The organism is Nocardia sp. NPDC004582 (assembly GCF_053602115.1).
In genome coordinates, this window is record NZ_JBSGCY010000005.1 from 56078 (window position 1) to 113748 (window position 57671).

Consider the following 57671-nt stretch of genomic DNA (forward strand, 5'->3'; position numbering starts at 1 on the left):
ATTCGGCGGTGCCGACCGCCCCGAGCAGCCAGGGCTGACTCACCGGACGCGGGGTCAGCAAGGCCCGGCCATTGCCCGCGCATTCGAGCGTCACCCTTGCGGTGACCTGCGGGAACGCCTTCAGAGCGGTCACATCCAGCCGCAGCCGACGCCGTACCCGACCCGCGATCCTCAGTTGCCAGGGCTCGTTCGGCGCGACGAAGGGAATGTCGAAGTGCGTCAGCACGTAATGCAGTCCCGGCGGCGTGAGGTCGTAGCGCAGCGCCTCGAGCGGCAGCCCGTGATTGCGGGCCGCCAGCGCGAGCTCGTCCACGCCGATCCCCTCGTCGGGGGCGGCCAGCCGAGCGCGGGTGCTCGAATCGGCGAGTCGATGAGCCATCGACTCATTATCGCGCCGAATCGCCACCGGCAGCAGAGGACATCGACCGTTCTCGAACCTCTATTCCTGGCTCAACCATTGGTCGACCAGCTGTGCGGTCGTATGCGCCTCGGTGCTGCACAGTTCGACATGTTGCGCGTCCACGGTCCGGACAGTCTGTGCTGTTGACCAGGTTTCCACGGGCCACTCGTGGAGGTTGTGCGCCGGTGACGGTTTCGTGCACTTGATGACAAGCGCCTTACATTCGACCGGCGGGCACTCCACTTGCCGCAGCAGGTCGATCCAGCACGCGAGAGCAGTCAAACGATCGCTGGTGAAGCCGGCGAGATCGGGGATCGACGCGTCGGTATCGACCACGGCGTCGCGCGCGGTGTCCATTTGGCGGTCATTCGCCTCGGGAGCGATGAAGGAATCGAAGATGATCAACCCCTGGAGCCGCGTATTGCCTTGTTCCAGCAGGCGAGCTGCGGTGGCGTGGGCGAGGTTCCCGCCCCCCGACATGCCACCCACGACGAATTCGTCGTCGCCCACGGTGTCGAGGACGGTCTTGGCGATACTGTCGATGGCGGCGTCGAGCGACGCAGGCAAAGGCTCATCCGGCTCGTATCCCGACAGTGGGATAACCGAGAAACGGCGATCAGCGCCCAGGTGAGCGGCGAGCAGAATGTACTGAATGTATCCGCCGAGAAACGCCGGGGTGCAGATCATGACAATGTGCGGCAGAACATCTCCGCCAGTATTGCCGGGCGTGCCGCCGGTGAGTCCGATACCCTTCGGCATTCCCGCCGTGTGGTGGTCGAACATAGGACGAAGTTGCGCGGCCGCAAGAAGCATCTCCATGCCGTCGCTGAACCTGTCGTCCGCGATCGCTTGCCTGAACATGCGTACAAGAGCCGGCTCGGTGGATCGAGCGGTCGCTGCGGGAGGGGTGTAGCCGGCCCCGTCGTGCCGAGGTACGAGCAGCAGGTCTCCGCGCATGGCGAGTTGCGGTTCGGCGCTGGCGATCGCGGTGACGGTCATGTTCCGTATTGCCATGAGTCCGAACAGATCTCCGAGGCCCTTATCGGCGGAGTCGGTGTCGACGAGCACGATCCGCCCCGGATGCCGGGATTGCGCCGCCGCCACCAACTCCCATATCGCCGATCCCACCGGGTGCACGACCTCGTCGGTCGATACCGCGGTCGCGCCGCGCGTGAGCACCAGGAACGGGCTCGAATCGAAGCGTCGTTGTCCGGACCAGGACTCCAGAGCTGCTGACACCTTCTGTGCCATGGCCTGCACATCCGTTGGTAGTGAACCGGATTCGTCCCTACGACAGTCCAGGACCATGACCTGGGCGGTGTCACTGTCGGGCCCGTTCAGCGCCTCTTCCCAATCGCAGGGCGCCACCTCGGGCAACGATGTGGGAGTGGGAATCATGGACCACTCGACCCGATGCTGCTGATTCATAATTTCTGTCATTGCTCAACGTTTCCGTGTAGTAGGGGCACACGGCCAGGCACGTGCGGGATGTCCTGCCGAATCAGCGATGTTGTCATGAGATGCCGAATTCATCCGCCAGCATGTCCAACAACGATTCATCACTCATGGTCATAACGTCCTCCGACGGTTCCCGATCTTCATTCGCCCGGCTGGCGATTCGGGTCACGTTCAATAATTTCGAGTAGAACTCATTGCTGAGCGTCTTGCTGTCGACCATCTCCATGACCTCTTTTTCCAGGCGCGCCAAAGCGTCGGAAATACCGGCGTCGGTGAGCTGGGCAAGGATGTGCGCGGTCACCGCATCCGGTGTCGGATAGTCGAAGATCAGGGTTGCGGGCAACCGCAACCCGGTCACGGCATTCAACCGGTTGCGGGTCTCGACCGCGGTCAACGAGTCGAATCCCAGGTCCCGGAAGTTGCGGTCGGCATCGATGGCCGCACCGCTGTCGTGTCCCAGCACGGCCGCGATCTGGCCACGAACCGCGTCCAGGACCACCGCTGGTCGTTCGGTCGGCGTCAGCCCCACGAGCCGCTGCCGCAAACCCACCGCGCCCGGTGTGCTGCTGCGGTTGGTGGCGAGCATCCCCTCCAGCAACGGAGCCAGCGTGCCCGCGCGAGCACCGGCGGCCAGCGCAGCCGTGTCCACCCTGGCGGCGACCACACCCGCACGGTGTTGGGCCAACGCGGCGTCGAACATCGCCAATCCTTGCTCGTCCGACATCGCCAGCACCCCGACCCGACCCATCCGCGCGTTATCGGCATCGCCGAGCTGTCCGGTCATCCCGGTGCCGGTCGCCCACAATCCCCATGCGATCGACACCGCGGCCTGTCCACCGATACGGCGGTGTTCGGCAAGCCCGTCCAGGAACGCGTTCGCCGCCGCATAGTTGCCCTGCCCAGCGGTGCCCAACACACCCGCGACCGAGGAGAACAACACGAACAACGCCGGATCCAGCTCGCGGGTCAACTCGTGCAGATGCCATGCCGCGGCGGCCTTGGCCGCCAGCACCGCATCCACCCGATCCGGAGTCAACGACACCACCAGACCGTCGTCGAGCACACCCGCGGTATGCACCACACCGGTCAACGGCGCCTCCTCGGGAACCGCGGCCAACAACTCCACCACCGCCCCCCGATCCGACACGTCACACGCCACCACCCGCACCCGCGCACCCAACCCGGTCAGCTCCGCGACCAACTCCGCCGCCCCGGGCGCCGCCGGACCACGACGACTGGCCAACACCAACGACCGCACCCCGTACGCGGTCACCAGATGCCGCGCCAGCATCGACCCCAACCCGCCGGTACCACCGGTGATCAACACCGTGCCCGCCGACACCGCCGACACCACACCCGAATCCACCCCGGCCTCCCCCATCGGGAGCCGGACCAGTCGAGCGGTGTGCAACACCCCGGAACGGATCATGACCTGGGGTTCACCACACGCCAACACGCCGGTCAGATCCTCGACGGGTCGGCCCGCGGGAAGGTCGGTGTCGACGAGCACGATCCTGCCCGGATCTTCCGATTGCGCCGAACGCACCAACCCCCACAGCGCCGCCCCGGCCAAATCCTCGACCCGCGCCCCGTCCGTCGCGATCGCACCACCGGTCAGCACCACCAATGTGCTTGTGGCGAAACGTGATTCGCTCAGCCAGTCCTGCACCACGGCCAGCGTGTCGGCGACCGCCCGACGCACTCGCCCCGGCAGCTCGACATCGCCCGCGGTGCGGTCGCGCAGGTCGAACACCACGACCGGTGGTACCGATGCGCTCTCGTCCTTGGTCCAGGACCGGAAGTCCGCGACCCCGGCGAACACCCGCGACACCGGCATCGAGGTCGGGGTAGTGGTCGGGATTGGGTTCCATCGCACCGCGCACAGCCGCTCGCGTGCGGTGGCTGTGCCCAACTGTCCGGCCGACAGCGGCCGTGACGTCAACGATCCGACCGTCAGCACGGGGTGTCCGGCGCTGTCGGTGATCTGGATCGCGACCGCACCCGTACCGGTCGGTGAGATCCGGGCCCGCACCGTGGATGCGCCGACCGCGTGCAGGGTCACCCCGGACCACGCGAACGGCAACATCACCCCGGTATCGGCACCGGAATCGGTGTCCACCGTAGCCAGCACCGCGGCGTGCAACACCGCATCCAACAGCGCCGGATGCAACCCGAACTCCGGCGCATCACTCACCGAATCCGGCAACGAGGCCTCGACGAACAACTCCTGACCATGACGCCACAGCGACCGCAACCCCTGGAAAGTCGGACCGTAGTCGTATCCCAGATCGGCCAGCACCGAATACGCGCCGTCCACCAGCACCGGCGCCGCACCACGCGGCGGCCACACCGCGGGCATCTCCGGCACCGGATCGGCGATCACCGAGTTCGAGGACGATGCGCCCTGCCGATCGAGTACCGCCTCGGCATGCGTGACCCACCCCGCCTCCGGGTCCTGCGCGGCACGGGAATACACCACCACCCGGCGCGCACCTTGTCCCTGCTCATCGGGTCCGTCGACCACGACCTGCAACTGCATCGGGGTCGCGGCGGTCAACACCAGCGGAGTCGTCACCGTCAGCTCCCGCAGCACCGGGCACCCGGCCTCCGCGCCCGCCCGCATCGCCAATTCCACGAAACCGGTACCGGGGAACAACACCGTGCCGCCGACCGCGTGATCGACCAGCCACGGTTGCCTCGCCGACGACAACTGCCCGGTCAACACCACCCCGCCCGAATCCGCCGACGCCAGCGTCGCCCCCAGCAACGGATGCCCGGCCCCCGACAGGCCCAGCGACACCGCATCGGTGACCCCCGACGAGGTCAGCCAATACCGGCGGCGCGTGAACGCATAACTCGGCAACTCCACCTGCCTGCCACGAGGTGGCGTCGCCGCATCCCACACCGCATCCACGCCCGCCGCCGCCAAGCGAGCCATCGAGCGCGTGAACGCGAGAACACTGTCCTGGTCGCGCTGCAACGAACCGACGATCACCGGGTCCTGGCCACCCTCGAATGCCGAAGCGGCACAGATCTGTTCGAGGTCGACGCCCAGCAGCGGATGCGGGCTCGCCTCGACGAATACGCGGTAGCCGTCACGGCGCAATGCCTGGACCGCCTGCTCGAAACACACCGTGTCCCGCAGATTCCGGTACCAGTAGTCCGCGTCCAGCCCGGTCGGATCCAGGACCGTGCCGGTGACGGTCGAGTAGAACGCCGCGTGCGGCGATGCCTGCTCGAGCGATGATCCGGTCCGCGTAAACGATCCGGTTTCGAGTACCTGCATCAGGTCAGCGCGGAGCTGGTCGACCTGGGGCGAATGCGAGGCGTAATCCACTGCCACCCGCCGGGCCCGAATATCGCGGCGCTCACACTCGCTCAGCAAAGACTCCACCTGCTCGAGCGCACCGGACACCACCGTCGATCCCGGGCCGTTGACCACGGCCACCGCCAGCCCGTCGAACCCTTCGATCAGCTCCTGCACCCGGTCCAGGGCCGCGAACACCGACACCATCGCACCCCGGCCGGCCAACACCGTCAACGCCGCCGACCGGCCGATCACGATCCGGGCGGCATCCTCGAGCGACAAACCGCCCGCGACATGGGCCGCGGCGATCTCGCCCTGCGAATGACCCACCACCGCATCGGGTACGAGGCCGACCGAACGCCACAACTCCGCCAGCGACACCATCACCGCGAACAACACCGGCTGCACGATCTCGACCTGCTCGAGCCACCCCGCATCATCGGTAGCGAGCACATCGAGCAGCGACCAGTCCACCAACGGCGCGAACGCCCGATCGCACTCGGCCATCTTCTGCGCGAACACCGGGAACCGGGCCGACAGTCCGCGACCCATCCCCAGCCACTGCGCACCCTGGCCCGGAAACACCAACACCGTCTTGCCGGGTCCACGGGCGGTCCCCGACACCACACCATCGGCGGGCAGCCCCAGGGCCACCGCGTCCAAGCCCTCCAACAACGCGGCCCGGTCCCCGCCCACGACCACCGCGCGCTGCTCGAACCGCGACCGACCCGCCAATGTCGTCGCCACATCCACCGGATCCAGCTCCGGACGCTCGCGCAGATAGTGCGACAACCGACCCGCCTGCCCCGCCAGCGCCTCCGGCGTCCGACCCGACACCATCCACGTCACCGGGCCATCCCCGCCACCACCTGCCTCGGGGACAGGGTCGGTCACCGATTCCGGTGCCTGTTCGAGGATGACGTGCGCATTGGTGCCGCTGATGCCGAACGCCGACACCGCGGCACGACGCGGCCGATCGACCATCGGCCAATCACGTTGCCCGGTCAGCAGTTCCACCCGCCCGGTGTTCCAATCCACATGCGTGGACGGCGTATCCACATGCAGTGTCTCGGGCAGGATTCCGCGCCGCAGCGCCTGCACCATCTTGATCACACCGGCCACACCGGCGGCCGCCTGCGTGTGCCCGATATTGGATTTGACCGAACCCAGCCACACCGGCTGGTCTTCCGGCCGGTCCTGCCCATAGGTGGCCAGCAACGCCTGCGCTTCGATCGGGTCACCCAACGTGGTACCGGTGCCGTGCGCCTCCACCACATCGACCTCAGCCGCCGACAACCCGGCACTGGCCAGCGCCCGCCGAATCACCCGCTGCTGCGAAGGACCGTTCGGAGCGGTCAAACCATTCGACGCACCATCCTGATTCACCGCCGAACCACGCACCACCGCCAGCACCGCATGCCCATTGCGCCGGGCATCGGACAACCGTTCCAGCACAAGCACACCCGAGCCTTCACCGAAACCGGTCCCGTCGGCCGCTTCGGCGAACGGCTTGCACCGGCCATCCGGCGCCAGCCCCCGCTGCCGCGAAAACTCCACAAACGTGCCCGCGGTCGCCATCACGGTGACACCACCGGCCAACGCCAGCGAACACTCCCCCGAACGCAATGCCGCCGCCGCCTGATGCAACGCCACCAGACCCGACGAACACGCCGTATCCACCGATACCGCAGGCCCTTCCAACCCCAGCACGTACGACACCCGGCCCGACACGATAGCGCCGGCGTTTTCGCTCTGCGGGTAGTCGTGATACATCGCGCCGACGTACACGCCGGTGTCGCTGCCTCGCAGCGTCGCGGGCCGAATCCCGGCGTGTTCGAGTGCCTCCCAGACGGTTTCCAGCAGGATCCGCTGCTGCGGATCCATCGCGATCGCCTCACGCGGGCTGATCCCGAAGAACTCCGCGTCGAATTCGGCCGCGTCGTACAGGAATCCGCCCTGGTTCGAGTACGACTTACCGGTCGCACCGGGCACGGGATCGAAAATCCCGCCCCACCCACGATCGGTCGGGAACGTCGAGATCACGTCACGACCGTCGACCACCAACCGCCACAACTCCTCCGGAGAGGACACCCCGCCAGGGAACCGGCACCCCATCCCCACGATTGCCACCGGATCCGACGACGACACCGGCGACACCGATTCCGCGATCGGCGCCGCGGTGGACGGGCCCGACAACTGCCCATCGATGAACTGAATGAGCGCCTTCGGCGTCGGATGGTCGAAGACCAGGGTCGCGGGCAGTCGCAAGCCGGTCCGGGCCGACAGTCTGTTGCGCAACTCCAGGGCCGTGAGGGAGTCGAATCCCAGGTTCCGGAAGACGGTGTCCACATCGATGGCGTCGATCGAATCGTGCTTCAGGACCGCCATGATGTCGCGTCGAACCAGGTCTTGAATGATCCGGCTCCGCTCGACTGCCGACGCCGCGCGGAGGCTGTCGGCCAGTCCGTGCTCAGCTCGGGGAGCAGTGCCCGCCGCGCGGGCCGGCATCGTGACCAAGCGCCGAAACAGCGGTGCCAGCGTCCCCGCGCGAGCTTGGTCACGGAGCGAGGGCAGGTGCCAGCGCACCGGAAGGACATGAGCCCGATCCACGCCGAGCGCGAGGTCGAACAGCGCCAGTCCCGCATCGGTGTCGAGCGGCGACACACCGCTGTCCGCCATGCGAGCGACATCCGTGTCATCGAGCGCACCGGTCAGACCACTGCGCTCTGCCCAGAATCCCCATCCCAAGGAGATCGCGGGCAGCCCCTGCGCTCGACGGTGGTGCGCAAGACCATCGAGGAAGGCATTCGCGGCCGCGTAGTTGCCCTGGCCGGCTCCGCCGAGGACCGCGGAGACCGAGGAGAACAGCACAAAGGCCGACAGCCCGCGATCCATGGTCAACTCGTGCAGGTTCCATGCCGCGTCCGCCTTGGCGGCCAGTACGTTTCGGAACCGCTCCGGAGTAAGGGATTCGATCACTCCGTCGTCCAGGACTGCGGCGGCGTGAACGACTGCCGACAGTGGCTTGTCCGGCGGAACCGCAGCCAGCAGATCACTCAATGCCTGCCTGTCAGCGATGTCGCAGGCCGCCACCGTCACCGCGACACCGTGGGCGGACAGCTCCGAGACGAACTCCGCGGCGCCGTCGGCGGTCATTCCCCGGCGACTCACCAACAACAGGTTTCGCACACCGTGCGCACCGGCCAGGTGCCGCGCGACCGCGCGGCCCAAGGTTCCGGTGGCGCCGGTGATCAGTACGGTGCCGTCGGCTGGGAATGGCGCGGTCTCGGTGCCGACCGTGCGGGTCAGGCGAAGCGCATGCAGAACACCATCGCGTACGGCCACTTGCGGCTCACCGGTGGCGAGGATCGCGGGCACGATATCGGTCACGGCCCCCGGTTCATCGGAGCTGTCACTATCGACCAGGACGATCCGGTCCGGGTGCTCGGTTTGCGCGGAGCGGACCAGCCCCCACACCGCGGCGGCCGCAAGGTCTCCCGTTGCCTCCGAATCCAGGGTTACCGCACCGCGCGTCACGACAACGAGGCGTGATTCGTTCCCGTGCTCGTTGGCCAACCAATGCCGCAGATCACGCAGCACGCCCGACACGACATCCTGGACGCGCTCCGGCATGCCGCCCTCGCCCACCGGGCAGTGGATGAGCGTCACGTTGTCCGAGGGCCGCGCCGTCCCGGCAGCCTGCACCTGTTCCCAGCAGAGCTCGAACAGGGCATCGGGACGCTGAACGCCGAGGGGCCTCAGCGTGAGGGAACCGACCGACATCACGCCTCGACCGGTTCCGTCGGCGACCGCGAGTGCCACCGACTCGGTCCCCAGCGGAGTGATCCGCACCCGGATAGCGGTTGGCGATGCGGCGGTCGACCGCACGTCGCTCCACGAGAACGGCACCATCCCACCGTTGCGCTGTCCCAGCGCATGGAGAGCCGCATCGAGCAGCGCGGGATGCAGCCCGAACCATCGGGCTTGATCCACCAACGGCCCGGGTAGGACGACTTCCGCGAACAGTTCCGCACCGCGACTCCATACCGCCCGCAGACCGCGGAAGGCGGGGCCGTACTCCATGCCGTGAGCGGCGAGATCGTCGTACCAGTGCGAGAGGTCGAGTTCCCGCGCCCCTTGCGGCGGCCACTCGGTCAGGTCGGCGACCACGCCACCGCCTGAATCCGGGACGAGTGTCCCACTGGCATGCAAGAGCCAACCAGCATCTGCGTCAAGGGAGTACAGCTGTAGCGACTGACGGCCGTTCTCGTCGGGCTGCCCCCGATGAACCTGAACCTCGACAGCGCCCTCGGCGGGCAGCGTCAACGCAAGGTGCAGGGTGAGTTCCTCGAGCAGCCACTCCTCACCGCAGACCATGTCGAGCAAGGCCGTTCCGGGGACCACATACTCACCCCGAACCCGGTGATCAGCCAGCCAGCCATGCGTTCCTACCGACAGCCGTCCGCGCTGGATACTCCCGTCACTCGACGCGAGGGCGACGGGAGCACTCAACAACGGCCGCGGTACGTCCAGCCAGTACCGACGGCGCTGGAAGGGATAGGTGGGCACATCGACGAGGCGTGCGCCGGTGTCATCGAAGAGCGGCCGCCAGTCGAGGGCTACACCCCCGGTGTACAGCGCCGCCATGGCGTGCAGGAACTGTACGAAGTCGCTCTCGTCGCGCCGCAAGGTCCCTTGTGCGACAGCATCGGTCACGGTTTCCTGAATCGCGGGGATGAGCACCGGATGCGGGCTCACCTCGAGAAAGGTCCGCCGACCGCCGTCGGCCAGCGCGCGGATCGTCTCGGCCAGCCGGACCGGCTGCCGAAGGTTTCGGTACCAGTACTCGGCATCCAATGCGGACCCGTCGAGACGACCGCCGGTGACCGTGGAGAAGAAGTCGATGTCGCCGGCACCCGGCGAGAGGTCGCGACCGGCCGCGAGCACCTGCGCACGGATCGCCTCGACGTGGGCGGAATGAGAGGCATAGTCCACGGGGATGATTCGAGCCCGCACGCCCAGCCGTTCGCACTCGGCCACGTAGGACCGCACGGCTTCCACATCACCCGAGACCACGACCGACGTGGGACCGTTCATCGCCGCCACGCTGACCCGATCCGAGGCGATATCCGCGGCAGCCAGACCGATCGAAGCCATGGCACCACGGCCGGACAGGCCATCCGCAATAGCCTTGCTACGCAACACGATCAGACGGAGCGAGTCTTCGAGCGACAACAGCCCCGCCACGCAGGCGGCGGCGATCTCCCCCTGGGAGTGCCCGACGACAGCGGACGGTGTGAGACCCATCGACCGCCAGAGTGCCGCCAAGGACACCATCACCGCGCACAGCACCGGCTGTACGACGTCGACACGCGCCAGCAACTGTTCGTCCGCCAAGGCCTCCTCGAGAGACCAATCCACCAGCCCGGCGAATATTCGCTCGCACTCGGCCATTCGAGCGCCGAACACCGGCATGGACTCCCACAGTCCGAGCGCCATGCCCACCCATTGGGAGCCTTGCCCAGGGAATACCCAGACAACTGAATCAGTGTGGGCGGCGGTCGATACCGGAAGGAATCCGTCGGCAAGCGCGCGCAGCCCGGCAATGATCTCGGCACGGCCCGAACCTTGTACTACGGCACGACATTCCAGTGCCGGTCGGAGCGCGCAGGAGTAAGCGATGTCGAGGGTTGAAGCGGTCGAATCCCGCTCGATCCACTCGAGCAGCCGCACGGCCTGCGCGCGCACGGCGGCAGCCGACCGACCGGACACCACGACCGGAACGTGCGTGCGGGCACGACCGTCGGCACCGGTCTCCACCGCTACCGGAGCCTCTTCCACAATGACGTGCGCATTGGTCCCGCTGATGCCGAACGACGAGATCCCGGCACGGCGAACCCGACCCCGCTCCGGCCAGGCAATCATCTCGTCGGCCAACCGCAGCGGACTCGCGGACCAATCGAGATGTGCTGTCGGCCGGTCGATGTGCAGGGTGGGCGGGATCGTGCGATGTCGCATCGCCATGACGGTCTTGATCACGCCCGCGACACCGGAAGCCGCCTGAGTATGGCCGATATTGGACTTCACCGATCCCAGCCACAGCGGCTGATCGGCAGAGCGACCCGCACCATATGCCTCATCGAGGGCATGCAATTCGATCGGATCGCCCAGCGGAGTGCCCGTCCCGTGTGCTTCGACCAGGTCGATATCGGTGGGTCGCAGGCCCGCGGCGGAAAGCGCCGCACGGATGACTTGCACCTGGGATGGCCCATTCGGCGCGGTGAGGCCGCTGCTCGCGCCATCCTGATTGATCGCGGATCCGCGCACCACCGCGAGGACCGGGTGTCCGAGTCGCTGTGCATCCGAAAGCCGTTCCAGGACGAGCACACCGACGCCTTCGGCCCAGCCGGTGCCATCCGCCTCGGCCGAGAACGCCTTGCATCGGCCGTCAGGGGACAGCCCTCCCTGGCGAGAGAACTCCAGGAACACATGGGGTGTCGACATCACGGTGACACCACCGGCCAGCGCCATGCCGCACTCCCCCGACCGCAGCGCTTGCGCAGCCAAGTGCAGGCTGACCAGCGAGGACGAGCAGGCGGTATCGACCGTGACCGCGGGGCCCTTCAGTCCCATGAGATAGGAGACTCGACCGGACGCCACGCTGGGCAGGCTGCCGGTGAGGAGTTGTCCTTCGAAGTCGCTGGAGTCATCGAGAAGTCGTGAACCGTAGTCGTTGTACATGACGCCGAGGTAGACACCCGTGGGGCTGCCCGCGAGCGACAGCGGATCGACACCCGCACGCTCCAGTGCCTCCCATGACACCTCGAGCAGCAAGCGCTGCTGCGGATCCGTCGCCAACGCCTCCCGTGGGGACATGCCGAAAAGGCCGGCATCGAATTCCGCGGCATCGTGGAGGAAACCGCCGGTGGTGGTGGCACTGCGCAGCAGCGCCTCGGGATCCCAGCCGCGGTCTGTGGGAAAGTGCCCCACCGCATCGGCTCGGTCGGCCACGAGCCGCCACAGATCTTCCGGCGAGGACACACCGCCCGGATAGCGGCAGCCCATGCCGATGATGGCAATGGGCTCGGCGGCTACAGATTCCAGTTCGTCTATCCGACGCCGTGCACGTCGCAGCTCGGAGGTGGCGCGCTTCAAATAGTCGAGGAGCTGTTCATCACTCATATCAGGGCTTCTCCAGCTCTTCGTCGATGATGGCAAAGAGGTCTTCCGCTGTGACGTCGGCGAGCTCCCGGTCGTCGTCCGAACCTGCCGGATCGGACATGGACAGGGCAGACAACATTCCCCGCAGCCTGACAGCGATCGCGGTGCGCAGCTGATCGTCGTCAACCGATCGCAGTGTGGTCTCCAGGCGGTCCAGCTGCGCGACGATCGGTGGCGGGCTGGGTGTTTCGCGGTCCGCGATCCGTTCCAGGAGATGCGCGGCCAAGGCGGACGGCGTCGGGAAGTCGAATATCACGGTGGTGCTCAGCGAGAGGCCGGTAGTCGCGTTGATGCGGTTGCGCAGCTCGAGCGCGGTGAGCGAGTCCAGGCCCAACTCCAGGAAGCCTCGGTCCGCTGGAACGGAGTCGGGCTCTCGATGTCCGAGCACCTCCGCGATCTCGGTGCGCAACAGTTGCCGGACGGCCATCTCCCGTTCGTAGGTCGGCAGCGCGCTCAGGCGCTCCCGTAACGTCTGGGAACTGTCGATGGAACGGTGCTCCAGGCGCCGAATTCGCTTGGGAAGCAGGCTGTGCAGCAGGGCCGGCGCTTCTCCGGTTCCCAGGCCGGCGAGGTCCAGACGCATCGGCAGCACGTGGGGCGATTCGGCGACGAGTCCGGCGTCGAACAGGGCCAAGCCTGCCTCGGTCCGCAGTGCCCGCAGTCCCCACCGTGAAATTCGCCGCAGCTCGGTGTCGCCCAGCCGCCCGGTTATTCCACTCTGCTGCTCCCACAGACCCCAACCCAGTGAGACCGCAGGCAGTCCGTGGTAGCGGCGGTGGTGAGCCAACGCGTCCAAGAAGGCGTTCGCCGCGGCGTATGCGGCCTGTCCGGCAGTGCCGATCGTTGCCGCGACCGACGAAAACAGCACGAATGTCGAAAGATTCGCGTCACGAGTCAGCTCGTGCAGGGTCCACGCGGCGTCCATCTTGGTAGCGAGCACCGCATGCAATCGGGCCGGTGTCAGAGCCGAGAACACCCTGTCATCGACCACGCCGGCGGCATGGATCACCGCGCCCAACGGGCGGTCGGCCGGGAGGGTCGACACCACCTTTTCCAGTGCCGAGCGGTCGGCGACGTCACAGGCGACGACATCGACAGTGGCACCTGCCGCGGTGAGATCCGCGGTCAGGGCAGCCACGCCGGCAGCGTCCGGGCCTCGCCTGCTGAGCAGCAGCAGGTGGCGTGCCCGGTGTCGGTTCACCAGGTGCCGGGCAATGTCGGCGCCGAGGCCGCCGGTTCCCCCGGTGATCAGCACGGTGCAGTCAGGATCGAACACCTCCGCCTCGGGTGCGACAGCACGTGTTCGAGACAGACCGGGAGTGAACAGCTTCCCATCACGAACCGCGATCTGGTCTCGGCCGGTCGCGAGCACGGCGGCCAGGAGTGCGTTCGTATCACCCGTTTCGTCTATGTCCACCAAGATGATTCGGCCGGGGTTCTCGGTCTGCGCCGACCGAACCAGTCCCCAGACGGTCGCGCCCGCCAGGTCTATGTCGTGATCCTGCGCGACCGCCACCGCGTGTCGGGTGAGCACAACCAAACGGTCGTCGCCCGCTGTCGCCAGAAACTCCTGGACCTGTCCCAGCACGGACTCGGCTACGTCGTGTACCACCTCGACGCCTGCCGGACGAGCCGACTCCGCCACGGAAATGAGCACCGCGGGACTCGTTTCGGCTGGTATCGCCGGGTCTGTCTCCGACCAGTCGACATGGAACATCATCGATTCGAGCGGGGCCGCCGCCAGCGGTCGCAGAGTCAGCGAATCGACGGACATCCACGCAACGCCGTTGTCATCGGCGAGATTCACTGCCACGGCGTCATCGCCGATGGCCGTGATCCGCACTCGCAACCGACGGGCAGTCGTCGTCGCGGCATGCACGCCGCTGAAGGAGAACGGCAGCACAGGGCCTCTCGTCACGGCCAGCACATGCAGTGCCGCATCCACCAAGGCCGAGCGTGCTGCCGAGACGCCGGTCCCTTCGCGCAGCTCTACTTCGACGAACAGCTCTGCTCCGCGACGCCACGCGGCACGCACATTGCGGAATCTGGGCCCGTACTCCAATCCGACCGCGGCAAGTTCGTCGTACCACGGTGCGACATCCAGGGTTTCGGCCTCGGCCGGCGGCCACTGCGCGAGATCGGCGACGGCGACCTTCGGATGTGCCGTGGCCACGAGCCCGGTGGCATGCAATTGCCACTCGCTGTCGGTGCGGGCATGCAGCCGCAAAGGACGCCGACCGAACTCGTCGGGATCTCCTACCGCGACCTGGATTTCGGTGTCGTGGCCGTCCGGTACGACGACGGGGCTCAGCACGGTCAGCTCATCCACGACCTCGGCTCCGGCCGCGACGCCCGCCTGGAGCGCCATCTCCAGCAACGCGGTTCCCGGCACGATCACCCGGTGCTGCACTCGATGGTCGGACAGCCACGGATGTGTCCGTATCGACAATCGCCCCGTGAGAATGACACCCAGCCCCTCGGCCGGTTCCACCACAGTGGTCAAGAGCGGGTGCTCGGCACCGGCATCGAGCCAGTACCGCTCACGCTCGAACGGATAGGTCGGCAGGTCCACTCGTCGAGCACCGGTGCCCGCGAATACCCTGGACCAATCCACCTCCACACCGCTGAGGTGCATTCGACCCAACGCGGAAACCAGCGCTTCGATCTCAGGCTGCCCCCGCCGCATGGTCGGTACCAGTAGAGCGTCGGCGGATTCCGGGAGACATTCCTCGATCATCGGCGTGAGCACCGAATCGGGACCGACCTCGACGAACCGCGTGACGCCCGCACCGGCCAGAAAGGCGGCGGTGTCGGCCCAGCGCACGGTGTCACGCACATGGCGCACCCAGTACTCGGGCTGCCGCGGCGCCGCGGACACCAGCGCCATGACGGGCTCGGCGAATTCGAGGTTCGCCACGATCGAACGGAACTGCGGCAGCATCGGCTCCATCAACGGAGAGTGAAAGGCATGCGAGACGCGGAGCTGCCGAGTTCGGTTTCCCCGAGCCGCGACTTGGGCGGCCACCGCATGCACATGCTCCGCGGCGCCCGCGACGACCACCGATGACGGGCTGTTGACGGCAGCGAGCGAGATCAGGTCCTGATATTCGGCCAGGAGCGGCACGACCTCTTCTTCCGTGCCATGGATGGCGACCATGGCACCACCGGCGGGCAACGCCTGCATCAGCCGGCCGCGCGCTGCCACCAGGGTGCAGGCGTCCGGCAGCGACAGCACACCTGCCACGTGGGCCGCGGCGATCTCACCGATCGAGTGTCCGGCCACGAAGTCCGGCCGCACACCGATGGATTCGAGCAGCCGGAACATGGCCACCTCGAACGCGAACAGGGCCGGTTGCGTCCACTCGGTCTCATCGAGCAGGTCGGCCTCGGTGGCCATGACCTCGCGCAGCGACCGGTCGAGATGCTGATCGAACTCCGCGCAGACCTGATTCAGCGCGCTGTCGAACACCGGGAACAGTGCCGCCAGGTCCTCGCCCATGCCCACCCGCTGCGAGCCCTGACCGGTGAAGACGAACGCGGTCTTACCCCGATCCCGCACACCTGGCACGGCAGTCGTCGCGGCCGCGCCCGCCGCGACCGACATCAGTCCTTGACGCAGTTCGTCGGTATTCGCCGCGATGACGGCCGCACGATGCTCGAGATGCGACCGAGTGGTCGCAGCGGAGAACGCGACATTCACCACCGCCGACCGGTCGTCGAGGGTCGACAGTATCTGCTCCGCCTGCCTGCGCAATGCCTTGGGAGTCCGGCCGGAGAGCAGCAGGGGAACCGGGATCGATTCTCGTGGCGCTTCTTCCGGCCGTGGGGCAAGGGTTGGTTCTTCGAGGATCACGTGCGCATTGGTGCCGCTGATACCGAACGACGAAACTCCCGCCCGCCGGGGCCGGTCGACGGAAGGCCAGTCGCGTTCCGCCGTGAGCAGCTGGACCGCACCGGAGGACCAATCCACGTGCGGTGACGGCTCGGTCACGTGCAGTGTCTTCGGCAGACGACCGTGCGACATCGCCATGATCATCTTGATCACGCCGCCGACACCCGCGGCGGCCTGGGCGTGCCCGATGTTGGATTTGAGCGAGCCCAGCCACAGCGGTTCGCCGGCCAGGCGATCCTGTCCGTAGGTCGCCAAGATCGCCTGAGCCTCTACGGGATCGCCCAACGGCGTCCCGGTCCCGTGGGCTTCGACGGCGTCGACATCGGAGGGGGACAGTCCCGCACTGCCGAGGGCCTGCCGGATCACCTGTTCCTGAGAGGGGCCATGTGGTGCGGTGAGTCCGTTGCTGGATCCGTCTTGATTGACCGCGCTGCCGCGCAGGACCGCGAGGACGCGATGTCCGTTGCGGCGCGCATCGGACATCCGCTCCAACACGAGTAGACCCGCGCCCTCGGCCCAGCCGGTGCCGTCCGCGGCCGCCGAGAACGCCTTGCACCGCCCATCGACGGAAAGCGCCCGCTGCCGGGAGAACTCCACGAAGGTGGTGGGAGCGGCCATCACGGTCGCCCCACCCGCCAGGGCGAGGGTACATTCACCCGCCCGCAGCGCCTGCGCGGCCAAATGCAGCGCCACCAGCGACGACGAGCACGCGGTGTCCACCGATACCGCCGGCCCTTTCAGACCCAGGCAATAGGCCACCCGACCGGACGCGACACTCGGAGCGCTGCCGATGAACAGGTATCCCTCCAGGGCACCGGGATTCCCGAGTGCTCGCGTCGCGTAATCGCTGTACATGACGCCGGTGAACACACCGGTGTCGCTACCGCGCATCGAGGTCGGCGGAATTCCCGCGTGTTCCAGTGCCTCCCAAGCCACTTCGAGGAGCAAGCGCTGCTGCGGATCGGTCGCCAGGGCTTCCCTCGGCGACATCCCGAAGAAGTTGGCGTCGAAGTCCGCGGCGTTGTCGAGGAATCCCCCACATCGCGTGGAGCTGCGCTCCGACGCCTCGGGATCAGGGTCGTACAGACCATCGACATCCCAGCCACGGTCACGGGGGAACTCCGTCACCGCGTCGACACCCTCGGTGACGAGCCTCCACAAATCCTCCGGCGAGGCAACGCCTCCCGGATAACGGCAGCTCATGCCGACGATCACGATCGGATCGTCGTCGTGGCGGGTCACCGGTGACACCGCCGTCGGAGCCGGTGCCGTACCGAATAGTTGGCCGGTCAGAAAGGTGGCGAGTTCCTCGGGTGTCGGATGGTCGAACACGAGGGTGGGCGGCAGCCGAAGCCCGGTGGCCACGGCGAGCGCATTGCGCAGTTCCACCGCTGTCAACGAGTCGAATCCCAGGTCGCGGAACGCGCGATCCGGATCGATCCCGATCTCGTCGTCATAACCCAGCACCGTGGCGGCTTGGGCCTGAACGAGACGCCGCATCTCAGCGGTCCGGTCCCGTTCGGCCACACTGTGCCACCGATCTCGAACCGTGTCGGTCGCCGGAGTCGGTGCGGACGAATGACGTCGGCCCACGGGAGAGTTGAGTCGCGCGGCCGAGATATGTGCCGGAAGAACGTGTGCGTGCCCGAGCTCCAAGGCCCTATCGAACAGCCGCACGCCCGCTTCCGCCGAGATCGGCCGCAGACCGCGCGCCGCCAGCCTGCGGCGGTCGGTCTCGGTCAGCGCGGCCGTCATGCCCGCGACGTCCTCCCACGGACCCCACCCCAGCGAGACCGCCGCCAGCCCCTGCTCGCGCCGATGCCGAGCGAGCCCGTCGAGAACCGCGTTCGCCGCGGCATAACCGGCCTGACCGGCGGTACCCAAGCTGGCCGCCACCGAGGAGAACAGCACGAAAGCCGACAGTTCCAGGTCTTTGGTCAGTTCATGGAGGTGCCAGGCGGAATCCACCTTCGCTGCCAGTACCGGCTCCGCGGCGTCCATGGTCAGCGCGGTGAACACGGCGTCGTCGAGCACGCCCGCGGCATGCACGACAGCCCGCAACGGTGCCCGCGGCGGGACTTCCGCCAGCACCGACGCCACCGCGTCTCGGTCGGCCAGGTCGGCTGCCAGCACGCTGACCGACGCGCCCGACCCGCGAAGCTCCGTGACCAGTTCGCTCGCACCAGGGGCATGACCACCACGTCGGCTCACCAGCAACACACTGCGTACACCGTGCGCAGTCACCAGATGCCGGGCGAGCACGGCGCCCAGCGCACCGGTACCGCCGGTGATCAGGACCGTCCCCTCCGGACCGAACGCCTCGGCATCCGAATGCGATGTCGGGGCAGGGGCGAGTCGCGGCGCGGACATGCGACTCTCCCGGATCACGACCTCGGACTCGCCGGTGGCGAGCACAGTGGCCAGCAGGTCTTCGACCCCGTCCGGATCATCGGTGTCCACGAGGACGATCCGGCCCGGATTCTCGGTCTGGGCGGAGCGCAGCATTCCCGATACCGCCGCGCCCGCCAGATCATGGCCGTCGAGGGCCCGGTCGGTGACCACCACGATCGGTGCGTCCCCCGGTGCGGCCAGATGGGATTGCACCGTGTCCAGCACCGAGCGGACGAGTCGGCGAACCGTCGCGGGGGCGTCACCCGCACTACCGCCGAAGGCGTTGAGTACCACCGCATTACCGGCACTGTGCGCCGGGCGGACGGCGGGCAGCCGCACCCGGTCGATGACGAACAGCGAGTCCTCAGCGAGTCCCGAGGCAGGCTGCGCCCGCAGGGTGACATGGGCCGAGAACACCTGTTGGCCACCCTCGGCTTCGCTGACCGTCACGGCGAAGCGATCCGGGGCAATCGCGACGATGCGCGCTTGCAGGTGCCTGCTCGTGGTCGGACGGATCTGCACCTGCGCCCAGGCAAACGGGATTTTCGGCTGTCCTTGACTGTCCCCCAACGCCTCCGGTCCCACTGCGTGGAGCACGGCATCGAGAATTGCGGGATGTACCAGGAAACCGGACCGAGTGGATAGATCCTCCGGCAGCGCTACCGCCGCGACGACTTCCGCACCGTGCTGCCACACCGCACGCAGCCCTTGGAAGGTCGGCCCGTACTCCAGGCCGACCTGCGCGAGTTCGTCATACCGATGCGTGAGATCCACTGGCACGGCGTCGACGGACGGCAGCACCTCCGGGTGGGTGACCGCCTCGGTCGCCGAGCCGAGCAGACCGGTGACATGCAGTTGCCACGGTTCACCCGCTACCCGCGCGTGCAGGGCGAATGATCGCTCCCCCACCTCGGTGAGGGCGCCCACCAACGCCTGCAGTTCCACCACCGTCGTCTCGGGAACCGCCAGCGGTTGCCGCAGCGTCAGCTCGGCCACCACCGGACAGCCGACGCGATCGCCGACCCACGCGGCCATCTCCGCCAGTGCCGTGCCGGGCAGAACAGGCCGGTCCCACACCCGGTGGTCGAGCATCCAGGAATCTCGCCGCGCCGACAGTCTCCCGCGGAAGAGGACGCCCCCACTGTCCGCCACAGCGATGACGTCTTCGAGGAACGGGTGCTCGAGCCGGTCCGAGCCCGGACGGCCGGACGCGACCAGCCAGTGGCGGCGGTGCTGGAACGCATACGTCGGCAGCTCGATCGGGCCGGCGTCGGTGCCCGCGAAGACTTTTTCCCAGTCCGGACCACTACCGTTCAGGTGGAGACGGCCCATGGCGGTGAGCAGGGCGGCATCCTCGGGGCGGTCGTGCCGCACGGTCGCCGTGACGAGCCATTCTTCGTCCGGCAACCGGCTGCTCTCCATCATTCTGGTGAGCGTCGCATCCGGACCCAGCTCCACGAAGCCGGTGACGCCGCGCTCGGCCAGGGTCCGAATCGCGTCGTGGAACCGCACCGGCTCGCAAGCGTTCCGAACCCAGTATTCCGGCGTGCCGAGCCGATCATCGTCGAGAGCATGGCCGGTGAGGGTGGAGACGACCGGGATTCGCCCGGCGCTCGACCGGAGGCCGTGCAGCGCGGTAGCCAGCTCGTGGGCGATCGGCTCCATCAACGAGGAATGCGAGGCATAGTTCACGCGCAACCACGCGGTGTTGCGACCTTGCGCGGCGAAGTGATCGACGATCCGGGCCACCGCGGGCTCGGATCCCGAAATCACCACGGAGCGTGGACCATTGACCGCCGCGAGCGATGCTCCGGCGGTCAGCAACGGCAGCACCTCGTGCTCGGCGGCCGCCACGGCCGCCATCCTGCCGCCCGGCGGCAGCCCCTGCATCACCCGGCCGCGAGCCGCGACCAGTGCGCACGCATCGCGCAGGGACAGGACATCGGCGACGTGGGCGGCGGCGATTTCACCGCTCGAATGGCCGACCACGAAATCCGGTCGCAATCCCCAAGATTCGACGAGCCGGAACAAGGCGACCTGGAGGGCGAACACCGCGGGTTGGGTCCACTGAGTATCGTCGAGCAGCTCGGCCTCCGGCGACTCCGGCGCGGCGAACATGATCTCGCGCAGCGGACGATCCAGGTGGTGCCGAAGTTCGTCGCATACCTCGGTCAAGGCGGTGTCGAACACGGGAAACCGTTCGCACAGTTCCCGTCCCATACCGGGGCGCTGGCCACCCTGTCCGGTGAACACGAACGCCGTCCGGCCCGTGGACCGCTGCGCGCGGACCACGTCGGACGCCCAGGTGTCGCCCGCCACCGCTTCCAGGCTGTGCAGCAGGCCTTCGCGATTCGACACCGTCACCAGTGCCCCGTGCTGGAACACCGAGCGCCCGGTGAGCGAGGTGTAGGACACGTCGACCGGTCGCAGTTCGGGATGAGACTCCAGGTGTTTCCGGAGTCGGAAAGCCTGATCCCGCAGGGCCTGCGGCGTTCGGCCGGAGATCGCGACAGGAACGACGGGCAGTTCCTGCGCGGTGTCGTCGCGCTCGTCGAGGGGGGGTGCTTCCTCCACGATGACGTGTGCATTGGTACCGCTGATGCCGAATGCGGAGATGCCCGCGCGACGCGGCACGTCATTCGACGGCCACTCCTGTGCGGTGGTGAGAAGTCGTACACCGCCGGAAGACCAATCCACGTGTGGTGAGGGCGCGTTCACATGCAGGGTCCGGGGCAGGATGCCGTGCCTCAGTGCCATCACCATCTTGATGACACCGGCGACCCCCGCGGCCGCCTGCGTGTGTCCGATATTGGACTTCAGCGAACCCAGCCACAGTGGGTTCGTCGCGTCACGGTCATGGCCGTATGTCGCGAGGACGGCATCGGCCTCGATCGGGTCACCGAGCCGGGTGCCGGTGCCGTGCGCCTCCACCACATCCACATCGCCGGCCGTCAGGTCGGCATTCGCCAAGGCATCACGAATTACTCGCTGCTGGGACGATCCGTTCGGTGCGGTCAGGCCGTTGCTGGCCCCGTCCTGATTTATCGCGGTACCCCGCACCACAGCCAGCACCTGGTGGCCGTGCTCTCGTGCCGCGGACAACCGCTCCAGCACCAGGACGCCGACGCCCTCGGCCCATCCGGTGCCGTCCGCCGCGGCGGAGAACGCTTTGCACCTGCCGTCGGCCGAAAGCCCGCCCGCTCTGGCGAACTCGACGAACATACCCGGCGTGGCCATGATGGAAACTCCGCCGGCCAAAGCCAGCGACGACTCCCCCGATCGCAGGGCCTGCACGGCGAGATGCAGTGCGACCAACGACGACGAGCATGCCGTATCCACGGTTACCGCAGGGCCTTCGAGGCCGAGCGCATACGCCAGGCGCCCGGAGATAACGCTGGACGCGCTCCCGGTCAACGCGTGTCCCCCCAGGCTTTCCGGCACGTCCGCCAGGCGCGGGAGATAGTCCGGGGCCATCGCTCCGACGAACACCGCGGTGCGGCTTCCACGCAGTACGACCGGATCGATGCCTGCTCGTTCCAATGCCTCCCACGCTGTTTCCAGCACCAGTCGCTGCTGGGGATCGGTGGCCAGCGCTTCCCGAGCGCTCATGCCGAAGAACTCGGCGTCGAAATCGCCTTGGCCGGTGAGGAAGCCGCCGAACTGTGGTACCGAGTCAGCTACCTCCCAGCCCCGATCCTCCGGAAACCCGGTAATCGCATCGGAGCCATCGACCACCAACCGCCACAACTCATCCGGTTCGGACACTCCGCCCGGTAGTCGGCACGCCATGCCCACGATGACGATCGGATCGGAATCGGAGACCTGCACGGAGGTGCGCCGGCGTCCAGCAGACCCATCGCGCAAGTGCCGCACCACGGCGGTGATGGTGGGATAGCTGAACGGCAGACTTGTCGGCAATGGCAGGCCGGTCGACCGTTTGAGCCGTCGCACCAAGTCGACAGCACGTGCCGAGTCGAATCCGAGGTCGCGGAAGGTCCGGTCGGGATCCACCAGTGCGGCATCGCCGTGTCCGAGCACGACCGCCGCCTGTGCGCGCACCAACTCCAGCAGCGCACTGCCCGCGTCCTCGCGCCGCACATCGCCCAGCTCGAGCGGATCGACCGGCGCATCAAGATTTTGGTCGACCTGGTCGTCATCGAACCAGTACCGTTGTCGCTGGAACGGGTAGGTGGGCAAGTCGACCACACGGGCACCGGCACCATCGAAGACAGCCCGCCAGTCCACCGTCACCCCGTACGCGAAGAGCTCGCCCATCGCCAGCAGGAACCGCCGGAACTCGTCCTCGCCCCGGCGCAACGTCCCCTGTACGACCGCCTCCGGCACCGTCTCCTGCACCGGCATCGTCAATACCGGGTGCGGACCGACCTCCACGAAAACCCGATGGCCTGCGGCAGCCAATGCCCGGACCGCGTCCTCGAGACGTACCGGCTCCCGCAGATTCCGATACCAGTACTCGGCATCCATCGACGTGGGGTCCAGCCGACCGCCGGTCACCGCGGAGTAGAAGGCGATGTCACTCGGATGCGTCACGACATCGCGCCCCGCCGCCAGCACCGCCTCCCGAATCGCCTCCACCTGAGGCGAATGCGACGCGTAGTCGACCGGGATCACCCGCGCGCGAATCCCACGGGCCGCGCAGTCCGCGACATAGCCGTGCACATCGGCAACCGCGCCCGACACCACGACGCTGTCGGGGCCGTTGAGTGCCGCGACGGTGACACCCGGGTAGCCGACCTCATCGGCGGCCACGGCGATCGATGCCATCGCGCCATGACCCGACAGCCGATCGGCAATCGCGCGACTGCGGAATACGCTCAGCCGCAACGCGTCCGGAAGCTCCAGAATGCCCGCCGCGCACGCCGCCGCGATCTCACCTTGCGAATGACCCACCACCGCGGCCGGAACCACACCCACCGAGCGCCACAATTGCGCCAACGACACCATCACCGCGCACAACGCCGGTTGCAGGACATCCACACGCCGCAATGCCTGCTCATCACCGAGCACATCACGCAGCGACCAATCCACCAATCCCCCCAACAGACGCGCACACTCGTCCATCCGCGCCCCGAAAACGGGCGACGACTCCCACAACCCCCGAGCCATCCCCACCCATTGCGAACCCTGCCCAGGGAACACCCACACCACACCGGAACCGGAAACGATCTCGCCCTCGACCACATTGGCCGCACCACCGCCGGCAGCCAACGCACGCAGACCGGCACACAGCTCACCCCGATCCGATGCCACCACCACCCCACGGTGCGCGAAGTGCGTGCGCCGAAGCGCGGTCGAAGCGCCGATGTCCACCGGCACAGCAGCGGGCTCGGCCATGACGAAGTCCAGCAGCCGTGCGGCCTGAGCACGCACTGCCTCGGCGGTTCGCCCCGACACCGGCACCGCCACCGCGGTAGTGCCTTCTTGTCTTTCGGCGGATCGGCCTTGTCTTTCGGTGGATCGGCCCGGATCGGGCGGTGCGGCCACCACGAGGTGACAGTTCGTGCCACCGACGCCGAAGGACGAGACACCCGCCAGCGCCCGGCCCGCGGCGGGCCACGCACGCACATTGTCGTTGAGGCGCAGCCGCCCGGCCGCGAAGGGAATGTTCGGGTTGGGCTCGCGGTAGTGCAGGCTCGGCGGAAGCGATCCGTGCCGGATCGCGAGCGCGGCCTTGACCAGCCCGGCGATACCGGCCGCGCTTTCGAGATGACCGATGTTCGTCTTGACCGATCCGACCAGCAGCGGGTTCGCGTCGTCACGACCGGGCGCGAACACCGAAGCCAGTGCCCCCGCCTCGATCGGATCCCCCACCACCGTCCCGGTCCCGTGCAATTCGACATAGTGCACGTCCGCCGGATCGACACCAGCGTCGGCGTACGCACGACGGAGCAATTCCGTCTGCGCCTCGACAGTCGGTGTGGTCAGGCTGTCGCCGCCGGAATCGTGATTCACGGCGCCACCGAGAATCACGCAGTAGACGGGGTCGCCCTCGGCCATGGCGTCGGCGAGCCGCTTGAGCACGACCATGGCACCGCCCTCGCCTCGGACGAAACCATTGGCTCGCGAGTCGAAGACATGGCACCGACCATCCGGCGAAAGCACCCCGGCACGAGCGAGCGCGAGGCCACCGTCGACCGCGAGATTCAGGTGCACACCGCCCGCCAGCGCCAGATCGGACCGACCGGAGCACAAGCTCTCGACGGCCGACTGCACCGCGACCAGCGACGACGATTGCGCTGTATCCACCGTGACACTGGGACCGCCCAGACCCAGCGCACGTGACACCCGATTGGCGATCGAGCTGCGGCTCAAACCGGCCAGCGTGTGCTCGGAAACCGCCTCGGGACCGCCGTCGTGCACAAGTGCCGCATAGTCATCGCCGGCAGCGCCGATGTAGACGGCGACCCTTTCAGCACTCAGCCGGTCCTCGACTATGCCGGCGTCTTCGATTGCCTCCCAACTCAATTCGAGGGCCAGACGCTGACGGGGATCAGCCGCCGCGGCCTCCGGACGCGACATCGCGAAGAACTCGGCATCGAAACGGTCCACTTCGGGAAGGAAGCCTCCGCGGCGCAGCACAGCCGCCTCGGGAATCTCGTCGAGGCGCCACCGCCCAGCGGGCACCTCGGAGGTCGCGTCCACTCCGTCCCGCAGCACCTGCCAAAAGCTACGGGGGTCGGCGGCACCGGGGAACCGGCAGGAAAGACCCACGATCGCGATCGGCTGGTGCATAAAAATGTGTCCCCTATCCAAGTCGAGCGACGCTGGGCTGCGATAACCCACAAACGGTCATGACGGTGCCGGTCGCCGCTACGATCCGGCGCGCTGCCCGTTAACCCAAAACTTGCTGCCACACGGTCGACAGATGACTCTCATACCTGATTTCCCACCCCGAAGCTCCGGCCGAATCGGCGAGCACAACCCGGGAGTCAGCACGGGTGTCCGCGCCGGGCGACGGTCAATCCCCCGAATGCGTGTTGCGACACCCGGCCGGACCACCTGAGCCCACCCGAACAGCTCCCTCAAGATAGAACGCGTTCCACAATCGCGCAAGCAGCTACTGTCGCGAATCGTCCAGCTGTGCACACCTTTCGGAAGGGACGAAACGCTAGACAGTGGAACTTGTTATCGATACAGTTCGGCGTTAAGTATCGGGACGGGGATCAAAGGGGTTGTCGGGGCGGGGATTCGGACGCGCTCGTCGTCGGTTGACCGGTTTCCGGCGGCGATCACCAACTGAGCAACGGCGAGCAGCCTTACTTGGACCAGTTCGGAAAACACTCCGCTACTTCGGCTGTCGACTGAATCAGAGGCTTGGTGGCGAGCCGGGCACTCCCCGTCGATGGACTACGCATGCACCGCACGATGATCTGGATTGGGAGGGATGATGAACGGACCTACGAGGCGCGCAGGAATCGTCGGGGGCGGGGTCGGCGGGTTGGCGACTGCCATCGCGCTGCGGCAGGCCGGGTGGCATGTCACGGTGTTCGAGCAGGCGCCGGAATTCGGCCGGGCGGGGGCCGGGATCGTGCTGCCTGTCAACGGCATCGCCGCCCTCGACGCGCTCGGACTCGGGGAGCGGATTCGTGAGCATCAGGTACCCGATCGGTTCGCGCAGATACAGACCGCGGCCGGGCGCACGCTGATGAGCTTTCGATTGAGTGACGCGATGGGCTACCAGGGAATGATCCTGCTCGCGCGATCCGATCTCATCGCACTACTGGTGGATGCCTTGCCCAGCGAGTGCGTTCGCACGGGCGAAGCGGTGCGGGCAGTGCGCGAAAGCGGTGTTGTCGAAACTGATTCCACCACGGCGGAGTTCGATCTGGTGGTCGCGGCCGACGGGGTCAATAGCATAGCGCGGCAACAGTTGTGGCCCGATCTCTCGCTGCGGTACACCGGAGTCACCGCCTGGCGTTGGATCGTCGAGGGCCTGTCGACGGAGTACGCCGGAATGGTGTGGGGTCCGGGCGGTGACGTAGGGATCTACCCCATGCCTGGTGATCGCACCATGGTGTGGGCCGCAGCTCGACCGGGCATCGACGACCTGGACCACTTCGCCGACTGGATCGACCCGGTGCCGGAATTGATCGCCGCCGCCGATCGGATAGTGCGCAATGACGTGGCGTACCTGCCGGTTCCTCGTTCGCTGGTTCGTGGCCGGGTAGCGCTGGTCGGCGACGCGGCGCACGCGCTGGTGCCTTACAACGGCCAGGGCACCTCCGTAGCGTTGGAAGATGCCGTCGCCCTCGCCGCGTGCGCTCCGGACCTGGCGGCCTACACCGCGTCGCGGCGTCCTCGCGCGCAGTACATGAGTCTGCTGGCGCGGTATGGCATGCCCACACCCGCGACGAACAGAGCCGCCGTGATCACCGCCCCGATGGCGGGATTGTTGCCGAACCGGTTCTTGCGGTGGGCCGCGCGCACGGGACGGCGGGCGGCGACGACGTGGACCCCACCGGAAATCCGGTCTCGCGTGTCCTCGCACTGATTCCGAATCTGAAACGGAGCAACCATGAGCACGTCGACGGACACTGCCGTCGATCACGAGATTCTCATTGTCGGCGCGGGTTTTTCGGGGATGGGCACGGCGATCGAACTCGATCGGGCCGGCGTGCGCGACTACCAGATCCTCGACGCGGGCGACGGTCTCGGCGGAACGTGGCGGTGCAACACCTACCCCGGTGTCGCGGTCGACTTCCCGGTCTTCAGCTATCAGTTCTCCTTCGAGCAGCGATCGGACTGGTCCCGCGTCTACGCCCCCGGCTCGGAGGTACAGCAGTACGCGGAGCATTGCGCCGACAAGTACGGCCTTCGTTCACGGATGCGGTTCGATACCAGGATCGACAGAATCGACTTCGAGGACCACGCGAATCGATGGCGGGTGACGACTGCCGCGGGCGACACGATGACCGCCAGGTTCGTCGTCAACGCGACCGGCAGCTTTCCCGAACCGAACATCCCGAAGTTCAACGGGATCGAGAACTTCGCGGGACGGGTCCTGCACACCGCGCGGTGGGACCCCGCGGTGGACCTGACCGGCAAGCGGGTCGGGATCGTCGGCACCGGAGCGTCCGGCGTACAGCTCGCCGGTGCCGTCGCGGCCGAGGTGGCGCAGTTGACCGTGTTCCAGCGGACTCCGGTCTGGGTGGTGCCGAAATACGACGCGCCGCTGTCCGCGCGGCTGCACTGGGTGTTCGAGCATGTTCCATTGCTGAAGCCCGCGATCCGGGCGTTGAGCCAGGCTTATATCGAGACGGTCGTGCTGTTGCCCGCCCAGTATCACAAGCTGTTCCCGTTGACCAAGCTCGCCGCAGTCGCCCTGCGGCGTGAGCTGGCCGCGCAGGTGCACGATCCAGCGGTCCGGGACAAGCTCACGCCGCGTTATGCGCTCGGCTGCAAACCGCCGGCCTATTCCAACGCGTACCTGTCCATGTTCAACCGCGAGAACGTGTACCTGGAAACCGATCCCGTCGACAAGGTGACCACGGACGGCGTCCGCACGGCTGAGGGCGTCGAGCATGAGCTGGACGTGTTGGTTCTCGCGACCGGGTTCAAAATGCCATTCACATCCGGCGTGCCCTTCCAATGCGTCGGATCCGACGGGATCGATCTGCACGAATATTGGTCTCGGGAACGGACGCAGGCGTATCAGGGGGTGAGCGTGCCCGGTTTCCCCAACTATTTCTCGGTGTCCGGCCCGTACTCCTACAACGGTTCGTCCTACTTCAACCTGATCGAAGCCGGCGCCAAGCACATCGCCCGCTGCCTCGGCCATGCCCGGCGGACCGGAGCGACGCGGGTGGAGGTCACGAAGCAGGCCAACACGAAGTACTTCGAGGAAATGCTGCGCCGCCGGTGGCGGCAGGTGTTCTGGCAGGACACCTGCGGCCTCGCCAACGCCTACTACGTCGACGTGAACGGCGACGTCCCGCTGCGACCGACGCTCAGCCTCGAAACGGCTTGGCGCAGCGCCCGATTCCCGCTGAGTGACTACCGTTTCGAGACCACGCCCGCGAGTGAAACAGTCAAACAACATACACAGGCTTGAAGGGGAAAGATGACGGTCATGGAATTTCGTGATTCCGAGAGTTCGGCCCGCCGTAGGGTGCGGTGGGTTCGAGAATGGGGGTGGCTCGCATCCTTGCTTTTCGTACCCAAAATTCCCAACCGATTCAGTCTGGTGTACGACAGAGTCATCACCGCACACAACTCGCTGGGCGAGGAGTCGCTATTCATCAACCTGGGGTACTGGAAGGACAGTCCCCAAACTTTGGATGAAGCGGGCGCGGCGCTGGCCCGGCTGGTAGCGACCGAAGCGCGCCTCGGGTCCGACGACGTAGTAGTGGACGTCGGCTGCGGACTGGGCGACCAAGATTTTCTCTGGGTGAAAGAATTCGGCCCCAAACGAATTACCGGTGTAAATATCTCCGCGAAACAGATCCAGGTCTCGACCGCACGGGCCGCCGCGCTAGGGCTGAGCGACGTCGTCGAGTATGTGCACGGGTCCGCGAACGACCTACCTCAGCCGGATGCGTCCGCAACCAAAGTGACCGCACTCGAATCAGCGCTTCACTTTCCGTCGCGTCCACGATTCTTCGAGGAAGCATTCCGAGTCCTGGCACCCGGCGGCCGATTGGTGACTGCCGACGTCGTGCCACTCGCGAACAAGTATGTTCCGAGCGAGGTCAGGCGGTCGCGTCTCAAGCGACTTGTCGTGCACGGCATATTCACGACTGCCCGCAAGAACAATACCGATGCGGAGGAATACCGCCAGGCGCTCCTGGCAGCCGGCTTCGAGAATGTCCGGGTCTACTCCATCCGCGATCACGTCTACCCGCAATATGCCGAGTTCGTCAGCCGTAAGCGCGACCAGCCGCAAATTCGGAAAATCAATCCGTTGGTTCGGGGCTTCTTCGGCCACAAAGGCGCCGCGTTCTGGGCCCCTTGGCTGGACTATATCGTCGCAGTTGCCGACAAGGCGCCTGCCGGAGATCGTCTCTGAGGAACACCACGCCGACAACCGGCGCATCCCCATGACCCGGGCACGGTGCTGGACGTCCGGCTCGGTCGAGGGGATGCTCGCCGAGGCGAACGTGGCCACCGGAAAGCGCAGGTCGGCGGCGTGTTACAAACCAGGACGCTCCGCCCGACGTAGGATCGGGCAATGCGGTCCATTTGGAAGGGCTCCATCGCGTTCGGATTGGTCAATGTCCCCGTGAAGGTGTACACCGCCACGGAGGACCACGACATCAAGTTCCACCAGGTCCACGCCGCCGACGGGGGGCGCATTCGGTACGAGCGGCTGTGCACCGTGGACGGGCAGCCGGTGCAGTATTCCGATATCGATCGGGCCTATGAATCGCCCGACGGTGATCGGGTGATTCTCACCGATGAGGACTTCGCGAAACTGCCCGCCGCGGAGAAGCACGAGATTCCAGTCCTGCAGTTCGTGCCCTCGGAACAGATCGATCCGATTCTGCTCGACAAGAGCTATTATCTGGAACCCGATTCCACCACGCCCAAAGCCTATGTGCTGCTGGCCAAGACCCTGGAACGGGTGGACCGGGTGGCGCTGGTGCATTTCACGCTGCGGCAGAAGACCCGGCTGGCCGCGCTGCGGGTGCGCGACGGGGTGATGGTGCTGCAGACCCTGCTGTGGCCCGACGAGGTGCGGTCGGTCGCCTTCGACAAGCTCGACGGCGTTCCCGAACCCAAGGCGCAGGAATTGAAGATGGCCGAGACCCTGGTCGACACCCTGTCCGACGACTTCGATCCCAGCCTCTACGTGGACGAATACCAGATCGAGCTGAAGAAGCTGCTCGACGAGGCGATCGCCAGCGGGTCCAGCAAGGTCACCCGGGCGCCGGAAGCGGCCGCCCCGGAGATGGACGCCGAGGTGGTCGATCTGGTCGCCGCCCTGCAGCGCAGTCTCGAGGCGTCCGGGCGCAAGACCACCGGATCGGCCCCGGCCGCCAAGGCCGCGCCCGCCAAGAAGGCCGCCGAGAAGAAGCCCGCCAAGAAGGCCGCGAAGAAGGCTCCGGCCAAGCAGACCCGCAAGGGTGCCTGACCCGCCAGCACCCGCCTGGCAAACTAGCGGCATGGATTCCGACATATCCATCCACCCGGACATCGCCATCGTGCCCATGGGGCTCGGACACCTGCGGCAGGTCATCGACCTCGGCTACCAGGTGTTCGACACCCAGGCCAAGCCCTACACGTCGTGGTCGCTGACCTCGGTCGCCGAGCACCTCGACAGCGCGGGCAAATCCTGTTGGGTGGCGGTGGATTCGGATCAGGTGGTCGGATTCGTGCTGGCCTCCATGGAATTCGAGCTCCGCGAGGACTGGGCGTACCTGGAGTGGATCGCCGTCTCCCCCGAGGTGCAGGGGCGCGGCGTCGCCAGCAAACTCATGACCGCCTGCTGCGACCTGCTGTTCCGCCACGGCGCGGCCCGCATCGTCACCGACGTCGAGAACCACAACACCGCCTCCGCGGCCATGATGCGCCGCAACGGATTCTCCGAAGGCACCACCGTGACCCTGTTCGTGCGCCCCAACCCCGACGACACCGTCGCCGGCGAGGACGAACAGGTCACCCTCGGCCCCGGCACCAAACGCGACCTCATCCGCCGCGGCCGCATCACCGGCGACGGACGCCACGGGCGGCTCCCCCGCTAGTTTGTCGGACCCTCCCGCTACGGTCGCCGTCATGACCGCCCCCGATCCCACCATGACCGCCATCAACGACGCCGTGACCCTTGGCCGCCAAGGCGATCCGGTGACGGCTCGCGCACACCTGACCGCGTTATGGGACGAGATCGGCGCGGGCGGCGACCCCCTGCACCGCGTATCCCTGGCGCACTTCCTCGCCGACCTGCAGGACCATGCGGCCGACGCCCTCACCTGGGACATCCGCGCCCTGGACGCCGCCGACACCCTCACCGACGAACGCGCTCAGGCCCACCACGCGGGCCTGAGCGTGCGCGGCTTCTACCCCTCACTCCACCTCAACCTCGCCGACAACTACCGCCGCCTCGGCGCTTTCGACACCGCCCGGCGGCACCTGACCGCCGCCCACGCCCGCCTGGACGCCCTCGACGAGGACGGCTACGGCCTCGGCGTGCGCGCCGGACTCGCCAATGTCGAAGCGGCACTGGCCGAACAGTCCACCGCCCCGCTGCCGACGCACCCGGCCCCGTAGCACCGCGTGCGCGGACCCAGGTGAGCGAGGCACGTACGCGAGAGGCACGGCGCTCACACGCGCGCTGGCCGGCGTCAGAAAATCATGGCCTGAGCCGCATTGCTGCACCCCAATGACCGATATACGCTGGCGGCGATCATCAGCCAGCGAAGGGAACGCGTCGATGCCGGATCCGCTACCGAATGCCGTTGCGCTGCAACCGGATCCACGGGGACGACGCTTGTTCGCGAGTACCGCTGCGCTACTGGCGATGACGGCCGTGGTGAGCGGGCCGGTCGGGATGGGCGGCCGGGCTGCCGCCGAAACACCCTTCGCGGGGGCGGTTTCCTGCACGCCCACCGAGGCGCGGGTGGCGCTCCCCACCCGAGCTCCGCTGCTCGACTGGTCGGAGAACCTCACGTTCGACGAAGCGACCGGGAGCTTCTGGGTCTCGCGCGCGCAGCGCGACGTGGTGGAGAAGTACGACGGGGACGCCCGCCTGGTCGCCAGTGTGCCGGTGCGGGGTCCGGGTGCGGTCCGGCGCGGCCCGGACGGGCTGATGTACGCGACCTTCGGCAATTCACCGCTGTCCGCACTGTCGGGCGGCAGCGGGGTGGTGCGGTTCGATCCGGCCGCCGCCGAACCGAAGCCCGAGGTGTTCGTGTCCGGGCTCGGACAAGCCAATGGCGCGGCCTTCGACGCCGACGGCACCCTGTACGTGGCCGATACCTCAGCGAACACCGTGCTACGGATCCGGCCCGACGGCAGCATCGACGCCGACTGGACCGCCCGCGGTCACGCGGCGCTGGCGGCCCTCGGCCTCGGCGCCGACGGCATCGTCGCCGCGGACGGCGTCCTCTACGTGACGCTGCTGGAGAGCCCGACCGCGCGGGTCGTCGCCCTGCCGATCGACGATCCCGCGCGGGCGACGGTGGCCGTGGATCTGGCGCCCGCTCCCCTGTCCGGCCCCGTGCTTCCCGACGACCTCGCGATCGTCGACGGGCTGCTCTACATCGCCACCGGAAGCGGGCAACTGGTGCTCGCAGATCCGGTCGCGCACACCAGTTGCACCCTGCTGTCGGGTCAGCCGCTCACCTCGGTGGCCGTCGCCCCGGCCCCCGCGCGCACGCTCGTGCTCGGCACCGAGGGCGGAGACGTCCTGAAGGCGCATTACTGACTCGGTCAATTATCCTGTGCCGCATGGGCTCTGCCCTCGTGGAAGAACTCCATGAGGCTCTGCACCGTCGCCACTTCGGTGCGGGGCCGGATGGCGCCGAACGGCGCGTTCCAGAACTCGCCGCGGCGGCGGGTCCACGGGCCGACATAGGCGTAGGGCACCGGGTTGTCCCAGTCCCCCGGGGAGACACCGTAATTCACCTCGTCGACGGCCACCGACAGGTCGAAATGCTCGGGCCACAGCACCGGCTGCTGTTCGGCGGCGAAACGGCGTAATGCGGTGTCCCCCACCGCGAACCAGTCGTGCACGGCGGTGGCGGCCTCGGAGTCGACCTTGAACGGCTCGTCCGGATCCATCCGGGTGCCGTCGGAGTAGAGCCCGTCGGGCGGGCCGTCGGCTTCGAATCCGGCGGTCGCGGCGAGGTCACTGTAGGTGCCGTGCAGGCGGATCCGGCCCTGCGGCCACACCAGATCGGTGCCCGTCACCGACACCGGCCACTTCATGCCGGCGAAGCCGCCCAGCACGATGCGCATGCGGATGCTGCCGAACCGGCGGTACTGCGGACCGGCGATCAGCAGTTCGGCCGCGGCGTGCAACGCGAACCGGGTGTCCTCGTAGGTGATGTCGTCCACGGGGAAATCATCGCCGCCGAGCCCGGCGTGTTGCTGGAAAATGGACTCCCGCAAACAAAACAGCGCCACACCGGACGAATCCGGTGTGGCGCATGGACGTTTCGCCGACCGTCAGCTCGCGTTGTCGGTGCAGGCCGAGAGAATGACCTTGGCCTGACGCGGCGAGGACGAGCCGGTGTCCGGGAAACCCGGCGCACTCTTGCCGAGCACATTGATGGCGGCCGACTCGGCCTCCACCTTGGACGGCGCCCACGCCCAGCCGAAGCGGGTGTCGGCGCCCTGGGCGACCGCACCACAGGCGTTGGCGAAGTGCACGACGACGGCACAGTCGCCGCCACCACACTGGCTGACCGCGGAGGAGTCCGCGGCGTCCCAGTTGCCGTAGTTCACGGCATACGCGACGTTCCCGGTGCTCTTGGACAGCGCCAGCGCGCCGTACAGGTCACCGGAGGTCGCGATGAAGACCGGCTCGCCGTTCTCCGCCGCGGAGGCGGATCCGGCGGCCACGGTGCCCATCGCGGCCATCGACGTAACGGCGAGGCCGACACCGGCCTTGCGCAGCAACGACATTCGATACTCCCCGGGGATGGAAGGTGATAACGGCGGTCATCATGCCAGACGCTCAGACCCGGCGCATGACCGAGACGACCTTACCCAGTACCTGGGCATTGTCACCATCGATCACCGGGTACGCGGGATTGCGCGGCTCCAGGTAGACATGCCCGTTCGCGCGCTTGTACACCTTGACCGTGGCCTCGCCGTCGATCATGGCGGCCACGATCTCGCCGGTGTGCGCCTCCTGCTGTTTGCGCACCACGACGATGTCTCCGTCGCAGATGGCGGCGTCGACCATGGAATCACCGCGCACCCGCAGACCGAACACGGTGCCGCGGCCCACCAGCTCCCGCGGCAGCGAGAGCACATCGTCGGTGTGCTCCTCCGCCAGGATCGGGGTACCGGCCGCGATATCACCGACGACCGGCACCGGAACCGAGTTCTCGTCCCGCTGCCGCGCGGGCGCGGACGCCCGCAGGAACAGCCGCACGTCCATGGGACGCGTCACCGACTCACTGCGCTTGAGGAACCCGCGCTCCTCCAGCTCCCGCAGATGCCTCGACACGGACGAAGCGGACTTCAGGCCGACCGAGTCCCCGATCTCCCGGGTGCTGGGCGAATACCCGTGCCGCTGCACCCAATCCCGAATGCTGCACAGAATGCGCTGCTGGCGTTCGGGCAACGTGGAGGTGTCGAGATGCTCGAATCCGTCGAAGTCGTCATAGGTCACCGAAGAATCCTACGGCGAGCCGCGGCTCAACCCCCGGCACGACCGGCCGTAACACGCCAGCGCGCTACATTCGGGAAGGCCCGAGCACCGTGTCCCCGGCCGTCGCCGCGCCCTCCTGAACGAGGCGCTGGGGCGCTGAAACGACGATGCGGACCGATCCACCGGGGATCGATCCGCATCGTCTGTGTGTATTGCCGCTACACCGTGAAGCCGAGGGCGCGCAGCTGTTCGCGGCCGTCGTCGGTGATCTTGTCGGGGCCCCACGGGGGCATCCAGACCCAGTTGATCTGCAGGTCCTCGGCGAGGCCGGAGCGGACCAGGGCATTGCGGGACTGGTCCTCGATGACGTCGGTGAGGGGGCAGGCCGGGGAGGTGAGGGTCATGTCGAGTTTGGCGATGCCGTCCTCGAAGGTCATGCCGTACACGAGGCCCAGGTCGACGACATTGATACCGAGTTCGGGGTCGACGACGTCGCGCATCGCCTCCTCCATGTCGTCGAGGTGCTGGAGCTCCTCGGGGGTGAGTTCCTTGGCCTGCTGCTCGGTTTCGCTCATCTCTTACTCCCCGTTGCCCATGGTCTTCTTGGCTTCCTCGGCCGAGGCGATCCGCACCACGGCGTCCTTGAACGCCATCCAGCCCAGCAGCGCGCACTTCACGCGGGCCGGGTACTTCGAGACGCCGGCGAAGGCGATGCCGTCGCCGATCATGTCCTCGTCGCCCTCGAGGGTGCCGCGGCTGGTGATCATCTCGTCGAACGACTCGACCACCTTCAGCGCCTGCTGCACCGGCAGGCCGATGACCTGGTCGGTGAGCACCGAGGTGGACGCCTGGCTGATCGAGCAACCCTGGCCGTCGTAGGACACGTCCTTGACGTCACCGTTGTCGTCGATGTGCACGCGCAGGGTCACCTCGTCACCACAGGTCGGGTTGACGTGGTGCACCTCGGCGCCGAAGGGCTCGCGCAGCCCCCGGTGGTGCGGGTGCTTGTAGTGGTCCAGGATCACTTCCTGGTACATCTGCTCCATGCGCATGGTCTATGCAACTCCGAAGAAGCTCTGGGCCTTCCGCACCGCGGCCACCAGCTGATCGACCTCGTCGATCGTGTTGTACAGCGCGAAGGAGGCGCGGGCGGTGGCGGCGACGCCGAAACGCCGGTGCAGCGGCCACGCGCAGTGGTGACCGACACGGATGGCGACACCCTGGTCGTCGAGGATCTGGCCGACATCGTGGGCGTGGACACCGTCGACCACGAACGACACGGCGCCACCGCGGTTCTCGTTCACGGTCGGACCGATGATGCGCACGCCGTCGATCGCGCCGAGGCCCTCGAGTGCCGCGCCGACGAGCGAATGCTCGTGCGCCGCCACAGCGTCCATGCCCACATTGCCCAGATACTGGACGGCAGCGCCCAATCCGACGACCTGGGAGATCATCTGCGAGCCCGCCTCGAACCGCTGCGGCGGCGGGGCGAAGGTCGAGTGATCCATGAACACGGTCTCGATCATGGAACCGCCGGTGATGAACGGCGGGGTGTCCTCGAGCAGCTCACGCCGCCCGTACAGGATGCCGACGCCCGAGGGACCGAGCATCTTGTGGCCGGAGAAGGCGGCGAAGTCGACGCCCAGCTCCTTGAAGTCCACACCCATGTGCGGCACCGACTGGCAGGCGTCCAGCACCACGATGGCGCCGACTTCCTTTGCCCGGCGCACCAATTCGGCAACATCGGCGACCGCGCCGGTCACATTCGACTGGTGGGTGAACGCGACCACCTTGGTGGCGGGCGACAATTCCAGCGAATCCAGGTCGATGCGGCCGTCCTCGGTGATGCCGTACCACTTCAGCGTCGCCCCCGTGCGGCGCGCGAGCTCCTGCCACGGAACCAGATTCGCGTGATGCTCGAGCTCGGTGATGACGATCTCGTCACCGGGACCCACGTGGTACGGGAAGCGGTCGTCGGAGAAGGCGTAGGCCACCACGTTCAGCGACTCGGTCGCGTTCTTGGTGTACACGATCTCGTCCGCGCCGGCGCCGACGAACGCCGCGATCGCCGCGCGCGCCGCCTCGTAGGCCTCGTTGGCCTCCTCGGCGAGCTGGTGCGCGCTGCGATGCACGGCCGCGTTGTGCTCGAGCAGGAATTCCCGCTCGGCGTCGAGCACCTGCAGCGGACGTTGCGACGTCGCGCCGGAATCCAAGTACGCCAACGGTTTCCCGTCGCGCACGGTCCGGCTCAGGATCGGGAAGTCGGCCCGGATCCTGGCGACGTCGAGAGTCCCCACGGTGCTTGTCATGTTCAGGCTCCTACAGCAGCTGAGGTGAAGCGCACGTAGCCGTTGGCGTCGAGTTCCTCGGCCAGCTCGGGGCCGCCCTCGGCCACGATGCGGCCGCCGACGAACACGTGCACGAAGTCGGGCTGGATGTAGCGCAGGATGCGCGTGTAGTGGGTGATCAGCAGGATGCCGCCGGTCTCCCGCTCCTTGTAACGGTTCACACCCTCGGAAACAATCCGCAGCGCGTCCACGTCCAGGCCGGAGTCGGTCTCGTCGAGCACCGCGATCTTCGGCTTGAGCAGGCTCAGCTGCAGGATCTCCTGACGCTTCTTCTCACCACCGGAGAAGCCCTCGTTCACCGAGCGCTCGCCGAAGGCCGGATCGATCTCCAGCTCGGCCATGCCCTCCTTGACTTCCTTGACCCAGGTGCGCAGCTTGGGGGCCTCGCCGCGAATGGCGGTGGCGGCGGTGCGCAGGAAGTTCGAGACCGAGACGCCCGGCACCTCGACGGGGTACTGCATGGCCAGGAACAGGCCGGCACGAGCGCGCTCGTCGACCGACATCTCCAGCACGTTCTCACCATCCAGGGTGATGGTGCCCTGGGTGACGGTGTACTTGGGGTGCCCGGCGATGGCGTAGGACAGGGTCGACTTGCCGGAGCCGTTGGGGCCCATGATGGCGTGGGTCTCGCCCGACTTGATGGTCAGGTTCACGCCCTTCAGGATCTTGATGGGCTCGGCGTTCTCGTCCGGGCTGGCGACCTCGACGTGCAGGTCCTTGATTTCCAGGGTGGTCATCGAATCGGATTCCTTTGCGGGGATGGGAAGTTGGTGTCAGGCGCCGACGGCGCCATTAAGCTCCGACAGCGGCGAGCTCGGCCTCGATGGCCGCCTCGAGCCGCTCCCGGACCTCGGGGACGGAGATCTTCTGCAGCACCTCGAAGAAGAAGCCGCGCACCACCAGACGGCGGGCGACGTCCTCCGGGATACCGCGCGACCGCAGGTAGAACAGCTGCTCGTCGTCGAAACGGCCGGTGGCCGAGGCGTGTCCGGCCCCGACGATCTCACCGGTCTCGATCTCCAGGTTCGGCACCGAATCGGCGCGCGCACCGTCGGTGAGCACCAGGTTGCGGTTCAGCTCGTAGGTGTCGGTGCCCTCGGCGGCCGCCCGGATCAGCACATCGCCGACCCACACGGTGTGCGCGTCCGGCTTGTCCGAGGTCGGATCACCCTGCAGCGCACCCTTGTACTGCACGTTCGACTTGCAGTTGGGCTGCGAGTGATCCACGAGCAGGCGCTGCTCGAAGAACTGACCGTCATCGGCGAAGTACACGCCCAGCAGTTCGGCGTCGCCGCCCGGGCCCGCGTAGCGGACGGTGCCGGTCAGGCGCACCAGATCGCCACCGAGGGTGACATTGGTGTGGCGCAGCACCGCGTCGCGACCCAGCAGGGCGTGGTGCGCGGTGACGTGCACGGTGTCATCGGCCCAGTCCTGCACCACGATCACGTTCAGCGCGGCGCTGTCGCCGAGGATGAATTCCACGTTCTCCGCGTAGGTTCCGCTGCCGCGCTGGTCGATCACGACCGTGGCGCGCGCGAAGTTGCCCAGGCGGATCTGGGTGTGGCCGAAGGCCACCTTGCCCGCGCCCGGACCGGTGATGGTCACGGTGACCGGTTCGGCCACTTCGGTTTCCGCGCCGACCGACACGACGGTCGCCTGCTCGAAACCGGAGTACGCCTGCGCGGCAACACGATCGGTGGGGGTGCCGCCCTGGCCCAGGCGGGCGTCGGCGCGGTCCACGGTCTCGGCGGTGACGCCGGCGGGGGCGGTCACCTCGACGGTGGCCTGACCGTCACGAACGGCGGTGCCGTCGTGCAGGCCGTTGAGTCGGCGCATCGGGGTGAAACGCCACGCCTCGTCACGACCCGACGGGATTTCGAAGGCGTTCACGTCGAACGACGCGAAAACCTCACCCTTGTTCAGGGCAGGGGTACGAGCCTCAGCGGCCTCGGCAACGTTGTCGACGGCCATCAGCCGACGGCTCCTTCCATCTGCAGTTCGATCAGGCGGTTCAGTTCCAGGGCGTACTCCATCGGGAGCTCCTTGGCGATGGGCTCCACGAAGCCGCGCACCACCATGGCCATCGCCTCGTCCTCGGTCAGACCGCGCGACATCAGGTAGAACAGCTGGTCCTCGGACACCTTCGAGACGGTCGCCTCGTGGCCCATGGTCACGTCGTCCTCGCGGATGTCGACGTAGGGGTAGGTGTCGGAGCGGGAGATGTTGTCCACCAGCAGCGCGTCACACTTCACGGTCGACTTCGAGCCGTACGCGCCCTTGTTCACCTGCACCAGGCCGCGGTACGAAGCACGGCCACCGCCGCGCGCCACCGACTTGGAGATGATGTTCGAGGAGGTGTTCGGCGCCAGGTGCAGCATCTTCGCACCGGTGTCCTGGTGCTGGCCCTCACCGGCGAACGCGATGGAGAGCACCTCGCCCTTGGCGTGCTCACCGGTCATCCACACGGCCGGGTACTTCATGGTGACCTTGGAGCCGATATTGCCGTCGACCCACTCCATGGTCGCGCCCGCCTCGGCCTTGGCGCGCTTGGTCACCAGGTTGTAGACGTTGTTCGACCAGTTCTGGATCGTGGTGTAGCGGCAGCGGCCGCCCTTCTTCACGATGATCTCCACGACCGCCGAGTGCAGCGAGTCCGAGGAGTAGATGGGCGCGGTGCACCCCTCGACGTAGTGGACGTAGGCGTCCTCGTCGACGATGATCAGCGTCCGCTCGAACTGACCCATGTTCTCGGTGTTGATGCGGAAGTACGCCTGCAGCGGGATGTCCACGTGCACGCCCGGCGGCACGTAGATGAACGAGCCACCCGACCACACCGCGGAGTTCAGCGCGGAGAACTTGTTGTCACCCGAGGGGATGACCGAGCCGAAGTACTTCTGGAACAGCTCGGGGTGTTCCTTGAGACCGGTGTCGGTGTCGAGGAAGATGACGCCCTGCTTCTCCAGGTCCTCCCGGATGGAGTGGTAGACGACCTCGGACTCGTACTGGGCGGCGACACCGGCGACGAGACGCTGCTTCTCGGCCTCCGGGATGCCCAGCTTGTCGTAGGTGTTCTTGATGTCCTCGGGCAGCTCTTCCCAGGACGCGGCCTGCTTCTCGCTCGAGCGCACGAAGTACTTGATGTTGTCGAAGTCGATGCCCTCGAGGTTGGAACCCCAGTGCGGCATGGGCTTCTTGTCGAAGATGCGCAGTGCCTTGAGGCGGAAGTCGAGCATCCACTCGGGCTCGCTCTTCTTGGCCGAGATGTCGCGAACGACGTCCTCGGACAGTCCGCGCTTGGCAGCGGCACCGGCGACATCCTTGTCGGCCCAGCCGTACTCGTAGGTACCCAGGGACGCGATGGTCTCTTCCTGGGACAGAGGCGGAACCTGGGCAGCAGCAGATTCGCGGCTCGCCGCGGCGGTCGTCGTCATTCGGCACTCCTTCCGGAGTCATGTGTAGAAGTCGTTGCGGGCTGCACAACGGGGGTCTGGGCGGAACTGTCGGGGGCGGTATCGGGCATAGCGGGCGAAGCAATGAGGGGAACGTGCGTGGTGCACGCGCAGTCACCGTTGGCGATGGTCGCCAGGCGCTGCACATGCGTGCCGAGAATCGCGCGGAAGGCCTCCAGCTCGGCCGCGCACAACTCCGGGAACTCCTCGGCGACGTGCGAGACCGGGCAGTGGTGCTGGCAGATCTGCACGCCCGCGCCGACCTTCCGGGTCGAGGCCGCGAACCCGGCGTCGGTGAACGCTTCCGCGATCTCCTCCGCCTTGGCCTCGGTCTCGGCCGGGGCGTGGACGGCGAGATCGCCGACCCCGGCCACGATGGCCGCCACCCGCTTGCGCGCGAAATCGGCGATGGCCTGATCGCCGCCGATCTCCCGCAACTGCCGCATGGCCGCTCCGGCGAGGTCATCGTAGGCGTGCTGCAGGCGGCCCCGGCCGGTGGCCGTCAGCTGGTACTGCTTGGCGGGACGCCCGCGGCCCTTCTGCTGCCACGGCGCCGACCTGGTCGCCTGCGCCTCACCCGACTCGATGAGCGCGTCCAGATGCCGCCGCACGCCTGCCGGGCTCAGACCCAGCCGCTGGCCGATGGCGGTCGCGGTGATCGGGCCCTCTTCCAACAGCAGCTTGACGACGGCTTCGCGTGTGTGTCCCTCACCCGCCGGCCCGGACACGACAACAGACCGGGCACCGTCGTGCTGGTGCCCGGTTTGTTCCGCATTCCGCAAACCCACGGTTTTCACAACACAAGTGTGACGGAATTCCATTCCTCGATCCAGTAAGGGTCCCCTGACCGGAAATCCGCGACCTGGGAATATGGCGTCAGGTGTGAGCTGGCACACCATATACATCCCGGCAATTCGGAAATCAGGGCCGGTCACGCGGGGTTCTGGACGGTGTGAACAGTGTGCTCGTAGTGGGTGGGACGGGAAATGTCGGCCGCCGGGCGGTCGCGGAACTGACGGCCGCGGGGGTGCGGACCCGGGCCCTGGTCCGGGATCCGGCAGCCGCCGGGCTTCCCGCGGGGGTGGAGGTGGTGCGCGGTGATCTGGCCGAGCCGAGCTCGCTGATGGCGGCCGCGGACGGGGTCGATTCCGTATTGCTCATCTGGCCGTTCCACGGGACCGAGCCGGCCGAGAGCGCGGTGCGGGCGTTGGGCGCGTCAGGTGGGCGGCTGGTGTATCTGTCCTCGACCACCGTGAACGACCAAGGGCCGCAATCGGATCTGATTCCCCTGGTGCACGCGGAGATGGAGGCGGTGGTCGAGGCCCATGCCTCGGAGTGGACGGTGCTGCGCGCTGACACCCTCGCCTCCAATGCGCTGAGCTGGGCGGGACAGATTCGCGCGGGTGCGGTGGTGCGCGGGTTCGAGGTCGCGCCGAGCGCGGTCGTGCACGAAGGCGATGTCGCCGCGGTGGCGGCGCGGCTGCTCACCGAATCCGGCCATGCCGGGCGGAAATACCTCGTGACCGGGCCGCGGGTGGTCGACCGGACCGAGCACGTCGAGGCCATCGGGGCGGCGCTGGGACGGGCGCTGCGATTCGAGGCGCAGCCCCTGGACGAAGCGCGCGAGTCGATGACCGCGGCCGGACTGCCCGCGCATCTGATCGAGGTGCTGTTGTCCATGGCCGAATTCCGGCCGCCCTCCGACCTGGTCACCGACGTGGTCGCCGACCTCACCGGGCGGCCAGCGCGGGATATCCGGGACTGGGCCGTCGAGCACGCGTCGGCATTCCGGTAGCCGACCGGTCACTCGCGGGCGGGCCGGGGAGAAAACGGGGTGCGTGGCCGGAGAAAATTCGGCGGGCGGGCATAAGTTCGACGCTGATCGAATTAGTACTGAGAGGCGGTCGGACCCCGCCCGCCCTTCGCCGAACACCCGATCCACGAAAGCCGGTGCCAGCATGCCCTTCGCCGTATCCATCCTCGACCTGGCGACGGTCGCGCCCGGGCAGACCGCGCGCGACAGCTTCCAGCACAGCGTGGCGCTGGCGCGGGCCGCGGAGAGCAGCGGATATCGGCGGGTCTGGTACGCGGAGCACCACAATATGAAGTCGATCGCGTCGAGTGCGACCAGCGTGCTCATCGGGTACGTGGCCGCGCACACCGACAGCATCCGGCTCGGTGCCGGCGGGGTGATGCTGCCGAACCACTCGCCGCTGGTGATCGCCGAGCAGTTCGGGACGCTCGAATCGCTGTATCCGGGCCGGATCGACCTGGGGCTGGGCCGGGCGCCGGGCAGCGATCAGGAGACCATGCGGGCGCTGCGGCGCAATCCGTCCTCCGCGGACACCTTCCCGCAGGACGTGCTCGAATTGCAGGGGTTCCTCAGCGGCAACAGCCGGATTCCCGGGGTGCAGGCGGTGCCGCGGGCGGAAGGCGTTGTGCCGCTCTACATTCTGGGGTCGTCGTTGTTCGGGGCGCAGCTGGCCGCGCATCTGGGGCTGCCGTACGCGTTCGCCTCGCACTTCGCGCCGGACGCGTTGCATCAGGCGGTCAGTGAGTATCGAGAGCGGTTCCGGCCGTCGGAGCAGTTGGCCGAGCCGTATGTGATGGCGGGCGTGAACGTGTTCGCCGCCGCGGATCGGGACGCGGCCGAGGAGCAGAAGACGATCTCGTATCGAGCGCGCACGCGGGCCTTCATCAAGCGCGGCGCGGCGGGAATGGACTTCTCCGATGAGGAGATCGACGCGTTCCTGGCCTCACCCAATGGCCGTCACCTGGCGGCGATGACCACCTACACCGCGGTGGGCACGCCCGACGACGTGGTCGATTACCTCGACGATTTCGCGGCCGGGATCCAGGCCGACGAACTGATCCTGGCGCACCACGCGCAGGGCATCGAGGATCGGGTGCGGTCGGTGGAGCTCACCGGGGCGGCGGTGGCCGCGCGCGAATCCCTCTCGCCCCGAACCTGATCCGGGGCCAGGCTCAGGGGCGCGGGATATTGCGGAGGTTGGAGCGGGCCATGTCGATCATCCGGCCGACGCCGCCCGCCAGCACGATCTTCCCGGCGGCCAGGGCGAAGCCCTTCACCTGGGCGGCATCGATTCTCGGCGGCAGCGACAGCGCGTTCGGGTCGGTGACGACGTCGACCAGCATCGGCCCGGGTTCGGCGAACGCCTTGGTCAGCGCGGCGCGCACCTGGGCGGGATCGGTGACCCGGATCGACGGCATGCCCACGGCCGCCGCGATATCGGCGTAGTTCACCGGCTCCTGATCGGTGCCGTAGTCGGGCAGGCCGTCGACGAGCATCTCGAGTTTGACCATGCCGAGCGTGGAATTGTTGAACACCACGATCTTCACCGGCAGCCGATGCCGCCAGACGGTCAGCAACTCCCCCATCAGCATGGCCAGCCCGCCGTCACCCGACAGCGAGATCACCTGCCGCCCGGGGAAAGCCGTCTGCGCGCCGATCGCGTGCGGCAGCGCGTTGGCCATGGTGCCGTGCCGCCAGGAGCCGATGATGCGCCGGCGGCCGTTGGGGGTCAGGTAGCGGGCGGCCCAGACATTGCACATCCCGGTGTCGACGGTGAAAACCGCGTCGCCGTCGGCGATTTCGTCGATCAGCGACGCGACGTACTCCGGATGGATGGGCGTGTGGTGGTCGATGTCGTGGGTGTAGGCGTCCACCACGTGCTCGAGGGCGGAGGCGTGGCGGCGCAGCATGTCGTCGAGGAAGGCGCGGCTCGGTTTCTGGTGCAGCAGCGGCAGCACCGCGTCGATGGTCGCGGCCACATCCCCGTGCACGGCGACGTCGACGATCGCGCGGCGGCCGATGCGGGCCGGATCGCGGTCGATCTGGGCGACGCGACCATCCTGCGGCAGGAAGGTGTCGTAGGGGAAATCGGTGCCGAGCAGGATCAGCAGATCCGCTTCGTGGGTGGCCTCGTACGCCGCCCCGTAACCGAGCAGGCCGCTCATGCCGACGTCGTAGGGGTTGTCGAACTGGATCCACTCCTTGCCGCCGAGGGCGTGGCCGATCGGGGCGTGCAGGCGCTCGGCCAGGGCCATGACCCGCGCGTGCGCGCCGCGGACACCCGCGCCCGCGAACAGCGCGACGGTGTCGGCGTCATTGACGGCCTCGGCGAGCCGGTCGACCTGCTCGGCGGGCGGGACCACGGTGGCCGCGGCGGACACCAGATCCGAAGGGCGGCCCCGGTTCTCGGCGTCGGCGCTGAGCACATCGCCCGGTACGACCAGCACCGAGACGCCGCGGCGGCCGAGGGCGGTCTGCATGGCGATGGTGGCCAGGCGCGGCAGCTGCGCGGGAGTGCTCACCATCTCGCAGAAGTGGCTGCACTCCACGAAGAGTCGTTCGGGGTGGGTCTCCTGGAAGAAGCCGGTGCCGATCTCGTGACTGGGGATGTGCGAGGCGATCGCCAGCACCGCGGCGCCATTGCGGTGCGCGTCGTAGAGGCCCTGGATGAGGTGGGTGTTGCCGGGTCCGCAGCTGGCCGCGCAGACGGCGAGGCGACCGGTGAGGACCGATTCCGCGCCCGCGGCGAAAGCGGCGCTCTCCTCGTTGTGGCAGTGCACCCAGTCGATGCCCGCGGTGCGGCGCAGCGCGTCGACGAAGGGATTCAGACTGTCGCCGACCAGGCCGTAGACCCGTTGGACCCCGGCGGCGGCGAGGGCGTCCACCAACTGACTGGCAACCGAGTTCCGGCCCATCATCGCTCCGTTCGCCGTGCCGGGACCGAGCATGATCGAAGGTCACTGTAACCGAATTCGGCCAGTCGAGTAGCTAGATGGTTGCCGAATCGTCGGTTTCCGCGGGCTCACGGGAGGCGAACCGGCGATCGGAAGGACGAGTCGCCCAGGAGACGGCCGTCAGCGTGGCCATCACCAGCAGGATCGGCACCTCGATCAGCTTCTCCCCGGTGGTCAGGTGCGAGGCGATGGCTCCGGTGTAGACGAAGAAGGCCCCGGCATAGGCCCACTCCTTCACCAGCGGCAGCCGCGGGGCCAGCAGCGCCGCCGCGCCGAGCAGCTTCCAGACGCCCAGGATGACCAGGAAGTAGGTCGGATAGCCCAGGGCCGCCACGACCTCGCGGACATTCGCGGTCCGGGCGACATCCCACCAGCCGCCCACCGCCAGTTCGGCGGCGACCAGCACGGTCGAGGTCCAGTAGACGATGACGCGGTCGGGAACGATTCGTGTGACGATGGTGTGTGTAGTCATGTCACCGCGACGTTCGGCGAGCACGAAATATGTCGGTCAGCGACTCCGGATCCCCCGCAGCCCGATTCGAGCGGCGGAGGCCCCGGCTGACCGCGCAGGCCTTCCGGATGCTCGGCGCGTCCGGTGAGGCCGAGGACGCGGTGCAGGACACGTGGATGCGGTTGAGCCGCACCGATATCGGCACCATCCGCAATCTGGACGGCTGGCTCACCACCGCGCTCTCCCGGATCTGCCTGGATGCGCTGCGGGCGCGGCGAGTCGACGACCGGTTCCCGCTCGGGCCCGGCGCGCCGGAGCCGTTTCCCGAGGCCGCCATCCTGGAAACCCCGGAGGACCGGGCGATTCTCACCGACGAACTGGAACGGGCGGTGCTGGTGCTGCTGCGGCGGCTGCCGCCCGCCGAACGGGTCGCTTTCGTTCTGCACGACATGTTCGCGGTGCCGTTCTACGAGATCGGCGAGATCCTGGACCGAACGCCGAACGCGGCCCGACTGCTGGCCAGTCGGGCCCGGCACCGGGTGCTCGACGACGGCGACGGTCTACGGCCCGAGGCGCTGCGGGAGCACCGGATCGTGCGGGCCTTCCTGGCCGCGGTCCGGGCCGGGGACATCGAGGCGGCGCTGACCGTGCTGGATCCGGACGTGGTGGTGTCCGCCGATCGGGTGGCCGCGCCCGGATCCGTGCCGGTCACCGCGCAGGGCACGCGCGTGGTGGCCCGGCTGGCGGCCGGTTTCGCACGGCGCGAGGAGTTCTCGGCGGTCATCCGGATCGACGGGCGCCCGGGCGCGCTGGTGGTACAGCACGGTCAATCGCCGGAGGTCATGGTCTTCGCCGTCGACGGTGAGCGGATCACCGCCATCGACGTGATCGCCGAGCCGGAGGTGCTGGCTCGCCTGCGGCTCACGGTGCCCGATTTCGCCGCGTGATCGCCTCAGGGCGAATGCGCCTCGACGGCAACGGCTTCGGCGAGACTCAGACGCAGCAACCGGGCCATGGACTCCGACACCGTGTGCAGCGGTTCATCGGTGCGACGCACCCGGGCCAGGATGGTCGCGCCCTCGTAGGCCGCGACCACCGTGGTGGCCAGCCCCCGCGCCTCCCCCGGCTCCAGACCCAGCTCGATCAGCAGTTCGGAGAATCCGCGCCCGATGGCCTCGAAGGCCGAAACGCACGCGGTACGCACCGATTCGACATCGCTGCCACCGTCGAGGGCGGGCGTGCCGACCGGACAGCCGGTGGTCCAATCGGTCTCGTCCAGCTTGCCGGCCATGAAATCGAACAGCGTTGCCACGGTGCCGAACACATCGCCGGGCGCCTGCCGGATCATGCGGCCGAACAGCACCCCCGTGCCGGTGATGGCCGCGACCGCGATCTCCTCCTTGCCGCCCGGAAAGTGGTGGTAGATCGACCCATACGGCAGCCCCGCCGCCTCGCTCAGCTTTTTCAGCCCGAATCCGTGGTAGCCGTGCCGGGCCAGCAACCCGGCCGCGGCCGCCTCGATTCGCCGTTTCGAATCCGACACCATTCATCCAGGGTATGAGCGGGGTCCGACAGCGGCAGGGCGAATCGTGTTCGGGCAGCGGATCAACCGGGCGTGAACTGCCCGGATCCGGGTCCGATCAGCTCAGGGCGGCGATGGCCGCGCCCAGCTTGGCGGCGGCGGTGTCGGCCACCTCCCGCAGCCCCGGATCACCCGCGACCTGCACCATGAGCTGCGGATCCATCGCCTCCACCAGCACCGCGCCCGCGCGTGAACGATCTTCGCGCACAACCACATTGCACGGCAGCAGCAGCCCGATCTGGCGGTCGACACCGAGCGCGGCGTGGGCCAGCGGCGGGTTGCAGGCGCCGAGAATGAGGTAGTCCTCCAGATCGGCGTCGAGCTTCTGCTTCATGGTGGCGGTGACGTCGATCTCGGTGAGGATGCCGAAACCCTGCTCGGACAGGGCCTTCCGGGTGCGCTCCACCGCGGTGGCGAAATCGGTGTAGAGGGTGGTCGACAGGGCGAGGGTCATCAGGCGGTCCTTTCCGTTGCGGGAGTGCCGGTCCGTGGCACGCCCAGGCGGCGCAGCAGCAGGGTCATCGGGCACCAGCCCGCGAACCCATAGAGCAGCAGGTTGGCCGCCACGAACGTGGTCAGCAGCAGCCACCAGGGCGAGAACGCGAGCACCAGCGCGATGCTGAGCAGCACCATGGTTCCGGCCACGACCGGCACGATGCGGTCGATGGTCCAGCGGCGGGTCGCGGTCATCATGACTTCCTTTCGATCCCGGCGTCAGGCGAGCGCCAGGAAGAGTTTTTCCAGTTCCTCGACCGTCATCGGCTCCGAACCCTCGGCCTGTTCGCCGGTCAGGCAGTCGCGCAGACCGGTGGCGACGATCTTGAAGCCGGCGCGGTCCAGCGCCCGCGACACCGCGGCGAGCTGGGTGACCACGTCCTTGCAGTCGCGGCCCTGCTCGATCATCGAGATCACGCCCGCGAGCTGGCCGTGTGCGCGGCGCAGGCGGTTGAGGACCAGTGCGATGCTGTCTTCGTCGCCGATCATGAGGGTTCCTTCCCTGAGTTCGATGACTCCATCATACCCCTGGGGGTATGTGAGGGCCGTGAGAGCAGGCTCACCGTTTTCCCACGGCCCCCACCGTTCGGTGCGCGACGCCGATATCTCAGTGCGCGAAGCTGATATCCGGCAGCACCTTGCGCAACCAGCGCGGCGACCACCAGGCGGCATGCCCCGTCAGACGCAACAGCACCGGCAGCAGGATCAAGCGGATCAGCACGGCGTCCAGCAGCACGGCCACGCCGAGGATGATGCCCATCTCCTTCGGCGGCAGCGGATCGGCCAGGGCGAAGGTGAAGAACACCGCCACCATGACCGCCGCCGCGGCCGCGATCACCCGGCCCGAATGCGCGATGCCGTCGATATGGGCCACCGCCGGATCACCCGAGCGCTCGTAATGCTCCTTCGCCGTGGCCAGCAGGAACACGGTGTAATCCATGGCGATCGCGAAGATCATGGCGAAGAAGAACACCGGACCCCAGCCGTCCAGGAAGCCCTGCGGGGTGAAACCGAGCAGGCTCGCGCCGTGGCCGTCCTGGAAGACCAGCTTGGCCACGCCGAACGCGGCCGCGGTGGACAGCAGGCTGACGCCCGCGCCGAGCAGCGCGATGAGCGGGGCGCGCAGGGCGACCAGCAGGAGCAGGAAGCCCAGCACCAGGATGATGCCGACGACCAGGGGCAGGTAGTCGTTCAGCGCCTGCTGCAGGTCCAGGTTCTCGGCGACCGCGCCGCCGACCAGTGCGTCAGCCGGCAGGGCCGAGCGCAGAGAGTCGACGATGTCGCCCATGACCGGATCGGAGGGATCCACGGTCGGAGTCGCCTGGATCATGACCAGTCCACTGCCGTCGCCCGCGGGCTGCGGCGGGGAGACCATGCCGATCCGGCTGTCCGAGGCCGCGATTCGCGTGACATCGCCGGCGTCGGAGGCCGGGGCCACGATCTGCAGCATGCCCGGTGCGCCCAGCCCGAATTCGCGCTGCACCAGTTCGTAGCCCTGGCGCACGGACGACTCCGCGGGCACCACCTGAATCGAGGGCATGGCCACCTTCAGGCTCGTCACCGGAATCGCGAGCGCGATCAGCACCAGTAGCGAACCGATGGCGAACGGCCACGGGTGGCGGTGCAGCAGCTCCCCCCATTTCGCGAAAACGGGCGAACGATGCTGCTGGCGCGCCACATACGGCAGCGAGCCCGCGTTCACCCGCTTGCCCAGCGCGCCGAGCACGGCGGGCAACAGGGTCAGCGTCGCCAGCAGGACGAACGAGACCGCGAACATGATGCCGACCGCCATGGTCCGCACGGCGGGCGCGGGCACCACCAGCACCGCCGACAGGCTGACCAGCACGGTCAGGCCGGAGAGCAGGACCGCCTTGCCCGCGGTCGCCATGGTGACCGCGACCGCGGTGCGGGGCGGGGTGTCGCCGCGGATGGCGTCGCGGAAGCGCGAGACCAGGAACAACGCGTAGTCGATGCCCAGGGCGAGGGCGAACATCATGGCGAAGTTCATGGCCCACACCGAGATCGGCGTGATCTGATTGAGCAGCACCAGGCCGCCCGCGGAGGCGATCAGGCCGGTGAGGGTCAGCAGCAGCGGCAGTCCGGCGGCCACCAGGGAGCCGAAGGCCAGCACCATGATCGCCAGAGTGACCGGCCAGGAGAACATCTCGGCCTTCATCATGGCGTCGTGGTTGGCCTTGTTGAAGTCGCTCCACAGCGCCGAGGCGCCGGTCGGGTAGATGTCGAAGCCGTCGGCGGAGAGCGCTGTCAGCTTCGGGCCGAGGTCGGTGACCGCGGTGACCATGTCGTCGGTGCTCGCGTTCGCGCCCGCCAGCAGGATGCCGGTGTGGCCGTCGCGGCTCACCGATTGACCGGGGACGGGCGCCACGATCGCGCCGAAACGGCTGTCCGCCCGCAGGACCGCGGTGATGTCGGTGACCAGGCGCTGCGCGTCCCGGCTGTCCATGGTCGCGGTGTCGGAGTGGATCACCACCTGCACCGCGGCGGCCGAGTTGCCGCCGAAGTGTTCCTGCGCGAGATCGCGGACCTGCACGGATTCCGAGCCGTCGGCCTGCCAGCCCGCCCCCGCGAGGGAGTCGAACACCGAGGGCGCGGCCGCGCCGAGGGCCACCGACAGGATCAGCCAGAAGCCGAACACCCAGCGGGCGCGGTCGGCCATGACCGCGCCGAGGCGGCCCAGGAAACCGCCGGGGGCGGCCGTGCTCGGAGAAGCGTCGGCGACGCCGACTGTCGTACTTCGCATCTGAGACTTCCTTCCATACCCCCTGGGGTATGTCACGACTATACCCCCTGGGGTATATGAAGCAAGCGGGTGTGACCGACGGCAACCATCGGGCACACCCTCGACCCCCCGCTACGGCCATGCGATCGGCGTCCGACCCGCGGCTCCGGACTAGGCTTCGGTCCTGTGGCGGTAGCGGAAGGCGCGGGGCGCAGAGTCATCGATATCGGACGCCGGGCCCTGGGCCTGGACGTCCCTGCCGCCGACCACACCGTCGCCGTGCTGCACAGCGTCGACCACGACGTGCCCGGCCTGGACCGGCGAGAAACCCTGCAGCTGATGCGAATCCGGCTGCTCGGGGCGACCGGCGCGGTCATCATGGCGATCTCGGCGCTCGGCGTCGGCGCGCAGCCGGTGCATCAGAACCCGACCTCCGGGCTGCGGGTGCTCGGCTTCTTCGCCCGCGCCGGCACCTCGACGCTGGCCATGTGCATGATCGGCACCGTCCTGGTGATCATGGCGTGGCTGCTGCTGGGGCGCTTCGCGGTCGGCGGGTGGGGCGGGGATCCGCGGCACCGGCTCAGCCGCTCACAGATGGATCGGACGCTGCTGCTGTGGATCATTCCGCTCAGCGTCGCGCCGCCCATGTTCAGCAATGACGTGTATTCGTATCTGGCGCAGAGCGAGATCGCGAACCGCGGCCTGGACCCCTATTCCGTCGGGCCGGTCGACGGGCTCGGGCTCGACAATGTGCTGACCAACAACGTGCCCAATATCTGGCGCTCCACCGCCGCGCCCTACGGTCCGCTGTTCCTCTGGATGGGCCGCGGGATCGCGCAGATCACCGGCGACAACATCGTGCTCGGCGTGTGGCTGCACCGGGCGCTCGCGCTGGCGGGCGTCGCCTTGATCGTGTGGGCGCTGCCGCGGCTCTCGCGCCGCTGCGGGGTCGCGCCGGTGAGCGCGCTGTGGCTGGGCGCGGCCAATCCGCTGGTGCTGTTCCACCTGGTCGGCGGGGTGCACAATGACGCGCTCATGCTCGGGCTGATGCTGGCGGGCCTGGAGTTCTGCCTGCGGGCCATCGACGACACACCGGAATTCGATCGGCGGGCCTGGGCGCTGCTGGTGTTCGGCACGGTGGTGATCACCTTGTCCTCGGCGGTGAAGATCACCTCGCTGGTGTGCCTCGGATTCGTGGGCATGGCCTTGGCGCGGCGCTGGGGGCGCGGGCTCAAACAGGTGCTGCTGGCCGGTGCGGTGCTCGGCGCGGTCGCCTTGGCGACCACGCTGTTCGTGAGTTTCGCCAGCGGTCTCGGGTTCGGCTGGGTCAATACCGTCGGCACGGCGACCGCGGTGCGCAGCTACCTCTCGCTGCCGACGGCCATCGGGATCATCACCGGATTCGGCGGCGTCCTGCTCGGTCTGGGCGACCACACCACCGCGCTGCTCGACATCACCCGGCCCATCGCCGAATCCGTCGCGGGTTTCGTGACCTTGCGCATGCTCATCGCCGCCTGGACCGGACGCCTGAATCCGATCGGCGCACTGGGTGTTTCGCTCGGCGCGATCGTGCTGCTCTTCCCGGTCGTGCAACCCTGGTACCTGTTGTGGGCGATCGTCCCTCTCGCCGCGTGGGCGAACCGCCCCGCCTTCCGGGTCCCGGCGGTCGTGTTGTCGGTGATCGTCTCGGTGATGGTGATGCCGCGCGGCGCCGACTTCTACGTCTTCCAGATCGTCGAATCGGCCATCGCCACCCTGATCGTCGGCGGCTCCCTGATCTTCCTCACCCGAAATGTGCTGCCGTGGCGCAATCAGCCGGGGGTGTCGGCTCGGTCACAGCAGCCCACGCCCTACGGTGTCTCATCGTGACCGCAGCTTCCGGACCCGCCGTACGCGTCGACGGCGTCGTGAAACGCTACGGCGAGACCACCGCGGTCGACGGCATCAGCTTCGACATCGAACGCGCGCAGGTGCTGGCCCTGCTCGGACCCAACGGGGCCGGCAAGACGACCACCACCGAGATGTGCGAGGGGTTCGTGTCGCCCGACGCCGGGCGCGTGCGGGTGCTGGGGCTCGACCCGATCGCCGACTCCGATCAGCTGCGACCGCGCATCGGGGTGATGCTGCAGGGCGGCGGCGCGTATCCGGGATCCAAGGCCGGGGAGATGCTCGATCTCGTCGCGTCCTACTCCGCGAATCCGCTCGATCCGGCCTGGTTGCTGGACACCCTCGGGCTCAAAGACGCTCGGCGGACACCGTATCGGCGACTGTCGGGCGGGCAGCAGCAGCGGCTCGCGCTGGCGTGCGCGCTGGTCGGGCGGCCCGAGATCGTGTTCCTCGACGAGCCGACCGCCGGATTGGACGCGCAGGCGCGGCATCTGGTGTGGGAGCTCATCGACGCGCTGCGCCGCGACGGGGTCAGCGTGCTGCTCACCACGCACATGATGGACGAGGCCGAACAGCTCGCCGACCAGCTGGTCATCATCGACCACGGGCGGGTCGTCGCCCAGGGCACGCCCGCCGAGGTCACCTCGCACGGCGCCGAAGGCCGGTTGGCGTTCACCGCGCCCCCGAAACTCGATCTGTCGCTGCTGGAAGCCGCGCTGCCGGAAGGGTTCACCCCGCGCGAGACCGCGCCCGGCTCCTACCTGCTGCAAGGCGACATCACCCCGCAGGTGCTGGCCACCATGACCGCGTGGTGCGCGCGAATCGACGTGCTGCCCACCGACATTCGCATCGACCAGCGCCGGCTGGAAGACGTGTTCCTCGAACTGACCGGGCGGGAGCTGCGCGGGTGACCGAGACCGAGAACCGATTCGCGGCGGGCACCTTCTCCCCCGCGCCGCAGCCGACCACGCGCGCGAAGATGCTGGCGGCGCAGACGCGCATGGAGCTGATCCTGTTGCTGCGCAACGGGGAACAGCTGCTGCTCACCATGTTCATTCCGATCACGCTGCTGATCGGGTTGACGCTGCTGCCGGTCAGCGGGCTGGGCGAGCATCGGGTGGATCGGGTCGTGCCCGCGGTGATGATGGTGGCGATCATGTCGACCGCGTTCACCGGGCAGGCCATCGCGGTCGGGTTCGACCGGCGATACGGAGCGTTGAAGCGGCTCGGGGCGACTCCCCTGCCGCGGTGGGGCATCGTCGCGGGCAAGTGCTCGGCGGTGCTGATCGTGGTGGTGTTGCAGTCGATTCTGCTGGGCGGCATCGGGCTCGCGCTCGGCTGGCGGCCGTCGCCGGCCGGGCTGCTGCTGGGCGCGGTGGTGATCGGGATCGGGACCGCGACCTTCGCGGCGCTGGGGCTGCTGCTGGGCGGGACGCTCAAGGCCGAGGTGGTGCTGGCGCTGGCCAACATCCTGTGGTTCGTGATGCTCGGGACCGCGAGCCTGGTGTTCATGTCCGACGACCTGCCGCACGCCGTCAGCGTGATCGCGCGGATCATTCCGTCGGGCGCGCTGTCGGAGTGCCTGGATCGGGCGATGCGCACCAGCGTCGACTGGTACGGGCTGGCGGTGCTCGCGGGCTGGGGTGGGCTGGCGGGGTGGCTGGCCACCCGGTTCTTCAAGTTCGACTGACCCCCGGCCGCGAAACCCGGTCCGCGACCGGGTGTTTAACGACACGTTGTAGTAGGGCGGGTGACGGGGCGAAATACGCCCCCGCTACCATCGGTGCGTGCTGTCTCGCGCCTTCCAGCGACTTGCCGACCTGTTCCCGATGCCCTCCTTGCGGGTGCAGCGGCTGATCGCCTTCCTGGTCATCCTGTCCCAGGCCGGAATCTCGGTGACCGGCGCGGTCGTCCGCGTCACCGCTTCGGGCCTGGGCTGCCCCACCTGGCCGCAGTGCTTCCCCGGCAGCTTCGTGCCGACCGCGGTGGCCGAGGTGCCGGTGGTGCATCAGGTCGTCGAATTCAGCAATCGGCTGCTGACTTTCGTGGTGACGCTGGCCGCGGCCGCGATCGTGCTCGCGGTCACCCGGGCGCGGCGGCGGCGCGAGGTACTGATCTTCGCGTGGCTGATGCCCGGCGGCACCGTGCTGCAGGCCGTGATCGGCGGCATCACCGTGCGCACCGGGCTGCTGTGGTGGACGGTCGCGGTGCACCTGCTGGCCTCCATGCTGATGGTGTGGCTGGCGACGCTGCTGTGGGCCAAGGTCGGCGAACCCGACGACGGCATCGACACCGTGCAGGTGCCGCGGCCGCTGCGGCTGCTCACCGGGCTCAGCGGTGTCGCGCTCACCGCGACGCTCATCGCGGGCACCCTGGTCACCGGCGCGGGCCCGCACGCGGGCGACAAGAGCGTCGAGAAGCCGGTCGAACGGTTGCAGGTCGAGATCGTCACCCTGGTGCACCTGCACGGCGAACTCCTCGTCGCCTACCTCGCGCTGCTGGTCGGCCTGGCCTGCGGTCTCGCCGCGGTAGGCATGAACCGGACCATTCGCAACCGGCTGATCCTGGTGATCGCGCTGGTGTGCGCGCAGGCGCTGGTCGGCATCGTGCAGTACTTCACCCACGTGCCCGCGGCGCTGGTCGCCTTCCACGTCGGCGGCGCGGCCGCCTGCACCGCGGCGACCGCCGCCCTGTGGGCCGCATTGCGGACCCGGGAACCGCTGCCCACCTCGGCGCCGGCGCCGGCGGGCCAGACCGCGGCGTAGGTCCCCGCCGACTCGACCGCCTGCCGCTGGGTTCAGCGCAGGGCGACGAGCTCGTGCAGCGTGGTACCGGATTCGCGGTAGGGCGCGGCGCCGGTGTGGACCGTCAGTTCGAAGGTGGATCGGAACCGGAAGTAGGCCGGGTGGCCGATCAGCCGGTGCAGCAGGGGGCGCAGGGCCCGCGATCGGACGATCGGGACATCGTCGAAGAGGTCGTGAGCGTGAATGACCGTGCCGACGGTGAGCCGTAGGTCCAGCTGGTCCGGCACACGCAACTCGATCCATTCCGGATAGTCACGCCCGGCGATCGGGTCGTGGCGTTTCGGCCCCTCGGTGAGCAGCGCTTCGCCCGTGGACAACACGATTTCGTCCTTGCGGGCGAGCATCAGCGGCGCGATGGCGTGCGAGCCCTGCCCGGGCTGGGTGAGCACCTGCGCGTACAACAGCGAGTAGTCGTCGGTATAGAGGCGGCCCCAATGCCAGCGGTCGATGATGCGTTTCATATCGCCGACGCCCCAGTTGTGGTCGGCGTAGCCGCGGCCGGTCACCGCCGACCGTTTCCCGTCGATTTCCAGCGTGCCGTGCACTCGTGCACGCGGTGCACCGACCATCCACCCGAAGCTCTCACCACCGCCGAAGCGGGTTTCGCCCCGGCCCGGCATCCACGCGGGCGTCTCGTTCTCGAAGGTCAGCTCGAAGGCCAGGCCATCCTCGGCGAGGCGCACGTGATGCCTGGGCAGCCCGTCCGCGGTGAACTCCGACCAGGCCCGATTGTCGCCGATGCGCACATCGCACCGCTCGGCCGAAAAGCTGGTCGCCGCACGCGAATACCGCTTGGACCGCTGCAGCCGGTCGCCGTCGGGTGTGTAGACGATCAACTCGACCCAGGGCCGCGCCCACGGCAGGTCCTCCGGGCGGCGTTCGATGAGGAAGCCGACCACGACGTGGCCGCTGTCGAGTTGCGCGTCGAAGTACCAGTGCTCGAACGCCATTCGACTCGGCGATGGATGCGATCCGTTGTGGTGGGGTTCTACCGTCGTGAGGACGCCGTCCCGACGTCCCGGACCGTTCCAGACCTCGGTGATCCCGATATTCGTCACTGCCGATCCCCTTTTCAGCGCCGCAGGGCGCCGGTGGCGTCGAATTGCGCTTCCCGGCCCCGCATTTGGGCGCGATACCAGTTCTCGCGGTGGCGCACCAGGATCCGCTCGTGCAGCCGCGCGAACGGCGGACAGGTCCGCCGCGCCACTTCCATCGCCGTGATCAGCGGAAATCGCGCCACCGGCAGCAGAATCCACGGGAACACCGCGGGCATGCGGTAGCGGCGTCGGGTGCCGGGGGCCATGTACATCGCCGCGTAGACGGAGTTGATCCGGTAGCCGTAGGCGGCGCGCAAACGGTGCAGCCCATGCTGATCCGCACGCGGTGCGAACGCCGCCGGATACGATTCGATCAGCTCGGCGCCGTGGGTTCCGGCGTCGTGGGATCTGGCGACGATCGTCATGGCCAGCACCCGCAGGCCGTCGGCGATCGACTCCGGATACCACCGCACCCGGACGCCGAGCAGGTGTCCCAGGTAGCGCTGGAAGTGCAGGAGCGCACGGATTTCCGAGGGCGTCGTCTGGTAGCCCAGCAGCCACAGGCCCAGGGCGGGGGTGACGCTGCCGCCGAGCAGGGTCAGCAGCTGGTAGGTCTGGCTGATCGGCAACCCCCACCGCTGGGTGTCCCATTCCGGATGCCCGGCGACGCGGGCCCGCACCGATACGTGCATGACCCGCACCTTCATCGCGGTGGCGCGGCCCGCGGATCCGGGTGTGAACAGCGCACCCGGCTGGGAGACGTCGATCCAGAAGCGGCACGTCTCGAGGAAGCGCCGCAGCGCGCTGTCCCCGGCGTAGCCGCCGGCCAGCGAGAGCGGGGTGGCGACGGCGGCCTCGGTGTACATCTCCAGGGTCTCGGCCCCGGCGAAACTGAACAGCATGGTGCCCCACCGCCGCCAGATGGCCGCGCCCCGCTCGACCAGTTCCGGGTCCACCCAGTCGGGGCGAGTATCGAACTCGGCGAACAGTTCCCGCATGGCCGCGGGTGCGTCCGGCACCGCGTCGAGGCCCGAGGACAGGGCGGTGTCGAGCATGGCGCGCCCGGTCCGCGGCCCGGCCTCGCCGTGCATCACCTCGGCCACGAAGCGTTCGGCGACCGGGTCCCCGGTGAACAGGTCCTCGCACAATGCGCTCGCCTGCGCGTC

Annotated in this window: 36 protein-coding genes and 1 pseudogene (2 of these 37 running past the window's edge); 14 read left to right on the forward strand and 23 right to left on the reverse strand. The window is 68.0% G+C overall.

The genetic code is table 11. The features are described 5' to 3' along the window. The 4 genes and pseudogenes from ACWELJ_RS02910 to ACWELJ_RS02925 form a co-directional block, all read right to left on the reverse strand. Window positions 1-379, reverse strand: partial view of a sulfite oxidase gene (locus ACWELJ_RS02910; RefSeq protein WP_452364482.1) — the 5' end (the start) only. 746 nt of this gene lie to the left of the window's left edge; the window shows 379 of its 1125 coding nt (coding positions 1-379); its start codon is at window positions 377-379; its stop codon lies off the left edge, out of view. A gap of 60 nt (window positions 380-439) precedes the next feature. Beyond that, window positions 440-1840 (reverse strand): thioesterase domain-containing protein, encoded by a 1401-nt coding sequence (locus ACWELJ_RS02915; RefSeq protein ID WP_452364483.1) that lies wholly within the window; start codon window positions 1838-1840, stop codon window positions 440-442. A 73-nt stretch (window positions 1841-1913) separates the two neighbouring features. Next, window positions 1914-12320, reverse strand: a pseudogene (locus ACWELJ_RS02920) (SDR family NAD(P)-dependent oxidoreductase); the annotation flags it as partial. A gap of 28 nt (window positions 12321-12348) precedes the next feature. Further along, window positions 12349-25422, reverse strand: a complete 13074-nt coding sequence (locus ACWELJ_RS02925; protein ID WP_452364484.1) for an SDR family NAD(P)-dependent oxidoreductase — start codon at window positions 25420-25422, stop codon at window positions 12349-12351. Between the two features lie 655 nt (window positions 25423-26077). Between ACWELJ_RS02925 and ACWELJ_RS02930 the strand changes: the two genes are divergently transcribed. From ACWELJ_RS02930 to ACWELJ_RS02960, 7 genes are all read left to right on the forward strand, one after another. Further along, window positions 26078-27181: an FAD-dependent monooxygenase gene (locus tag ACWELJ_RS02930; RefSeq protein WP_452364524.1), complete on the forward strand. Its 1104-nt coding sequence runs from the start codon at window positions 26078-26080 to the stop codon at window positions 27179-27181. Between the two features lie 24 nt (window positions 27182-27205). Next, a complete protein-coding gene (locus ACWELJ_RS02935; RefSeq protein ID WP_452364485.1) occupies window positions 27206-28741 on the forward strand; it encodes a flavin-containing monooxygenase in 1536 nt (511 codons plus the stop codon). A gap of 9 nt (window positions 28742-28750) precedes the next feature. Then, window positions 28751-29695, forward strand: a complete 945-nt coding sequence (locus ACWELJ_RS02940) for an SAM-dependent methyltransferase (protein WP_452364486.1) — start codon at window positions 28751-28753, stop codon at window positions 29693-29695. A gap of 162 nt (window positions 29696-29857) precedes the next feature. Beyond that, entirely contained in the window at window positions 29858-30760 is a 903-nt protein-coding gene (gene ku / locus ACWELJ_RS02945) for a non-homologous end joining protein Ku (RefSeq protein ID WP_452364487.1), read from the forward strand. A gap of 31 nt (window positions 30761-30791) precedes the next feature. Next, window positions 30792-31370 carry a GNAT family N-acetyltransferase gene (locus tag ACWELJ_RS02950; RefSeq protein ID WP_452364488.1) on the forward strand — a complete coding sequence of 193 codons (579 nt, stop codon included), beginning with the start codon at window positions 30792-30794 and terminating at the stop codon, window positions 31368-31370. A 31-nt stretch (window positions 31371-31401) separates the two neighbouring features. Then, complete coding sequence (locus ACWELJ_RS02955; protein WP_452364489.1) at window positions 31402-31893, forward strand: hypothetical protein; 492 nt, start codon at window positions 31402-31404, stop codon at window positions 31891-31893. Between the two features lie 250 nt (window positions 31894-32143). Beyond that, the gene (locus tag ACWELJ_RS02960; RefSeq protein ID WP_452364490.1) at window positions 32144-33049 is read left to right on the forward strand and encodes an SMP-30/gluconolactonase/LRE family protein; all 906 of its coding nucleotides are present in this window, start codon (window positions 32144-32146) and stop codon (window positions 33047-33049) included. A gap of 5 nt (window positions 33050-33054) precedes the next feature. On the opposite strand, the gene ACWELJ_RS02965 is transcribed toward ACWELJ_RS02960, so the two are convergent. The 10 genes from ACWELJ_RS02965 to ACWELJ_RS03010 all read right to left on the reverse strand — a co-directional run bounded on the left by ACWELJ_RS02965 (window position 33055) and on the right by ACWELJ_RS03010 (window position 41563). Beyond that, complete coding sequence (locus ACWELJ_RS02965) at window positions 33055-33681, reverse strand: hypothetical protein (protein ID WP_452364491.1); 627 nt, start codon at window positions 33679-33681, stop codon at window positions 33055-33057. 111 nt (window positions 33682-33792) lie between these two features. Further along, the gene (locus tag ACWELJ_RS02970) at window positions 33793-34251 is read right to left on the reverse strand and encodes a DUF4189 domain-containing protein (protein ID WP_452364492.1); all 459 of its coding nucleotides are present in this window, start codon (window positions 34249-34251) and stop codon (window positions 33793-33795) included. Window positions 34252-34303: 52 nt separating this feature from the next. After that, on the reverse strand, window positions 34304-34966 hold the full coding sequence (gene lexA, locus ACWELJ_RS02975; protein WP_452364493.1) for a transcriptional repressor LexA: 663 nt from the start codon (window positions 34964-34966) through the stop codon (window positions 34304-34306). 197 nt (window positions 34967-35163) lie between these two features. Beyond that, a complete protein-coding gene (locus ACWELJ_RS02980; RefSeq protein WP_452364494.1) occupies window positions 35164-35520 on the reverse strand; it encodes a metal-sulfur cluster assembly factor in 357 nt (118 codons plus the stop codon). Between the two features lie 3 nt (window positions 35521-35523). Then, complete coding sequence (gene sufU, locus ACWELJ_RS02985; RefSeq protein ID WP_452364495.1) at window positions 35524-35997, reverse strand: Fe-S cluster assembly sulfur transfer protein SufU; 474 nt, start codon at window positions 35995-35997, stop codon at window positions 35524-35526. Between the two features lie 3 nt (window positions 35998-36000). Further along, window positions 36001-37254, reverse strand: coding sequence for a cysteine desulfurase (locus tag ACWELJ_RS02990; protein WP_452364496.1), 1254 nt, complete (start codon window positions 37252-37254; stop codon window positions 36001-36003). A gap of 2 nt (window positions 37255-37256) precedes the next feature. Beyond that, entirely contained in the window at window positions 37257-38030 is a 774-nt protein-coding gene (sufC, locus tag ACWELJ_RS02995) for a Fe-S cluster assembly ATPase SufC (protein WP_452364497.1), read from the reverse strand. Between the two features lie 55 nt (window positions 38031-38085). Next, window positions 38086-39264 (reverse strand): Fe-S cluster assembly protein SufD, encoded by a 1179-nt coding sequence (gene sufD / locus ACWELJ_RS03000; protein WP_452364498.1) that lies wholly within the window; start codon window positions 39262-39264, stop codon window positions 38086-38088. Further along, complete coding sequence (gene sufB / locus ACWELJ_RS03005) at window positions 39264-40724, reverse strand: Fe-S cluster assembly protein SufB (RefSeq protein ID WP_452364499.1); 1461 nt, start codon at window positions 40722-40724, stop codon at window positions 39264-39266. Before sufB ends, sufD begins: the two co-directional genes overlap by 1 nt. Next, entirely contained in the window at window positions 40721-41563 is an 843-nt protein-coding gene (locus ACWELJ_RS03010; protein WP_452364500.1) for a helix-turn-helix transcriptional regulator, read from the reverse strand. The genes sufB and ACWELJ_RS03010 overlap by 4 nt, the downstream gene beginning before the upstream one ends. A gap of 149 nt (window positions 41564-41712) precedes the next feature. Here ACWELJ_RS03010 and ACWELJ_RS03015 point away from each other — a divergent pair, with 149 nt between their 5' ends. Next, window positions 41713-42537, forward strand: coding sequence for an NAD(P)H-binding protein (locus tag ACWELJ_RS03015; protein WP_452364501.1), 825 nt, complete (start codon window positions 41713-41715; stop codon window positions 42535-42537). Between the two features lie 163 nt (window positions 42538-42700). Then, a complete protein-coding gene (locus tag ACWELJ_RS03020) occupies window positions 42701-43714 on the forward strand; it encodes an LLM class flavin-dependent oxidoreductase (RefSeq protein ID WP_452364502.1) in 1014 nt (337 codons plus the stop codon). A gap of 13 nt (window positions 43715-43727) precedes the next feature. Here the strand turns inward: ACWELJ_RS03020 and ACWELJ_RS03025 are convergent, their stop codons facing one another. Together ACWELJ_RS03025 and ACWELJ_RS03030 are read right to left on the reverse strand one after the other, a co-directional pair. Then, on the reverse strand, window positions 43728-45470 hold the full coding sequence (locus ACWELJ_RS03025) for a pyruvate dehydrogenase (RefSeq protein ID WP_452364503.1): 1743 nt from the start codon (window positions 45468-45470) through the stop codon (window positions 43728-43730). 73 nt (window positions 45471-45543) lie between these two features. Continuing rightward, a complete protein-coding gene (locus tag ACWELJ_RS03030; RefSeq protein ID WP_452364504.1) occupies window positions 45544-45981 on the reverse strand; it encodes a DoxX family protein in 438 nt (145 codons plus the stop codon). Window positions 45982-46010: 29 nt separating this feature from the next. Between ACWELJ_RS03030 and ACWELJ_RS03035 the strand changes: the two genes are divergently transcribed. After that, window positions 46011-46907, forward strand: coding sequence for a sigma-70 family RNA polymerase sigma factor (locus tag ACWELJ_RS03035; RefSeq protein ID WP_452364505.1), 897 nt, complete (start codon window positions 46011-46013; stop codon window positions 46905-46907). A 5-nt stretch (window positions 46908-46912) separates the two neighbouring features. On the opposite strand, the gene ACWELJ_RS03040 is transcribed toward ACWELJ_RS03035, so the two are convergent. The 5 genes from ACWELJ_RS03040 to ACWELJ_RS03060 form a co-directional block, all read right to left on the reverse strand. Next, window positions 46913-47506, reverse strand: a complete 594-nt coding sequence (locus tag ACWELJ_RS03040; RefSeq protein WP_452364506.1) for a TetR/AcrR family transcriptional regulator — start codon at window positions 47504-47506, stop codon at window positions 46913-46915. Window positions 47507-47600: 94 nt separating this feature from the next. After that, window positions 47601-47996, reverse strand: coding sequence for a DUF302 domain-containing protein (locus tag ACWELJ_RS03045; RefSeq protein WP_452364507.1), 396 nt, complete (start codon window positions 47994-47996; stop codon window positions 47601-47603). Further along, window positions 47996-48232 (reverse strand): YgaP family membrane protein, encoded by a 237-nt coding sequence (locus tag ACWELJ_RS03050; protein WP_452364508.1) that lies wholly within the window; start codon window positions 48230-48232, stop codon window positions 47996-47998. The genes ACWELJ_RS03045 and ACWELJ_RS03050 overlap by 1 nt, the downstream gene beginning before the upstream one ends. A gap of 24 nt (window positions 48233-48256) precedes the next feature. Beyond that, window positions 48257-48526: a metal-sensitive transcriptional regulator gene (locus tag ACWELJ_RS03055; protein WP_213556139.1), complete on the reverse strand. Its 270-nt coding sequence runs from the start codon at window positions 48524-48526 to the stop codon at window positions 48257-48259. 118 nt (window positions 48527-48644) lie between these two features. Beyond that, a complete protein-coding gene (locus ACWELJ_RS03060) occupies window positions 48645-50798 on the reverse strand; it encodes an MMPL family transporter (protein WP_452364509.1) in 2154 nt (717 codons plus the stop codon). A 165-nt stretch (window positions 50799-50963) separates the two neighbouring features. Here ACWELJ_RS03060 and mptB point away from each other — a divergent pair, with 165 nt between their 5' ends. The 4 genes from mptB to ACWELJ_RS03080 all read left to right on the forward strand — a co-directional run bounded on the left by mptB (window position 50964) and on the right by ACWELJ_RS03080 (window position 55429). Further along, window positions 50964-52646 (forward strand): polyprenol phosphomannose-dependent alpha 1,6 mannosyltransferase MptB, encoded by a 1683-nt coding sequence (gene mptB / locus ACWELJ_RS03065; protein WP_452364510.1) that lies wholly within the window; start codon window positions 50964-50966, stop codon window positions 52644-52646. Next, window positions 52643-53575: an ABC transporter ATP-binding protein gene (locus ACWELJ_RS03070; protein ID WP_357083002.1), complete on the forward strand. Its 933-nt coding sequence runs from the start codon at window positions 52643-52645 to the stop codon at window positions 53573-53575. Before mptB ends, ACWELJ_RS03070 begins: the two co-directional genes overlap by 4 nt. Then, window positions 53572-54354: an ABC transporter permease gene (locus tag ACWELJ_RS03075; protein WP_452364511.1), complete on the forward strand. Its 783-nt coding sequence runs from the start codon at window positions 53572-53574 to the stop codon at window positions 54352-54354. The genes ACWELJ_RS03070 and ACWELJ_RS03075 overlap by 4 nt, the downstream gene beginning before the upstream one ends. 97 nt (window positions 54355-54451) lie before the next feature. Next, window positions 54452-55429 (forward strand): COX15/CtaA family protein, encoded by a 978-nt coding sequence (locus ACWELJ_RS03080; RefSeq protein WP_452364512.1) that lies wholly within the window; start codon window positions 54452-54454, stop codon window positions 55427-55429. A gap of 32 nt (window positions 55430-55461) precedes the next feature. On the opposite strand, the gene ACWELJ_RS03085 is transcribed toward ACWELJ_RS03080, so the two are convergent. Both ACWELJ_RS03085 and ACWELJ_RS03090 read right to left on the reverse strand, forming a co-directional pair. Continuing rightward, window positions 55462-56418 (reverse strand): lipocalin-like domain-containing protein, encoded by a 957-nt coding sequence (locus ACWELJ_RS03085; RefSeq protein WP_452364513.1) that lies wholly within the window; start codon window positions 56416-56418, stop codon window positions 55462-55464. Window positions 56419-56540: 122 nt separating this feature from the next. Then, on the reverse strand, window positions 56541-57671 hold the 3' portion of the coding sequence (locus tag ACWELJ_RS03090; protein ID WP_452364514.1) for an oxygenase MpaB family protein. Its footprint extends 156 nt past the window's final position; 1131 of the gene's 1287 nt are visible here — the last part of the coding sequence; its start codon lies beyond the right edge, outside the window; the stop codon is at window positions 56541-56543.

Coding starts and splice junctions, on each gene's coding strand:
- ACWELJ_RS02915 (WP_452364483.1), bottom strand. CDS start 1,840: ATGACAGAAATTATGAATCAGCAGCATCGGGTCGAGTGGTCCATGATT.
- ACWELJ_RS02925 (WP_452364484.1), bottom strand. CDS start 25,422: ATGCACCAGCCGATCGCGATCGTGGGTCTTTCCTGCCGGTTCCCCGGT.
- ACWELJ_RS02930 (WP_452364524.1), top strand. CDS start 26,078: ATGAACGGACCTACGAGGCGCGCAGGAATCGTCGGGGGCGGGGTCGGC.
- ACWELJ_RS02935 (WP_452364485.1), top strand. CDS start 27,206: ATGAGCACGTCGACGGACACTGCCGTCGATCACGAGATTCTCATTGTC.
- ACWELJ_RS02940 (WP_452364486.1), top strand. CDS start 28,751: ATGACGGTCATGGAATTTCGTGATTCCGAGAGTTCGGCCCGCCGTAGG.
- ku (WP_452364487.1), top strand. CDS start 29,858: ATGCGGTCCATTTGGAAGGGCTCCATCGCGTTCGGATTGGTCAATGTC.
- ACWELJ_RS02950 (WP_452364488.1), top strand. CDS start 30,792: ATGGATTCCGACATATCCATCCACCCGGACATCGCCATCGTGCCCATG.
- ACWELJ_RS02955 (WP_452364489.1), top strand. CDS start 31,402: ATGACCGCCCCCGATCCCACCATGACCGCCATCAACGACGCCGTGACC.
- ACWELJ_RS02960 (WP_452364490.1), top strand. CDS start 32,144: ATGACGGCCGTGGTGAGCGGGCCGGTCGGGATGGGCGGCCGGGCTGCC.
- ACWELJ_RS02970 (WP_452364492.1), bottom strand. CDS start 34,251: ATGTCGTTGCTGCGCAAGGCCGGTGTCGGCCTCGCCGTTACGTCGATG.
- ACWELJ_RS02980 (WP_452364494.1), bottom strand. CDS start 35,520: ATGAGCGAAACCGAGCAGCAGGCCAAGGAACTCACCCCCGAGGAGCTC.
- sufU (WP_452364495.1), bottom strand. CDS start 35,997: ATGCGCATGGAGCAGATGTACCAGGAAGTGATCCTGGACCACTACAAG.
- ACWELJ_RS02990 (WP_452364496.1), bottom strand. CDS start 37,254: ATGACAAGCACCGTGGGGACTCTCGACGTCGCCAGGATCCGGGCCGAC.
- sufC (WP_452364497.1), bottom strand. CDS start 38,030: ATGACCACCCTGGAAATCAAGGACCTGCACGTCGAGGTCGCCAGCCCG.
- sufD (WP_452364498.1), bottom strand. CDS start 39,264: ATGGCCGTCGACAACGTTGCCGAGGCCGCTGAGGCTCGTACCCCTGCC.
- sufB (WP_452364499.1), bottom strand. CDS start 40,724: ATGACGACGACCGCCGCGGCGAGCCGCGAATCTGCTGCTGCCCAGGTT.
- ACWELJ_RS03010 (WP_452364500.1), bottom strand. CDS start 41,563: ATGGAATTCCGTCACACTTGTGTTGTGAAAACCGTGGGTTTGCGGAAT.
- ACWELJ_RS03020 (WP_452364502.1), top strand. CDS start 42,701: ATGCCCTTCGCCGTATCCATCCTCGACCTGGCGACGGTCGCGCCCGGG.
- ACWELJ_RS03025 (WP_452364503.1), bottom strand. CDS start 45,470: ATGGGCCGGAACTCGGTTGCCAGTCAGTTGGTGGACGCCCTCGCCGCC.
- ACWELJ_RS03030 (WP_452364504.1), bottom strand. CDS start 45,981: ATGACTACACACACCATCGTCACACGAATCGTTCCCGACCGCGTCATC.
- ACWELJ_RS03035 (WP_452364505.1), top strand. CDS start 46,011: ATGTCGGTCAGCGACTCCGGATCCCCCGCAGCCCGATTCGAGCGGCGG.
- ACWELJ_RS03040 (WP_452364506.1), bottom strand. CDS start 47,506: ATGGTGTCGGATTCGAAACGGCGAATCGAGGCGGCCGCGGCCGGGTTG.
- ACWELJ_RS03045 (WP_452364507.1), bottom strand. CDS start 47,996: ATGACCCTCGCCCTGTCGACCACCCTCTACACCGATTTCGCCACCGCG.
- ACWELJ_RS03050 (WP_452364508.1), bottom strand. CDS start 48,232: ATGACCGCGACCCGCCGCTGGACCATCGACCGCATCGTGCCGGTCGTG.
- ACWELJ_RS03055 (WP_213556139.1), bottom strand. CDS start 48,526: ATGATCGGCGACGAAGACAGCATCGCACTGGTCCTCAACCGCCTGCGC.
- ACWELJ_RS03060 (WP_452364509.1), bottom strand. CDS start 50,798: ATGCGAAGTACGACAGTCGGCGTCGCCGACGCTTCTCCGAGCACGGCC.
- ACWELJ_RS03085 (WP_452364513.1), bottom strand. CDS start 56,418: ATGGCGTTCGAGCACTGGTACTTCGACGCGCAACTCGACAGCGGCCAC.